General features: G+C 72.0%; 36 protein-coding genes, 6 tRNA genes and 1 other RNA gene (1 of these 43 running past the window's edge). 30 read left to right on the top strand and 13 right to left on the bottom strand.

The genetic code is table 11. From position 1 onward, the window contains the following. Nucleotides 1-418: 418 nt before the first annotated feature. Nucleotides 419-1,729 (top strand): threonine/serine ThrE exporter family protein, encoded by a 1,311-nt coding sequence (locus C3V41_RS05090; RefSeq protein ID WP_106110681.1) that lies wholly within the window; start codon nucleotides 419-421, stop codon nucleotides 1,727-1,729. A gap of 174 nt (nucleotides 1,730-1,903) precedes the next feature. Here the strand turns inward: C3V41_RS05090 and C3V41_RS05085 are convergent, their stop codons facing one another. Next, nucleotides 1,904-3,541 (bottom strand): aspartate:alanine exchanger family transporter, encoded by a 1,638-nt coding sequence (locus C3V41_RS05085; protein WP_106109362.1) that lies wholly within the window; start codon nucleotides 3,539-3,541, stop codon nucleotides 1,904-1,906. A 328-nt stretch (nucleotides 3,542-3,869) separates the two neighbouring features. On the opposite strand from C3V41_RS05085, the gene C3V41_RS05080 reads away from it, so the two are divergent. The 5 genes from C3V41_RS05080 to C3V41_RS05060 all read left to right on the top strand — a co-directional run bounded on the left by C3V41_RS05080 (nucleotide 3,870) and on the right by C3V41_RS05060 (nucleotide 10,104). Further along, on the top strand, nucleotides 3,870-5,660 hold the full coding sequence (locus C3V41_RS05080) for an acetolactate synthase large subunit (RefSeq protein WP_106109361.1): 1,791 nt from the start codon (nucleotides 3,870-3,872) through the stop codon (nucleotides 5,658-5,660). A 4-nt stretch (nucleotides 5,661-5,664) separates the two neighbouring features. Further along, nucleotides 5,665-6,174 (top strand): acetolactate synthase small subunit, encoded by a 510-nt coding sequence (gene ilvN / locus C3V41_RS05075; RefSeq protein ID WP_106109360.1) that lies wholly within the window; start codon nucleotides 5,665-5,667, stop codon nucleotides 6,172-6,174. Between the two features lie 9 nt (nucleotides 6,175-6,183). Further along, nucleotides 6,184-7,215, top strand: coding sequence for a ketol-acid reductoisomerase (gene ilvC, locus C3V41_RS05070; RefSeq protein WP_106109359.1), 1,032 nt, complete (start codon nucleotides 6,184-6,186; stop codon nucleotides 7,213-7,215). A gap of 538 nt (nucleotides 7,216-7,753) precedes the next feature. Continuing rightward, the gene (locus tag C3V41_RS05065) at nucleotides 7,754-8,824 is read left to right on the top strand and encodes a 3-isopropylmalate dehydrogenase (protein ID WP_106109358.1); all 1,071 of its coding nucleotides are present in this window, start codon (nucleotides 7,754-7,756) and stop codon (nucleotides 8,822-8,824) included. A 116-nt stretch (nucleotides 8,825-8,940) separates the two neighbouring features. Beyond that, nucleotides 8,941-10,104 carry a branched-chain amino acid aminotransferase gene (locus C3V41_RS05060; protein ID WP_106109357.1) on the top strand — a complete coding sequence of 388 codons (1,164 nt, stop codon included), beginning with the start codon at nucleotides 8,941-8,943 and terminating at the stop codon, nucleotides 10,102-10,104. Between the two features lie 153 nt (nucleotides 10,105-10,257). On the opposite strand, the gene C3V41_RS05055 is transcribed toward C3V41_RS05060, so the two are convergent. Then, nucleotides 10,258-10,333 (bottom strand) — tRNA-Arg (locus C3V41_RS05055). Between the two features lie 284 nt (nucleotides 10,334-10,617). Between C3V41_RS05055 and C3V41_RS05050 the strand changes: the two genes are divergently transcribed. Next, on the top strand, nucleotides 10,618-13,341 hold the full coding sequence (locus tag C3V41_RS05050; RefSeq protein WP_106109356.1) for an ATP-binding cassette domain-containing protein: 2,724 nt from the start codon (nucleotides 10,618-10,620) through the stop codon (nucleotides 13,339-13,341). A 4-nt stretch (nucleotides 13,342-13,345) separates the two neighbouring features. On the opposite strand, the gene C3V41_RS05045 is transcribed toward C3V41_RS05050, so the two are convergent. Together C3V41_RS05045 and C3V41_RS13070 are read right to left on the bottom strand one after the other, a co-directional pair. Further along, nucleotides 13,346-15,811 carry a serine/threonine-protein kinase gene (locus tag C3V41_RS05045; RefSeq protein ID WP_106109355.1) on the bottom strand — a complete coding sequence of 822 codons (2,466 nt, stop codon included), beginning with the start codon at nucleotides 15,809-15,811 and terminating at the stop codon, nucleotides 13,346-13,348. A 98-nt stretch (nucleotides 15,812-15,909) separates the two neighbouring features. Further along, nucleotides 15,910-17,937 (bottom strand): protein kinase domain-containing protein, encoded by a 2,028-nt coding sequence (locus C3V41_RS13070; RefSeq protein WP_106109354.1) that lies wholly within the window; start codon nucleotides 17,935-17,937, stop codon nucleotides 15,910-15,912. Between the two features lie 323 nt (nucleotides 17,938-18,260). Here C3V41_RS13070 and orn point away from each other — a divergent pair, with 323 nt between their 5' ends. The 4 genes from orn to C3V41_RS05020 all read left to right on the top strand — a co-directional run bounded on the left by orn (nucleotide 18,261) and on the right by C3V41_RS05020 (nucleotide 22,438). Then, the gene (gene orn, locus C3V41_RS05035; protein WP_106110680.1) at nucleotides 18,261-18,860 is read left to right on the top strand and encodes an oligoribonuclease; all 600 of its coding nucleotides are present in this window, start codon (nucleotides 18,261-18,263) and stop codon (nucleotides 18,858-18,860) included. Nucleotides 18,861-19,025: 165 nt separating this feature from the next. Beyond that, a tRNA-His gene (locus C3V41_RS05030) sits at nucleotides 19,026-19,098 on the top strand. A 264-nt stretch (nucleotides 19,099-19,362) separates the two neighbouring features. Beyond that, nucleotides 19,363-20,973 carry a GTPase gene (locus C3V41_RS05025; RefSeq protein ID WP_106109353.1) on the top strand — a complete coding sequence of 537 codons (1,611 nt, stop codon included), beginning with the start codon at nucleotides 19,363-19,365 and terminating at the stop codon, nucleotides 20,971-20,973. Further along, nucleotides 20,966-22,438 (top strand): GTPase, encoded by a 1,473-nt coding sequence (locus C3V41_RS05020; protein ID WP_106109352.1) that lies wholly within the window; start codon nucleotides 20,966-20,968, stop codon nucleotides 22,436-22,438. Before C3V41_RS05025 ends, C3V41_RS05020 begins: the two co-directional genes overlap by 8 nt. Before the next feature lie 66 nt (nucleotides 22,439-22,504). Here the strand turns inward: C3V41_RS05020 and C3V41_RS05015 are convergent, their stop codons facing one another. Further along, nucleotides 22,505-23,155 carry a hypothetical protein gene (locus C3V41_RS05015; RefSeq protein ID WP_254423688.1) on the bottom strand — a complete coding sequence of 217 codons (651 nt, stop codon included), beginning with the start codon at nucleotides 23,153-23,155 and terminating at the stop codon, nucleotides 22,505-22,507. A 136-nt stretch (nucleotides 23,156-23,291) separates the two neighbouring features. On the opposite strand from C3V41_RS05015, the gene ftsE reads away from it, so the two are divergent. The 5 genes from ftsE (at nucleotide 23,292) to ssrA (ending at nucleotide 27,381) form a co-directional block, all read left to right on the top strand. Next, nucleotides 23,292-23,981 (top strand): cell division ATP-binding protein FtsE, encoded by a 690-nt coding sequence (gene ftsE, locus C3V41_RS05010; protein WP_106109351.1) that lies wholly within the window; start codon nucleotides 23,292-23,294, stop codon nucleotides 23,979-23,981. Nucleotides 23,982-23,993: 12 nt separating this feature from the next. Next, entirely contained in the window at nucleotides 23,994-24,911 is a 918-nt protein-coding gene (gene ftsX / locus C3V41_RS05005) for a permease-like cell division protein FtsX (protein ID WP_106109350.1), read from the top strand. Nucleotides 24,912-24,917: 6 nt separating this feature from the next. Next, on the top strand, nucleotides 24,918-26,261 hold the full coding sequence (locus tag C3V41_RS05000; protein WP_106109349.1) for a M23 family metallopeptidase: 1,344 nt from the start codon (nucleotides 24,918-24,920) through the stop codon (nucleotides 26,259-26,261). Between the two features lie 140 nt (nucleotides 26,262-26,401). Continuing rightward, entirely contained in the window at nucleotides 26,402-26,932 is a 531-nt protein-coding gene (gene smpB, locus C3V41_RS04995; protein ID WP_106109348.1) for an SsrA-binding protein SmpB, read from the top strand. A gap of 78 nt (nucleotides 26,933-27,010) precedes the next feature. Then, nucleotides 27,011-27,381: a transfer-messenger RNA gene (ssrA, locus tag C3V41_RS04990) on the top strand. A 225-nt stretch (nucleotides 27,382-27,606) separates the two neighbouring features. On the opposite strand, the gene C3V41_RS04985 is transcribed toward ssrA, so the two are convergent. The 3 genes from C3V41_RS04985 to C3V41_RS04975 form a co-directional block, all read right to left on the bottom strand. Further along, nucleotides 27,607-28,446 (bottom strand): Sir2 family NAD-dependent protein deacetylase, encoded by an 840-nt coding sequence (locus C3V41_RS04985; RefSeq protein ID WP_106110678.1) that lies wholly within the window; start codon nucleotides 28,444-28,446, stop codon nucleotides 27,607-27,609. A gap of 130 nt (nucleotides 28,447-28,576) precedes the next feature. After that, nucleotides 28,577-29,107: a methylated-DNA--[protein]-cysteine S-methyltransferase gene (locus tag C3V41_RS04980; RefSeq protein WP_106109347.1), complete on the bottom strand. Its 531-nt coding sequence runs from the start codon at nucleotides 29,105-29,107 to the stop codon at nucleotides 28,577-28,579. 10 nt (nucleotides 29,108-29,117) lie between these two features. Continuing rightward, nucleotides 29,118-31,844, bottom strand: coding sequence for a DEAD/DEAH box helicase (locus C3V41_RS04975; protein WP_106109346.1), 2,727 nt, complete (start codon nucleotides 31,842-31,844; stop codon nucleotides 29,118-29,120). Nucleotides 31,845-33,017: 1,173 nt separating this feature from the next. Between C3V41_RS04975 and C3V41_RS04970 the strand changes: the two genes are divergently transcribed. From C3V41_RS04970 to C3V41_RS04960, 3 genes are all read left to right on the top strand, one after another. Then, nucleotides 33,018-34,520: an alanine/glycine:cation symporter family protein gene (locus tag C3V41_RS04970; protein ID WP_106109345.1), complete on the top strand. Its 1,503-nt coding sequence runs from the start codon at nucleotides 33,018-33,020 to the stop codon at nucleotides 34,518-34,520. Between the two features lie 185 nt (nucleotides 34,521-34,705). Further along, a complete protein-coding gene (locus C3V41_RS04965; RefSeq protein WP_441299718.1) occupies nucleotides 34,706-36,295 on the top strand; it encodes an alanine/glycine:cation symporter family protein in 1,590 nt (529 codons plus the stop codon). Nucleotides 36,296-36,596: 301 nt separating this feature from the next. Beyond that, nucleotides 36,597-37,430 carry a fumarylacetoacetate hydrolase family protein gene (locus tag C3V41_RS04960; RefSeq protein WP_106109344.1) on the top strand — a complete coding sequence of 278 codons (834 nt, stop codon included), beginning with the start codon at nucleotides 36,597-36,599 and terminating at the stop codon, nucleotides 37,428-37,430. A 220-nt stretch (nucleotides 37,431-37,650) separates the two neighbouring features. Here the strand turns inward: C3V41_RS04960 and C3V41_RS04955 are convergent, their stop codons facing one another. Beyond that, nucleotides 37,651-38,868 (bottom strand): MalY/PatB family protein, encoded by a 1,218-nt coding sequence (locus C3V41_RS04955; RefSeq protein WP_254423687.1) that lies wholly within the window; start codon nucleotides 38,866-38,868, stop codon nucleotides 37,651-37,653. A 26-nt stretch (nucleotides 38,869-38,894) separates the two neighbouring features. Next, nucleotides 38,895-39,593, bottom strand: coding sequence for a hypothetical protein (locus C3V41_RS04950; RefSeq protein ID WP_106109343.1), 699 nt, complete (start codon nucleotides 39,591-39,593; stop codon nucleotides 38,895-38,897). Nucleotides 39,594-39,788: 195 nt separating this feature from the next. Here C3V41_RS04950 and gltX point away from each other — a divergent pair, with 195 nt between their 5' ends. The 5 genes from gltX (at nucleotide 39,789) to C3V41_RS04925 (ending at nucleotide 42,082) form a co-directional block, all read left to right on the top strand. Then, nucleotides 39,789-41,390, top strand: a complete 1,602-nt coding sequence (gene gltX, locus C3V41_RS04945; RefSeq protein WP_106109342.1) for a glutamate--tRNA ligase — start codon at nucleotides 39,789-39,791, stop codon at nucleotides 41,388-41,390. Nucleotides 41,391-41,652: 262 nt separating this feature from the next. Continuing rightward, nucleotides 41,653-41,724, top strand: a tRNA-Gln gene (locus tag C3V41_RS04940). Between the two features lie 53 nt (nucleotides 41,725-41,777). Beyond that, nucleotides 41,778-41,850, top strand: a tRNA-Glu gene (locus tag C3V41_RS04935). Between the two features lie 35 nt (nucleotides 41,851-41,885). Then, nucleotides 41,886-41,958 (top strand) — tRNA-Glu (locus C3V41_RS04930). A 48-nt stretch (nucleotides 41,959-42,006) separates the two neighbouring features. Beyond that, nucleotides 42,007-42,082, top strand: a tRNA-Glu gene (locus tag C3V41_RS04925). A 68-nt stretch (nucleotides 42,083-42,150) separates the two neighbouring features. Here the strand turns inward: C3V41_RS04925 and C3V41_RS04920 are convergent. Then, nucleotides 42,151-42,918 (bottom strand): polysaccharide deacetylase family protein, encoded by a 768-nt coding sequence (locus C3V41_RS04920; protein ID WP_106109341.1) that lies wholly within the window; start codon nucleotides 42,916-42,918, stop codon nucleotides 42,151-42,153. Nucleotides 42,919-43,138: 220 nt separating this feature from the next. On the opposite strand from C3V41_RS04920, the gene C3V41_RS04915 reads away from it, so the two are divergent. From C3V41_RS04915 to C3V41_RS04900, 4 genes are all read left to right on the top strand, one after another. Next, nucleotides 43,139-44,773: a ribonuclease J gene (locus C3V41_RS04915; protein WP_106110675.1), complete on the top strand. Its 1,635-nt coding sequence runs from the start codon at nucleotides 43,139-43,141 to the stop codon at nucleotides 44,771-44,773. Between the two features lie 76 nt (nucleotides 44,774-44,849). Then, a complete protein-coding gene (lysX, locus tag C3V41_RS04910; protein WP_129591482.1) occupies nucleotides 44,850-48,257 on the top strand; it encodes a bifunctional lysylphosphatidylglycerol synthetase/lysine--tRNA ligase LysX in 3,408 nt (1,135 codons plus the stop codon). A 202-nt stretch (nucleotides 48,258-48,459) separates the two neighbouring features. Next, nucleotides 48,460-49,395: a PfkB family carbohydrate kinase gene (locus C3V41_RS04905; RefSeq protein WP_106109339.1), complete on the top strand. Its 936-nt coding sequence runs from the start codon at nucleotides 48,460-48,462 to the stop codon at nucleotides 49,393-49,395. 276 nt (nucleotides 49,396-49,671) lie between these two features. Next, complete coding sequence (locus tag C3V41_RS04900) at nucleotides 49,672-52,428, top strand: FtsK/SpoIIIE family DNA translocase (protein ID WP_106109338.1); 2,757 nt, start codon at nucleotides 49,672-49,674, stop codon at nucleotides 52,426-52,428. Nucleotides 52,429-53,552: 1,124 nt separating this feature from the next. Here the strand turns inward: C3V41_RS04900 and C3V41_RS04895 are convergent. Further along, nucleotides 53,553-54,863, bottom strand: a complete 1,311-nt coding sequence (locus C3V41_RS04895; RefSeq protein WP_106109337.1) for a CapA family protein — start codon at nucleotides 54,861-54,863, stop codon at nucleotides 53,553-53,555. A gap of 173 nt (nucleotides 54,864-55,036) precedes the next feature. Here C3V41_RS04895 and rbfA point away from each other — a divergent pair, with 173 nt between their 5' ends. Next, nucleotides 55,037-55,576 (top strand): 30S ribosome-binding factor RbfA, encoded by a 540-nt coding sequence (gene rbfA, locus C3V41_RS04890; RefSeq protein ID WP_106109336.1) that lies wholly within the window; start codon nucleotides 55,037-55,039, stop codon nucleotides 55,574-55,576. Nucleotides 55,577-55,596: 20 nt separating this feature from the next. Beyond that, nucleotides 55,597-56,682, top strand: coding sequence for a tRNA pseudouridine(55) synthase TruB (truB, locus tag C3V41_RS04885; RefSeq protein WP_106110674.1), 1,086 nt, complete (start codon nucleotides 55,597-55,599; stop codon nucleotides 56,680-56,682). Between the two features lie 134 nt (nucleotides 56,683-56,816). Here the strand turns inward: truB and C3V41_RS04880 are convergent, their stop codons facing one another. Next, nucleotides 56,817-57,671, bottom strand: the 3' portion of a protein-coding gene (locus tag C3V41_RS04880; protein WP_106109335.1) for an MFS transporter. 465 nt of this gene lie beyond the right edge of the window; 855 of the gene's 1,320 nt are visible here — the last part of the coding sequence; the start codon falls outside the window, past its right edge; it ends in the stop codon at nucleotides 56,817-56,819.

Raw genomic sequence — 57,671 nt, 5'->3', positions numbered from 1 at the left:
GGGGGTCAGGCCCGGGCCTGCCCGGCCCCGCCCGCCACGGGAGAGTCCGTCCGGCCCCGCCCGCCACGGGCGGCCCCGACCGCGCAGCCCACGGCCACCCGGAAGGCCGCCAGGCACCGGGTCCGTAGCCGGGTGGGCGGCGTCCTCACCTACGCTCAGGGGCGCGCTCACGGCCGACCCGGTCCGTAGCCGGGCGTGTGGCACCGTGTCCCGATTCGCACCGGGTGCGGGCCCTCGGACCCGTCGGGCCAGCCCTGACCGGGGGCACCATAAGCCCGTGAACGCATCACTCCCGAACCCGAGCGACCCAACGATCACACCTCCCCCTGAGGGCACGACCGACGCCGCCGTCCCCGGCCCGCGGGCCACCGGCCCTGAGGGCAGCGCGGCCGACCACCAGCTCGACGCCGATCGGCTCATGCGCCAGTCCGCCGTCGTGCTGCGCCTGGGACGCCTCATGCTCGCCGCGGGGGCCGGCTCCTACCGGGTCAAGTCCTCCATGGCCCGGGCCGCCGCCGCCGTCGGCCTGGACCGCCACACGGCCACGGTCACCATGACCGAGATCGTCACCTCCTCCTACGTGGGGGACCGCTTCCGCACGGAGGCCGCCGAGGTGCGCCTGGTGGGGGTCAACGTGGACCGCCTGGAGGCCCTGCGCCGCATTGTGCACGACCTGCGCCACCACGAGCGGGTGGAGGAGCTCGACGCCGAGCTCGACCGGGTGTCGGCCATGCGCGGCCTCTACGGGCCGCTGACCAACGCCCTGGCCTCCGGGGTGGCCTGCGCGGGGTTCTGCTTCCTCAACCACGGCGGCTGGGTGGAGTGCCTGGCCGTGCTCGTGGCCGCCTGCCTGGGGCAGGCGGTGCGCCGCTACATGCTGGTGCGCCACTTCCAGCACTTCTTCACCTGGCTGGTGTGCGGCCTGGTCGCCTCGGGCCTGTACATGTCGATCGTCTCGGGCCTGGCGGCCAGCGAGCTGATCGCGAGCACGCACCAGGGCGGCCTGGTCTCGGCGATCCTGTTCCTCATCCCCGGGTTCCCCATGGTCACCGCCATGCTGGACATGATGCGCCAGGACTTCTCCAGCGCCATATCCCGCTCCGCCTACGTCATGCTGGTCATGGCCGCGGCCGGGGTGGCGGTGTGGACGGTCAGCTTCATCTTCTCCTGGGACCTGGTGACGGTGTCCTCGGCCTACCCCGACGAGGGCGTGGTCCTCTACGTGCTGCGCGCCCTGTGCTCCTTTATCGCCGCCTACGGGTTCGCCATGCTGTTCAACGCCGGGGCGCGGGCGGCGGCGCTGGCGGCGGTGGTGGGCGCGGCCGCCAACACCGGACGCATCCTCCTGGTGACCGAGTGCCACGTGCCCTGGCAGCTCGCCGTGGGTCTGGCCGCCGTCGTCATCGGCCTCATGGCCCAGCTCTTCGTCTCCCGGGCGAGCCTGTCGCGGGTGGCCCTGTCCGTGCCGGCCGTCGTCATTATGATCCCGGGCGTGCCCTTCTACCGGGCCCTCTCCGCGCTCAATGACTACGGCGTGTACGGCGACGACGTCGGCGTCGCCCTGCGGGAGGCCGCGGCCAGCATTGTGGAGGTGTTCTTCGTCATTACGGCTATTGGTATGGGACTGGCCCTGGCCCGCATTATCACCGACCGCAACTGGCGCCACGACGTCACCCCCAAGGAGCTGGTGGACGTGGAGTGGGCCGAGGACGACGTCGAGACCGCGTGAGTGCTACCCCGCCGCGGCGGGACCGGGGACGCCGGTCGGGACCGGGCGGGGCTGGCGGCAGGCGTGCCCGGAAGCGGGCAAGCCGCCCCGCGCCCTGGGAATAAGCAAGTGCCCGGCGGCGGGCGTGCCCGGGAGCGGCCCGGGCTACGGGGTGGTGGGCGCCGCCTGCACCGCCTACGCCAGGCCGCCCAGGATCTGGGCGATAAAGATCTTGGCGACCATGGCCACCGGGTAGACCATGGCGTAGCCCAGGGCCACGCGCGGGTCGGAGCCGGTGCGCTCGTTGGCGAAGGCCAGGATGGCCGGCTGGGTCTGGACGCCTCCCAGGAGCCCGGACAGGCGTGTGCCGCCCATCCCCACCACCCAGCGCATGGTGACGTACAGGCTCAGGCCCACCATGGTGGTGACGACGAACCCGGTCAGGAGGATCTTCCACCAGTCGTCGCCGGCGAAGGCGCTCTCGATCTGGCTGCCGGCCTTGGTGCCGGCCTGGGCCAGGAACACCAGGAGCCCGAACTCGCTGAGCACGGCGGTGGCGGTGAACGGCAGGGCCGTCACGAAGCTCCCAATGCGCCCGATCTTGCCGAAGACGAGGCCCACGATCAGCGTGCCCGCGGCCGAGCCGATGGAGAAGGTCGCCCCGGTGGGGGTGAGGAACTCCCACTCGCCGATAATAATGCCCAGTGCCATCCCCAGCCCCATGGCCACCGGGTTAATGGAGGACAGGCCCCGGGCGGAGTCGCCGAAGAACCTGGTGATCTCCGCCATCCGCCCGGTGGGGGCGACGACGCGCACCCGGTCGCCGAGCTGGAGGACCAGGTCCGGGGTGCCCACCATGTCCACGTCACCGCGGCGTACCCGGGAGATGGTGGCCCCGTAGCTGGCGTCCATGGCGAGCTCCCCCACGGTGCGCCCGGCGACCTTGGGGTCGGAGACCGTGATGCGGCGGAAGTCGAGGTACTTGCGGTCCTCGATCAGGGAGTGGGAGGAGCCGTGCCCCAGGTCCCTGATGACCTGGTTGACGGCGTCCTTGGTGCCGACGACGGTGACCAGGTCGCCCGCGTAGACGTGGTCCTTGGGGGTGGGCCGGGTAATGGGCCCGGTCTCCCCGCGACGTAGGCGGGAGAACTTCAGCTCCCCGGGGATGACCTCCAGGATGTCCTCGATACGGGGGCTGTCGCGCCGCTCCACGCGGATGGTGCGGTTGATCACGGGCGAGGGGGTGTCGTGGTCGGTACGCCGGTAGCGCAGCGCCAGCAGGCAGAAGAACAGCATGCCGACCACCCCGTAGAGGTAGGCGACGGCGTAGCCCACGGTGGCGATGCCAGCCCCCTCGGGGTTGCCCGCGGCCGTGGCGGCGTTGCCCGCGGCGGCCAGGGCCGGGGTGTTGGTGACGGCGCCCGCGAAGGTCCCGGCAATGAGCGTGGGGTCCATGCCCAGGGCGTGCCCGACCCCCAGGGCGGCCCCGGCGGCGGCCACGAGGATGGTCAGCATGATGACCAGGGGACCTGCGGCGTTGCGGATGACGTGGAAGAAGTTGGGGCCGGACTGGACCCCGATGGCGAAGGTGAACAGGGCCAGGCCGAAGGTGCCGATCTCCGGGGGGATGGTGATGAAGGTGGGCCTGCCCGTGTCGGGGACGTCCCAGGCCGCGCCCCAGGCGGCCAGCGCAATGCCCAGGAAGAGGACGGCGGCCGCGCCCAGGCTGACCCCCCTGGCCTTGACGTGACCCACGAGCATACCCGTGCCGACCAGGAGGAAGAGGACGAGGACGGGGTTCTTGGCCAGGTGGGCGAGGAGGTTGGTGACCAACAAGACGAGGACTGCCTTCCGGGTGACTGCACGACGCTGGGCAGCACACGTACCAGTGTGCTGGAGCCTGGCATTGTGTCACAGGGTCCCGGTGCGTCTCCAGACGGGGTACTGCGTGCGCCCCCAGGGCCGGGGCACCGCGGCCAGCGCGGGCGCCTCGCGCGGCGGCCCAGAGGGGCGCGAGCGGGGCCGTTCGTCCCTCCCGGCACTCTCGTGGTCTCACGATGTGAGACAACCTCGGTTCCGGGGTGACTCCTGACGGTCCCTGTCCTACGGTGGGGCGGTCGGCGCCCGGCCGACGTCACCGAGTCCGCACAGGAGGGCGACCATGGGTCAGCGCACCGACCACCACGCTCCCGCAGCACCCAGCCAGGAGATGACAGGGGCCCAGGCGCTCGTGCGCGTCCTGGAGGACCTGGGGGTCACGGACATCTTCGGTATGCCCGGAGGCGCCATCCTCCCCTTCTACGACCCCCTCCTGGCCTCTACGCGCATCCGCCACGTCCTGGTCCGCCACGAGCAGGGGGCCGGTCACGCGGCCGAGGGCTACGCCATGGTGACCGGACGCCCGGGCGTGTGCGTGGCCACCTCCGGCCCCGGCGCCACCAACCTGATCACCGCCATCGGGGACGCCCACATGGACTCCGTGCCCATGCTGGCCGTCACCGGGCAGGTCGGGGCCCGCGCCATCGGGACCGACGCCTTCCAGGAGGCGGACATCGTCGGGGCGACCATGCCCTTCGTCAAGCACTCCTTCCTGGTCACCTCCCCCGACGACGTCGCCCAGGCGGTGACCGAGGCCTTCTACATCGCCTCCACCGGGCGGCCCGGGCCGGTGCTGGTGGACGTCACCAAGGACGCGCAGGTCGGTACCACCACCTACCGCGGCCTGCCAGAGGTCGACCTCCCCGGCTACCACCTGCCCGGCCGCCCCAACGCGCGGCGCCTGGCCCAGGCCGCCGAGGTCCTGGCGGCCGCCGAGCGCCCGGTGCTCTACCTGGGGGGCGGCCTCAACCGCGCCCAGGTGGATCCCGCCGAGCTCCTGGCGCTGGTGGAGCTCATTGGCGCGCCCTGTACCACCACCCTGACCGCCCTGGACGTGCTGCCCTCCGACCACCCCCTCAATATGGGCATGCCGGGCATGCACGGCACCGTCACCGCCGTCGGGGCCCTCCAGCGGTCCGACGTCATTGTCAGTCTCGGCGCCCGCTTCGACGACCGCGTCACCGGGCACTTGGACACCTTCGCGCGGAGGGCCGCCATCGTCCACGTGGACATCGACCCCGCTGAGATCTCCAAGGTCCGCGCCGCAGACGTCCCCATTGTCGGTGACCTGGCCGACGTCGTCCCCGCCCTGATCCGGGCCTTCCGGGAGCAGGTGGCCGCCGAGGGGCGCCAGGACATTAGCGGCTGGCTCCAGGAGGTGGAGCGGGTGCGCGCCACCTACCCCACCGAGTGGACGGACACCGACGACGGCCTCCTCCAGCCCCAGGAGGTCATTACCCACCTGGACCGCGCGGCCCCCGAGGACACGGTCTGGGTCACCGGGGTGGGCCAGCACCAGATGTGGGCGGCGCACTTCCTGCACTTCCACCGTCCGCACTCGTGGCTGACCAGCGCGGGCGCGGGGACCATGGGCTATGGCGTCCCGGCTGCCATGGGGGCCAAGGTGGCCCTGCCGCAGCGCCCGGTGTGGCTCATTGACGGCGACGGCTGCTTCCAGATGACCAACCAGGAGCTGGCCACCTGCACCCTGAACGAGATCCCCATTAAGGTGGCCGTGATCAACAACTCCTCCCTGGGGATGGTCCGCCAGTGGCAGACCCTGTTCTACGGGCAGCGCTACTCCAACACGGACCTGCACACGGGCGCGGGCACGCAGCGGGTGCCGGACTTCGTGACCATGGCCCAGGCCTACGGGGCCGTGGGGCTGCGCTGCGAGCGCCTGGAGGACGTGGACGACGTCATCGCCCAGGCCAACGCGATCAATGACAGGCCCGTGGTCATTGACTTCATCTGCTCGGCGGACGCCCAGGTCTGGCCCATGGTGGCCGCGGGCGTCTCCAACGACGACATCCAGCACGCGCGGGGCATGAGCCCGGTGTGGGAAGAGGAGTGAGGGCATGAGCAAGCACACCCTGTCCGTCCTGGTCGAGAACAAGCCCGGCGTGCTGACGCGCGTCTCGGCCCTGTTCACCCGCCGGGGGTTCAATATCCACTCCCTGGCCGTGGGCCCCACCGAGCACGAGGACATCTCGCGTATTACGGTGATCGCCGACGCCGAGGGCCTGGCCATGGAGCAGGTCATCAAGCAGCTCAACAAGCTGGTCAACGTCCTCAAGATCGTCGAGCTGGACAGCCAGACCTCCGTGGAGCGCGAGCTCTACCTCATTAAGGTCCGCGCGGACGACGCCAACCGTACCTCCGTCCTCCAGATCGTCGACCTCTTCCGCGCCCACGTCGTGGACGTGTGCCCCACGAGCGTGGTCATTGAGACCGTCGGCTCACAGTCGAAGGTCAATGCTCTTCTGGAGGCCCTGCGCCCCTACGGGGTCAAGGAGATCGTCCAGTCCGGCGCCGTGGCTATTACGCGCGGCCCCCGATCCATCACCGATCAACTCAAGGACAAGTGAGACACCATTATGGCAGCTGAGAAGTTCTACGACGACGACGCGGACCTGAGCGTCATCCAGTCCAAGAAGGTCGCGGTCATCGGCTACGGCTCCCAGGGCCACGCCCATGCCCTCAACCTGCGGGACTCCGGCGTGGAGGTCGTGGTGGGCCTGCGTGAGGGCTCCCGCTCCGTCGCCAAGGCCGAGGAGGCCGGGCTGCCCGTCAAGCCGATCGCCGAGGCCGTGGCCTGGGCCGACGTCGTGACGATCCTGGCCCCCGACCAGGTCCAGGCCGAGCTGTACCGCAACGAGATCGAGCCCAACCTCAAGGCCGGTGCCGCGCTGCTCTTCGCCCACGGCTTCAATATCCACTTCGGCTACATTAAGCCCGCCGCCGACCACGACGTCATTATGGTCGCCCCCAAGGGACCCGGCCACACCGTGCGCCGCGAGTTCGAGGCCGGGCGCGGCGTGCCGGTGCTGGTCTGCGTCGAGCAGGACGCCTCCGGGGCCGCCTGGCCGCTGGTGCTGTCCTACGCCAAGGCCATTGGCGGCACCCGCGCCGGGGCCATTAAGACCACCTTCCGCGAGGAGACCGAGACCGACCTGTTCGGTGAGCAGAACGTCCTGTGCGGCGGCGTCTCCAAGCTCATCCAGTACGGCTACGAGGTGCTCGTCGAGGCCGGCTACCAGCCCGAGATGGCCTACTTCGAGGTCTGCCACGAGATGAAGCTCATTGTGGACCTCATTAACGAGGGCGGTATCTCCAAGCAGCGCTGGTCCTGCTCCGACACCGCCGAGTACGGTGACTACGTCTCCGGCCCGCGCGTCATCACCCCCGACGTCAAGGAGCACATGAAGGAGGTCCTGGCCGACATCCAGGACGGTTCCTTCGCCAAGCGCTTTATGGAGGACCAGGCCGCCGGCGCCCCGGAGTTCAAGCGCCTGCGCGCCGAGGGCGAGGCCCATCCGATCGAGAAGACCGGGCGAGAGGTCCGCTCCATGTTCGCCTGGCGCTCCGACATTGACAAGGACTACCAGGAGGGCTCCGTGGCCCGCTGAGGCCGGCACCCGGGCTGGCTGCGCCCGGGCCCGGGCAGGCTCGAGCTCGAACCGGGCCCGGGCAGGCTCGGGTCGGCCCCGGCCCCACAGGGCTGGCTGGGGGCCGGACGGATCCGGCGCCTCCCCGGGCGGCGCCCATTGCCTTGGTCCTGTGTCCCTGTTTCTACGCCGTGGGCGTCCTCGGCACCTGGCTGCCGAGGACGCCCACGTGTAGGACCGGGGACATGCTCGACCTCCTCAGGCTGGCGTGAGGGGAGGGGCGTCCGGCCGGTCTCGCGTGGGGAGATCGCCGACTTCCTTCACGGCCTGCGCGAGTGGTCGGGGTGAGGCTGATGGAGTGGTACTGCTGCCTGCTTCGTGAGGGGACCTCTGACGATCCGCTCGCCGAGTCGCTTCAGAAACTTCTCGTGTCGTTGACGGGAGATCCTGTCACTATGACTATCGGGCCCGGCCGCCAACCGGGAGCGCACCGCCAGCCGGTTGACCAGAATGCGGACTACGTGTCTCACATCCTGGCTGGTGTCCGTACCCTGGGGGCATGACCCAGCACCAGACCGTCAAGCTCGCAGTGATCCCCGGGGACGGGATTGGCCAGGAGGTCGTGCCCGAGGGCCTCAAGGTCCTCCAGGCCGCCCTGGCCGGTACCGACGTCGTCGTGGAGCCCACCACCTTCGACCTGGGTGCACGGCGCTGGCACCGCACCGGCGAGACCCTGACCGACGCCGACCTGGAGGCCATTAAGGCCCAGGACGTCATCCTGCTCGGCGCCGTGGGTGACCCCTCGGTCCCCTCCGGGGTGCTGGAGCGCGGCCTGCTCCTGCGCCTGCGCTTCGCCCTGGACCACTACGTCAACCTGCGCCCCTCCCGCTACTACCCGGGGGTGCCCACCCCCCTGGCCGACCCCGGCGACATCGACCTCGTGGTGGTGCGCGAGGGCACCGAGGGCCTGTACTGCGGGAACGGGGGAGCGGTACGCACCGACACCCCCCACGAGATCGCCACCGAGGTCAGCGTCAACACCGCCTACGGGGTGGAGCGCGTGGTGCGCTACGCCTTCGAGCTGGCCGCCTCCCGGCCCGCCCGGCACCTGACCCTGGTCCACAAGCACAACGTCCTGGTCCATGCCGGGCACCTGTGGCGCCGCACCGTGGAGGCCGTCGGGGCCGGCTACCCCGGGGTGCGCGTGGACTACAGCCACATTGACGCCGCCACCATCTACCTGGTCACCGACCCGGGCCGGTTCGACGTCATTGTCACCGACAACCTCTTCGGTGACATCCTCACCGACGAGGCCGGGGCCGTCACCGGCGGTATCGGGCTGTCGGCCTCCGGCAACCTCAACCCGGTCGGGCGGTTCCCCTCCATGTTCGAGCCCGTCCACGGCTCCGCCCCCGACATCGCCGGCCAGGGGCTGGCTGACCCCACCGCCACCATCAGCGCCGTCGCCATGCTGCTGGAGCACATCGGACAGGCTGGTGCCGCCCGCCGGGTCGAGGCCGCCGTGGGCGCCGACATGGCCGCCCGTGCCGCTGCCGCCGCAGCAGGCCGGCCCCTGGTCCGCTCCACCAGCGAGATCGGCGACGACGTCGTGGCGGCGCTGGGCGCCTGAGCGCCAGGCGGCAGGCTCCCCGGCGGCACCGGGGCCGGTTCCTGACGCCACCTCCCGTGAGGTCACCATGTGAGAACCTCGGGTTCACCTGGTGGGCTCAGCGGTAGGCTGCACGTATGTCTGAGGCCACCACACCCACCCACGACTCGCTGGACACGCCCCTTGCCCGCGCCGCGGCGCTCCCCCTGCCCCCTGCCGACGCGCTCGCAGGGCGCTTCCCCCTGACCCCGAACCCTCACGCGGCCACCTCGGCCCAGCGTGACCGGGCGCTACGGGACCTGCACTTCGGCAGTGCCTTCACCGACCACATGGCCCACGCCCGGTGGACCCGCGGGGCCGGGTGGGGCGACTACGGCGTCGTCCCCTTCGGCGACCTGTCCCTGTCCCCGGGCGCGGCCGTGCTGCACTACGGCCAGGAGGTCTTCGAGGGCATTAAGGCCTACCGCCACGAGGACGGCTCGGTGTGGACCTTCCGGCCCCGCTACAACGCCGCCCGCCTGGCGGCCTCCGCCCGCCGCCTGGCCCTGCCCGAGCTGGACCAGGAGGACTTCGTGGCCTCCCTGGTGGACCTGGTCCGGGCGGACGCCGCCTGGGTGCCCTCCGGTGAGGGGGAGTCGCTCTACCTGCGGCCCTTCGCCTTCGCCTCCGAGGCCTTCCTGGGGGTCCACCCGGCGGGGGTCGTGGACTACTACGTCATCGCCTCCCCGGCGGGCGCCTACTTCACCCACGGCCTGGAGCCCATCTCCATCTGGGTGACTACCGAGTACCACCGGGCCGGCCGGGGCGGTACGGGTGCCGCCAAGACGGGCGGCAACTACGCCTCCTCCCTGCTGCCCCAGAGCCTGGCCGCCGACCAGGGCTGCGACCAGGTCTGCTTCCTCGACGACGTCACCCAGAGGAACCTCGAGGAGCTCGGTGGCATGAACATTATGGTCGTGGACGCTGACGGCACCGTGCGCACCCCCCGCCTGACCGGCACGATCCTGGAGGGCTCCACCCGCAGCGCCATTATCCGCCTCCTGACCGACGCCGGACGCACCGTCGTCGAGGAGACCATTAGCCTTAAGGGCCTGCTGGAGGGTATTGGATCCGGCAGGGTCACCGAGGTGTTCGCCTGCGGGACCGCGGCGGTGGTGGTGCCGCTGGGCCGCCTCAAGGGGGAGGGGTTTGACGTGGGTATTGACGGCAACGAGGTCACCCACCAGATTCACGACCACCTCACGGGTATCCAGTACGGGCGCCGTGAGGACCCCCACCACTGGATGTACCGCCTCGCCTAGGACCAGGACGTCCGTGGCGCGCGGGAAGCCGGTTCTCGCGGTTACCGCGCTCGGGTTACCGTCTCGCGCGTCCACGGGCTGCCCCGGGTGCTGGTCACCGTAATGTAATAGGGAGTACCTGGCACTGCACCTGCACTGTCCCCCCGGAACTGGTGGCGCCCCCGCCCGGACTCGAACCGGGAACCCGCGGATTAGAAGGCCGATGCTCTGTCCATTGAGCTACGGGGGCTTACCTGAGAAGTTCCTGTGACCTGGTGTATCCTACTCCCTCATCTCACCCTGTGGTCAGGTGCGGTCGCTGGTACGACGGTCCCAGTTACTGCCTCGCGGTGGGCAGGAGTCTACCCGTTTTCCGAAGGCAGGAACCTGGCCCGTCACGGAGGTGGTCGCGGCCTGGCGGACGAGCCCGCCGGCGGCCCACCGCGCCCCGCCGTGTCACGCTCCGCCCCGCCGAGCGCCCCGGAGCCACTACAGTGAGACCAACGTGATTCCCAGCGTACCGAAAGGGCCTCCGTGACTCAGAACCCCGCGCAGCCGTCTGCTGCCAACGGCCTTATCGTCTCCTCACTGTCGGCCCAGGGCTCCCAGCCTGCCCAGCAGTTCACCACCGCCTTCACCGTCGGGCGCTCCCAGGAATGTGATGTGCGCGTGGTCCATCCCGTGGTCTCCCGCAGGCACCTGGAGGTGGTGCCCGAGGGGCGGGGCTGGAGAGTCAGGGCAGTGGGCCGCAACGGCATGATCGTGGACGGGGTGCTCTGCCGGGAGACCTTGGTGACCCGTCCGGCACGTATCCAGATCGGGGACACCTCCGGCCCGGGGATCGCCCTGACGCCCGCGCGCCTGCCAAGCGCCGCCAGCGCCGTCTCCGCGACTACCACCACGACCGGGATCCCCTCGCAGGCCGCGCCGAGGCCTGTGCCCACGGTCCCGCCCGGCAGCGCCCCCTCCGCGGCCACGGTCCCGCCTGCCAGCGCCCCCTCCGCGGCGACGGGCCCGGTGGGCTACCCGCCCCGGTCCGGCCCGGGACCCGCCCCGGCCTCCTACTCCGCCCACCTCCCCCCGGCTGTCTACGGGGCCTCACCTCAGACCTCGCAGATCCGGCCCCAGACCGGGAGCATGCCGCCGGTGACCCAGACCGGGAGCATGCCGCCGGTGACCCAGACTGGGAGCATGCCGCCGGTCCGCCACGCCCAGAGCGCGCCCACCGCGGTCCGCTCCTTCCGGGTCACCGACACCGCCACCATCGGGCGCGGACGTGACAACGCCATCCCCCTGCCCGACCCGCTGGTCTCCAAGCACCACGCCCGGGTGGACGCCACGGCCCAGGGCATTGTCGTCACCGACCTGGGCTCTACCAACGGCATCTTCTTCCGGGGCGTGCGCGTCCCCAGCCTGGTGGTCACCGAGCCCGTGGTCCTGGGTATGGGCTCCAACTTCGTGGCCATTAACCCCGATGGCCTGATCCAGGTCCAGGCGGCGGCTGGCTCCACCGGTGACCTGGTGGCCAAGGACATTGTCTTCACCGTCGACAACGGCCGTATGACCCTGCTGGACCAGATCTCCTTCTCCCTGAGCGGGCACGAGCTCCTGGCCGTCGTCGGCCCCTCGGGCGCGGGCAAGTCCACGCTCCTCAAGGCCCTCACCGGTGAGCAGAAGGCCCAGCACGGCGAGGTCCTCTTCGACGGCCTCAACGTCTACGAGCACTACCCGATTATGCGCAACAAGATCGGTGTGGTGCCTCAGACGGACGTCATCCACAGCGCCCTGACCGTGCGTCAGACCCTGAACTACGCCGCTGAGCTGCGCTTCGCCAAGGACGTCACCAAGGCCGAGCGCACCGCGCGCATTGACCAGGTCCTGGAGGATCTGGACCTGACCCCCCACGTGGACAAGCGCGTCAAGAAGCTCTCGGGCGGACAGAAGAAGCGCGTGTCCACCGCCATCGAGCTGCTCACCAGCCCCTCCCTGCTGTTCCTGGACGAGCCCACCAGCGGCCTGGACCCCCAGCTCGACCGTGACGTCATGCAGCTCCTGGCCAGTCTGGCCCACGGCACCCGCCCCGGGGACTCCGGCCGCACGGTCGTGGTGGTCACCCACAACGAGACCCACATTGACCGGGCCGACAAGGTCCTCATCCTGGCCGCCGGGGGCAAGCCCGTCTACTACGGCCCGCCCAGCCACGTGCTGCCCTACTTCCAGGAGCGTCTGACCGAGATCGCCGCCCGGGGCGAGCTCATGCCCAACCCCCCGCGCGGGACCCTGGCCGACCCGACCGCCATTAACGGCTACGCGGACGTCTACGCGCTCATGCGTAACCACACCCCCTCCCTGCGGGCGCACCTGGAGGCCACGGTCCCCTCCACCCGGCGCGGCCAGAGCAGCCAGTCCAGGCCGGTCGGGCAGCAGGGCCCCACGGAGCCGCCGCCCCGTCCCCTGGCGCGCCAGATCTCCACCCTGGTCCGCCGCCAGCTGCGGATCGTCCTGGCCGACCCCTCCTACCTGGGCTTTATGCTCATCCTGCCCGTCATCATGGGCCTGCTCACCAAGGTCATCGAGGGCAAGACCGGTTTCGCCCTGCCCGATCCCCCCAAGCCCTCCGGGCAGGCCCGTATGCTGCTCGTCGTCATGGTCATTAGCGCCATCTTCGCGGGCATGTCGGCCACTATCCGCGACCTGGTCAAGGAACGGGACATCTTCCTGCGCGAGGCCGCCGTCGGGCTGAGACCGGGGGCCTACATGGGCTCCAAGACGGTCATGCTCGCCCTGGTCGTCACCGTCCAGACCTCCCTCATGGTGGGTATCGCGCTGCTGCTCAACGACGCCCCCAGCGGGGCCGCCGCCCTGGGCGGGGCCAGCCTGGAGCTGTACGTGGACTGCTGGCTCTCAGGCTTTGTCGCGGGGATCCTGGGACTGGCGGTCTCGGCCCTGGTGTCCACCTCCGAGCAGGTCATGCCGGTCCTGGTGGTGACCATTATGACCCAGCTGGTGTTCTCCGGGGGGTTCGTGACGGTGACCGGCAGGGCCGTGCTCGACCAGATCAGCTGGCTCATGCCGGCGCGCTGGGGCTACGCCCTGGTCGCCTCCACCGTGGACATGAATGGCATGACGCCCAGCCCTGACGCCCTGTGGAACCACAGCGCGGGCCAGTGGTGGTGGGACGCCCTCGTGCTCCTGGTGCTGGGGGCCATTGCCGCGGCGGCCTGCCTGAGGGTCCTGGTCCACCAGGCCCGCCGGTGACGGCCTACCTCCTGAGGACGGTGTAGACCACCAGGTCCCCGTAGCTGCCGCCCTGGGTTACCAGGAGACGTACCTGGCTGGGCTGACCCGGCGCGGCGACCACGCCCGTGTAGGTTCCCCGTACCTCCCACACCGGCCGACCGGTGGCCGTGGAGTAGGCGACGACCCTGTCCCCGGCGGCGTCCGAGCCGGAGTCGGGCTGGCCCACCTGCATGAGCAGGTCCTCGCCCAGGGTGCCCAGGGGCCTGAGGAGGCAGACCTCCTGGGAGCCCCGCCGGGGGAGCGCCAGCTGCGTGCCTCCTGCCGAGGCCGTGCAGGCGCTGGTGTCCACGGTGACGTCCACGACGCGGTCAGGGCCGATGGCCTGGAGCGCCGAGGGGTTCTTGGCGGCCGCGGTGTAGGCCTGTGCCAGCCTCTCGGCGTCCAGGGGGGCCGAGGAGGCCCAGGTCGGCGGGTTCCTGAAGGTCCCCGGCACGCTCCTCACCTGGCTGCCGCTGGCGTTGTAGACCGTGGCGCCCTCGGAGGTGACGCGGGAGAAGGCCGCGGTCCCGGTGCCGATATTGAAGCCCCCCGGCCAGGCGCGGTCCTCCGGGTCGAAGTCGGGCTCCTTGTCCAGGGCGGAGACCAGGACCTCACCGGTGGCTGCTGACAGGACCTGCACCGAGTCGGAGTTGTCCTCGTAGGTCAGGACGAAACCGTTGCGCACCATCCCCTTGGAGTAGGCCCCGGCGGCCCGCCACACCTCCTTGCCCTGGGCGTCCAGGGCGATGAGGTCGCCGTTAGAGCGGTTCCTGGCCTTGTCGACGACGACGGCGTAGTCCTGGGTGGCGCCTACGTACACCGTGTCCTTGGGGCCGGGGACGGCTGTGGTCCCACCTGTACTGACCAGGACGCTCCTGCTGGAGGAGGACTGCTGGCACAGCAGGGTCCTCGCGTTCCAGAAGGCGGCCTTGTAGCAGTCCCCGCTCCAGACGGGGGCCTTGTCACTGCTGGTGAGGTCGTACAGGGACCACGTGCCCGAGGACCTGGCGGCCAGCATGCCCCCGCCCGGGGCCAGGGCGGCCTCGGAGACGTCGGCCAGACGCTGGTCCTCCCGGGCGGAGTTGCCTACTGGCAGGGCGGCGAGCCAGCCCGGGTAGTCCCGGGTGCTGCTACCCCACCACCACGCCCCGGCCCCTGCCGCGGCCAGGGCGAGTACCACCAGCACCACTGTCACGCCGACCCACCGGCGCCTGCGGCGGGGCCCACCGCGCCGGGGGCCGCCTGGGGGCCGGGAGTTGGCCGGGGAGCCCCCGGGTCCAGGGGCCGGGGCGATGCCGTACCCCTGTACGTCCGCCATGGGGGACGTGCGGTCCTGCGGGGTCACGAGAGTCGGCCCGGCCTGTGCCCCAAGGGCCGCGGGGGCGCCCGCTGCCGGTGCAGTCCCCCCGGGGGAGCCTCCCGCCGGGCCCGGCCGCGCTGGTGGGCCGGAGCCTGCCGGTCCCGCGCCCGCGGTGCCAGGGGCCAGGGCCCCGGGGTAGTCCCAGTCGTAGGGGAGGGCTGAGGGCGCGGACGGGGGAGGGGCCGGGAGCCTGGGGGTGGCGGGCAGACCTGCCAGGGCCGTCTCCATGACCTCCAGGCTCCGGGCCACCACGTCGGCGTCGGGACGGTCCTGCGGGTGCTTGGCCAGCATGGCGGCCATGAGCTCCCACAGGGGGTCCGGGACGCCGTCGGGCCGTCCGGGGTCACGGCGGGCGTGCTGGTGCAGCAGCTGGGCGGGCTCACCGAGGAAGGGCGGCACGGCGCAGGTCATGACGTAGAGCATGACCCCCAGGGAGTAGACGTCCGCCGCGGGGGTGGGGGCCTGCGGGGACAGGATCTCGGGGGCCATGTACAGGGGGGTCCCGATGGCGCCCGTGGCCTGCGCGGCGGTGAGGGTGTCGCAGATGCGGGCCACCCCGAAGTCCCCCACCCGGGGTACCACGGCGCCCTGCCCACCGCCTGCGGGCGTGCCCCGGGGGGCTGGCGCGACGCCGTCGTGGCCTGGGCTGGCCGCGCTCAGGAGGATATTGGCGGGCTTGACGTCCCGGTGGACCACCCCGGCGTGGTGGACGGCGGCCAGGCCCCGGGCGATACGTGACCCCAGGGCGGCCAGGCGTGCCGGCGGCAGCGGGCCCTCGGTGCGCAGCAGCCCGGACAGGTCCCCGCCGTCGACGTAGTCCATGACAATGGCGAAGGTGGATCCCTCGATGACGACGTCGCGGATGGCCACCACGTAGGGGCTGCGCACCCGCAGCAGGGTGGAGCGCTCCTTAATAAACCGCTCCACCACGGCGGGGTCGTCCACCAGGTCGGCCCGTAGGACCTTGAAGGCCAGGGGCTCGGTGGAGTCCACGTGGTGACCGCGCCAGACCTCCCCCTGGGCGCCCGCGCCCACCCGCTCCGTAAGGACGTAGGAGCTTCCGAGACGGCGGGCGGGGGTGTCGGTCATGGGGGCTCCCGGGTTCGTGGTCGTGGGCAGACGGCTCGCTTACGTGTACGCGACCCTACCCGCCAGGCACGCCTCCTGGCGGGTAGGGTCGGGGGCTGCTAGTTGCCCTTGTTGAGCTCGTCGAGGCTGGGCACCTGGTCGGGGCTGCCCTCCAGGGCAGCGTCCCCCAGGACCACGCTGGCGTTGTTCCCCGTGGTGCGGGTGACCACGATCTTGAGGCGCAGGACGTTGGTCATGTCCAGGTCCAGGTCGGTGAACGTCCCGAAGGAGACGGTCTCGGTCTTGAGCAGCGTCTGGTCGGCGTAGAAGTCCACCGTAAAGGTGGCGTCGGCGTCCTTGGAGTTGTCGCTCAGGCCCAGCTTGCCGGACAGGTGGGTGAAGTGGCGTCCCAGGTTCCACTCAGTGCTGCTATCCCTGGCGTATTCCGCGTTGTAAATGGAGTGGGCGTACTTCTGCCCATTGAGGGTCGCCGGGTTTGAGGAAAACGCGTTGGAGGTCACTGCCTTGAGGTCGGAGAGGTAGATAGTGGCCACCTTGGCGCCAATGGTCAGGGTGACCTCGGTGGGCACGGCCGCCCCGGCGGCCGGGTCGGTCTCCAGGACCTTACCGACCTTGGAGGCGTCGGAGACCGACTTCTGCTTGATCTTGACCGTGATACTGCCAGGCAGGGCCTTCTTGGCCTCGGCCTCGGTCTTGCCCACCAGGTCGGGCATGGAGGTGAGCTTTGAGGGCGTGGCCGACGCCGTGGCCGACGCCGTGACCGAGGGCCTGGTCGAGGGGGTGGGTGAGGGCGTCGGGCCGGGATCCGTGGTGGTGACCGGTGCGGGCCCGGCCTTGTCCTCGCCCGTGTCCCTCAGGAGGTAGAAGGCGCCCGCGCCACCGGCTCCCAGGAGCACGAGTGCCACCACCAGGGCCACCACCAGCCCCCGCCGCCGCTTCTTGGCGGGCGCTGCGGGGCCGGCAGCGGCGTCAGCGGCCTCCGGCGCACCGGGGGCACCTGGGGCTCCGGGGGCTCCGGGGGCCGGCACCCCCGGGCCCGCTGGCATGCCGGGGTAGGAGGCGGCGCTGGCGGCGGAGCCAGGCACCCCCGGACCTGCTGGCACCCCCGGGTAGGAGGCGGCGCTGGCGGCGGAGCCAGGCACCCCCGGGCCTGCTGGCACCCCCGGGTAGGAGGCGGCGCTGGCCGCGGAGGCTGAGGGCACCGCGGGCAGGACCCCGGTGGCCGGGATGCCGGCGACCATGGTCTGGTCCCCGCTGACCGGCGTCGCGGCCGGCAGGGCCTGCGGGGGCTCGGTGAGGGCGGGGGCGGGCGGGAGCTGCGCGAGCGTGGTGACCAGGGTGCTCAGGGCCTCGCGCACGGCGGTCATGGTGGGACGCGCGGCCGGGTCCTTGGCCGTCATGGCGGCAATCAGGTTCCACAGGGCGTCCGGCACGCCCTGGGGCCGCCCGGGCAGGAGGCCGGCGTGGGCCTTAATGAGGTAGGCCGGGGTGCCCACGAACGGGGTGACGCCGCAGGAGAGCTCGTAGAGCACGATCCCCAGGGAGTACACGTCCATGGCGGGGGAGGCGGGCATGCCGTCAGCCACCTCCGGGGCCATGTACAGGGGTGTGCCCACGAACATGGTCGATCGGGTGGTGGAGGCGGAGTCGCAGATCCTGGCCACGCCGAAGTCGGCCACCTTGGGCGTAGGCGGGTCGGTGGCGGGGTCCAGGAGGATATTGGCGGGCTTGACGTCCCGGTGGACCACCCCGGCGGCGTGGATCGCCTCCAGGCCCACGGCGACCGAGGCGCCGATCCAGGCCACCATCGCCGGGCTCTGGGGGCCCTCGTGGTGCAGCTTCGCCGTCAGGTCGCCGCCTCCCACGTAGTCCATGACCAGGGCCAGGGTCTCCCCCTCGGCCACGATGTCGCGGATGCTGACCACCGCGGGGCTGGCGACCCGGCGCAGCGTCTCGCTCTCCTTGAGGAAGGCGCTGACCACCGAGCTCTCCCTGGCCAGGTCACGACGGAGGACCTTGAACGCCAGGACCTCCTGTGACCCGTCCGCGTGCCCGCGCCACACCTCCCCCTGAGCGCCGCTGCCAATACGCTCATCAAGGGTGTAGATGCTACCAAGCCTTTGCATAGTGGGCCTTTCCGTGGGGCCGGTACGGGGAACGGCTCTGACGGAGCCGGGACTATCGTAGACGGAGTGTGGTCTGCGACGAGACCGTGGGGCGGGACAGGTTACTGCCTCGCCTGCCGGGCACCGGGCGGGCCGTCAGGCTGGGTGGTGGCGGGGAGGCGCCGTCACTGCGTGGGTGAGGTTGCCCGCCTGCCGCCTCCGGGGACGACGTAGTGGGGAGGCGTCGTCGCTGCGTGGGTGAGGCTGCGCGGACGGCCGGAGGATAGACTCTGTCCGTGAGCAAGCAGAGTACCTCCGACCCCCTGGTGTGGATCGACTGTGAGATGACCGGCCTGGACCTCGACGCTGACGCTCTCATTGAGGTGGCCGTCATTGTCACCGACTACGAGCTGCGCCCCCAGGGTGAGGGGATCGACGTCCTCATCCGTCCCCCGGCCGCCGCCCTGGAGCAGATGAACGACTTCGTGCGGAAGATGCACACCTCCTCGGGGCTGCTGGCGGAGCTGGAGGGCGGGCTGCCCCTGGAGCAGGCCCGCAGGCAGGTCCTGGACTACGTGCGCTCCCTGGTGCCCGAGCCCCGTACGGCCCAGCTCGCGGGCAACTCCGTGGGTACCGACAAGGCGTTCCTGGTGCGGGACATGCCCGAGCTGGTGGACCACCTCCACTACCGGGTGGTGGACGTCTCCAGCATTAAGGAGCTGGCCAAGCGGTGGTACCCGCGCACCTACTTCCGCTCCCCGGAGAAGCGCGGGGGCCACCGGGCCCTGGCGGACATCGCGGAGTCCATTGACGAGCTGCGCTACTACCGGGCGGTGCTCTTCCCCGCCGACGAGGGGCCCACGAGCGAAGCCTGCCAGGCGGCGGCGGAGCAGGTGCTCGCCAGCCCGACGGCGGAGGTCATGAGGCAGGCGGGTCCTCGCTGAGAGGCTGCTGCCCGGTGGACCGCCCGGCCGGGGCGGGCGGCACGTGCCAGCGCTCGGCGTCCTGCACCCTGTGACGCCGGTACGTGATGCAGTCCACGGTGGGCGGATTGGTACCTCACGGGGTGAGTCGATAAAGTACGGCTCGTTGCGATTGCCCGCACGCTGGTGGCTGTAGCTCAGTTGGCAGAGCGCCTGGTTGTGGTCCAGGAGGTCGCGGGTTCAAACCCCGTCAGCCACCCCGAGTAAGGGGACGGCCCCGTACCGCCGGAAGGCGTGTACGGGGCCGTCTGCCGTACCGCGGCCTCCCGGGCCCAGGGCCACGCCCGGGTCCCTCCCGGCCAGCGGGGCCGCGGTAGGCGCATTGTGGGCCCGATCCACCGCGGGAGGCCGCGTGCACGCCCGGGCGCGACGGGCCCGGGTCGGGCGGGTCGTGCGTGCGGGCATTTCCTCTCTGCGCGTGCGCCCTCCCCGTCGAGGTCCTTCCGACCTTAAAGTATGTTGTATGGCCCCTCCTGCCTCCCCAGTCCCCTCCAGCGGGGAAGCGTCCGTCAGCTCACTGAGCCGCAGCCAGCTCATGGACGTGCTCACGGACACCGCCCGTGACCTGGATAACCTCGACCTCAGTCTGACCGCTCCCGGGGTCGAGGCCGCACGTCGTGCCCGGGCCAGCCTGGTCGCCCAGATACGCGACCACGTCCTGCCCCGCCTGGCGGACGCGGACATCCCCGCCATTGTCGTGGTCGGTGGCTCCACGGGCGCGGGCAAGTCCACGCTCGTCAACTCCATCCTGGGCGCCGAGGTCTCTGAGGCGGGCGTCCTGCGTCCCACCACCCGGGTGCCCGTCCTGGTCGTCAACCCCGAGGACGCCCAGTCCCTGGCGGACCACCCGGTCACGGGGGTCTCACGCCTGGTCACCTCCGAGGCCGTGCCCGCCGGCCTGGCCCTCGTGGACGCCTCCGACCTGGACAGCGTCCAGGAGGCCAACCGCACCCTGGCCTCGCGCCTGCTGGAGGCGGCGGATCTGTGGCTCTTCGTGACCACCGCCGCCCGCTACGGGGACCAGACCCCGTGGACCACGCTGGAGGAGGCGGCCAGGCGCCGTACCTCCATCGCCGTCGTCCTCAACCGGATCCCGGCCTCGATCCTGGCCGAGGTGCGCACCGACCTGGTGGCCCGCCTGGCCGGGCTGGGGCTGAGCGAGTCCCCCCTGTTCATCGTCCCCGACGCCGGCCCCCACGAGGGCCTGCTGACCGCCTCCTCCGTGGCCGAGCTGCGTACCTGGCTCCAGCTCCTGGCCGGGCGCCACCGCGCCGCCGGGCTGGTGCGCCGCACCGGACGGGCCCAGTGGACGGCCCTGCGCGCCGAGCTCACCCAGCTCGCCGAGGACGTGGACACCCAGGCCGACGCCGCCGCCGCCCTGGAGGCCGAGACCAGGATCCTGCGTCAGTCCCCGACCTCGGACCTCGCCCGTGACGTGGAGCTGGGCTCCTGCGGCGAGGGCGCTCCGACGACCCGCTGGCTGACCTCCGCCTCCGCCGGCGGCCCCCTGGCCTCCCTGGCCCAGGGCGGGCGCCTGGGACGCGGCTGGTTCGGACGGGCCACCCGGTCCCGTGCCGCCGCCCTGGCCGAGCTGGCCGTGGAGGTACGTGCCTGCGTGGCCTCCCGCCTGGAGGCCACCGTCGTGGCGGCCTCCGACGACGCCACCCGGGTGTGGCAGGAGGCCGGGGCCGGGACGGCGGCCGAGCGCCTGCTGCCCCGGACCGTCGACGCCGTCGACGTCCTCAGGACGTGGTCCGATAGTGTGACTGAGACCACTGTGATGGCGCCAAAGGGGCTGACCCCTGGCGCCACCGCCGACCTGCTGATCGCCGCCGCCGCCGGGGTGGAGGGGGCTCGTGGCGCCGCGGAGCGCCTGGGACTGGGCCAGGAGCTGGAGCGCGCCCAGACCTCCCTGACCCAGGCCCTCGGCGGTGCCCTCGCCGTCCTCCTGCCCGAGGGGGCGGCGGCCAGCCTGGCCCCTGACCCCTCGCTGGCCGCGGCCCTGCGCCTACGCGCCAGCGAGCTAGCTCCCTTCGCCCAGCCCGGAGGAACTGGAGGAATCGGCTATGACTGACACCGTGCTGGACGACCAGCACCTTCAGGAGCGCCTGGCCCGCATGAGACAGGCGCTGGACGCCTGCCCCACCGAGGTCCCCGCGAGCCTGGCCATCCCCGCCCGCACCGGGATGGACGAGGTCGCCAAGCGCCTGGCCCTGGGGGTGGACCACACCGTGGTCGCCTTCTTCGGCGGCACCGGCTCGGGCAAGTCCTCCCTGTTCAACGCCATCACCCAGCTGGACTTTGCCGACGTGGGGGCGCGTCGTCCTACCACCTCCCGGGCGGCGGCCTGCACCTGGGGCGACGACGCCGTCGCCCTCCTGGACTTCCTGGGCGTCAACGAGGACCGACGCATCCGCCGTGACTCCCTGCTGGACGCGACCGACCAGGACGACCTGGAGGGGCTGGTCCTCCTCGACGTGCCCGACTACGACTCGGTGACCACCGCCCACGCCCTCCAGGTGGACCGCCTCGTCCCGCTGGCGGACATCCTGGTGTGGGTGGTGGATCCCCAGAAGTACGCCGACGCCGCCCTGCACGAGGGCTACCTGCGGGGTCTGGGCGCCCGCCAGGAGGACATGCTCATCCTGGTCAACCAGATCGACACCCTGCCTGCCACGGGCGTGAACACGCTCCTGGCCGACGTACGTGAGCTCCTGGACGCCGACGGCCTGCGTGACGTGCAGGTCCTGCCGGTCTCGGCGGTGCGTGGGGACAACCTGGGCACCTTCCGCACCCTGCTGCGTGAGCGCGTCGCCCGGGAGTCCAACGCCGCCCGGACCGCCAGCGCCGAGATGGACGCCATTGCCCGGCGCCTGCGTCCCACCGTGGCGGAGCGCCTGGTACGTGTGGAGCCCGCCCTGGTGGCGGAGACCACCACCGCCCTCATCCAGGCCTCCGGCGCCGCCGCCGTGGAGGACTCCGTGCGGGCGGCGCTCGCCCACGCCCTGCCGCGTTCCCTGGCCCGTCCGGAACCCCCCTCCCGGGCGACGGTGGCCTCCATCCAGACCACCTGGCTGCGCCGCACCACCCACGGCCTGCCCCTGGTCTGGCTGCGCAGCGTGGAGGAGTCCGTCATCTCCCCCGAGGCGCTGGCCGCCCAGAGCACCGAGGCGGTGGGCAGCGTGCCCCTGCCCGGCCACCGTGCCCCGCTCATTGACCTCAGCTGGTGGGGCGGGATCCTGCTGTTCGTCATCGGCCTGGTCTGGGGCGGGATCGGCCTGTCCCAGGGCACCGTGGAGCCCGCCGCCGCGGCCGTGGGGCTGGTCGGCCTGCTCATGCTGAGCTGGTCCGCCTACCAGCGGCGGGTGCGGGCCCGCCGGGAGGCGACGCACTACGGCGAGCAGGTGCGCAGCCGTCTGGACACCGTGGTGGGCCGGGGGCTGGAGGCCCCGGCCACCGAGGTCCTGGGGCGTCACCGCCTCCTCCAGTCGGCGCTGGGGCTGCCCGAGACCCCCGGGCCTGAGGGCACCCGGGCCTGAGAGGATACCGGCTCGGGCTCGCCCTAAGACCCCCGGGCCTGAGGGCACCCGGGCCTGGGGCCCGTCTCACGGTGCCGTGGCGTGCGGGCCGGGCCGGCTCAGCAGCCAGTCCAGGTCAGCGGGGTGGGGGACGCGCAGGGTCTCAATGAGCAGGCGCGTCACGGCCTGTGCGGTCGTCGCGTCGTCGGCAATGAGCCGGCTCATGACCTCACCCCCGGCCCACCCCAGGAGGGACAGCTCACTGCGGGCGGCGTCGCCCAGGAGCGCACGGCCCTGGGAGTCCAGGACCGGGACGCTCACCTCGGTGCCCTCCCGTCGGCCGGTGAGCACCACGCCAGGCGCCTCGGGGGAGGGCAGCAGCGCCCGCCTGCCCATGAGGCGCCCCACCAGGCCGGGGACGGCCAGCTCCGAGGCGCTGACCGCGGGCGCGGGCGCCGTCAGCAGCAGCGTCGGGCGGGCGGCGTCGTCCTGGCCGCCGCGCAGGACCTGCCCCACCAGGCGCTCCAGGCCGGGGGTGAAGCGTGCCCAGGAGCCGCGGTCCACCAGGGCGTCGAGGTCCTGGGCGCCCTCACCCGGGGCGGTTTCCCCGCCCGGGCCAGCTTCCCTGGTCACCCCGCCCGGGCTGGCTTTCCCGCCCGGGGCGGTCACCCCGCTCGGGGCGGCCGGGGCCGGACCGGTGGGCTCGGGGACGTGGGGGGCGGGGGCGTCTGTGGTCACGCTCTGAGGGTATCGGGGTGTGGTACACACCGGCCCCGGGCGTGTCTGCCGGGAAACACTCAGGTTGGCTGCGTACGGTGACGGCGGTAGGGGGACACGTGTGTGCGTGTGTCCGCGGCAGCGAGGGAAGCATGCGATGATCCGATTCGACCACGTGTCCAAGGTCTACAAGCGGGGGGCCCGGCCGGCGCTCGACGACGTCGAGATCAGGGTCGAGCGCGAGGAGTTCGTCTTCCTGGTGGGGGCTTCGGGCAGCGGGAAGTCGACCTTCCTGCGCCTGGTCCTGCGTGAGGAGCGCCCCACCTCCGGCTCCGTCCACGTCCTGGGGCGCGACCTGTCCCAGATCTCCACCTGGAAGGTCCCCCAGCTGCGGCGGCAGATAGGCTTCGTGTTCCAGGACTTCCGCCTGCTGGAGAACAAGACGGTGCTGGAGAACGTGGCCATTGCCTCCCAGGTGATCGGCAAGCCCCGTCACTACGTCCTCTCCGCCGTCCCCGAGGTGCTCAAGCTGGTGGGCCTGGCGGGCAAGGAGAAGCGCCTGCCCCACGAGCTCAGCGGCGGCGAGCAGCAGCGCGTGGCCATTGCCCGCGCCATGGTCAACCGTCCCAAGCTCCTGCTCGCCGACGAGCCCACCGGGAACCTCGACCCCACCACGTCGGTAGGCATTATCGGCCTCCTGGACCGTATCAACCGCCAGGGCACCACCGTGGTCATGGCGACCCACGACGACGAGATCGTCAACCAAATGCGTAAGCGCGTCATTGAGCTCAAGGCCGGTCAGGTGGTCCGCGACCAGTCCCACGGCTTCTACGGCTCGGACCGCTGAAGGAGAACCACAATGCGACTGCGCTTTATCCTGTCGGAGACGTTCAAGGGCCTGAGCCGTAATATCGCGATGACCATCTCGGTCATCCTGGTCTCGTTCGTGTCCCTGCTCTTCGTGGGCTCCTCCGCCCTGCTCCAGGACCAGATCTCCACCATGAAGGGGGCCTGGTACGACAAGGTGGAGGTGAGCGTCTTCATGTGCCCGCCCTCATCCTCGTCCGCCAACTGCGTCAACGGGGAGGCCACCCAGGAGCAGATTGACGCGGTGGAGAAGCTGGTCAACTCGGACACCCTCAAGCCCTACGTGAAGCACTACGAGATCGAGTCCAAGGCCCAGGCCTACGCGAACTTTATGAAGGCCTATGGCAAGTCGGCGATCGGCCGCAACGCCACTGAGGCGATGATGCCGGTCTCCTTCCGTATCAAGCTCCACGACCCTGAGAAGTACCAGGTGGTGGCCGAGCAGTTCGCGGGGCGCGACGGGGTGGAGCGGGTCGTGGACCAGGGCGACACCCTCGAGCCCCTGTTCCTGGTCATGAACCGGGCCTCCTGGATCACCGGCGGCCTGGCGGCGGTCATGGCGGTGGCCGCGGTCCTGCTGATCTCCACCACGATCCGCCTGTCCGCCATGAGCCGGTCCAAGGAGACCGGCATTATGAGGCTGGTAGGGGCGTCGAATCTGTTTATCCAGCTTCCCTTTATGCTGGAGGGCGCCCTGGCGGCGCTCGTGGGCGCGCTCCTGGCCGTGGGCGCGCTGTGGGCCGGGGTGAACACTATTGTGGAGGGCTGGCTGGCCAAGTCCATCAAGTTCACGACGGCCTTTATCGGTACCGGTGACGTCCTGCGCCTGGCACCCTTCCTGGTGCTCGCCGCGATCCTCCTGGCTGCCGCGTCCTCGGCCTTCTCCTTGTCCAAGTACACGAGGGTCTGATTCTCCATGCTACCGACTACCCGTTTCACTGCGGACGCCCTTGCCCGACGGACCCGGCGCCTCCGACGCCGGGGCGTGGCGGCGGCCATGGTGGCGCTCACCGTCATGGTCCTCGGCGTCGGGGGCGGGGCGCAGGCCGACGACCGCTCCGACGCCGCCGCGGAGCAGGCGGAGGCCGAGCAGCGCAGGGCCGAGCTGACCTCCTCCCTGGAGGGGGTCAGCGCCGAGCTCGGGCAGGCCTACCTCGACCTCCAGAACGCCAAGACCGCCCTGAGCACGGCCCAGACCGACCTGGCCACGGCCGAGGCCGACCTGGCCGCCAAGGAGCGCGAGCAGCAGACCATTACCAACCAGCTGGCCGTGGCACAGTCCACACTGACCACCCTGGAGCAGGAGGCCACCGGCTCCCAGGCCGCCACCCAGCAGAGCACCAGCTCGATCGGCCAGCTCGTGGTCTCCACCTACCAGGGGGAGAACTCCCTGACCTCCTGGACCTACGTGCTCTCCTCGGACTCCGTGGAGGACCTCACCCAGCGCGCCTCGGGCGTCGAGATCGGCTCCGCGGTCCAGGAGTCCGTCCTGGCCGCGGCCGAGACCGAGCGGGTCAAGGCCGAGAACCGCCAGGCCAGGCAGAAGGCCGCCACGCAGCGGGTGAGCGACCTCAAGAAGGACGCGGACGACGCCGCCGCGGCCGCCCAGACCGCCAAGGACACGGCACAGCAGAGGCGTGACGCCGTCGCCACCCTGGCGACCCAGAAGGCCAACGCCGCCTCCGTCCTGGAGACCCAGAAGGCGGGGCTGGAGGAGCAGCAGGCCCAGGCCAGTGCGGACGCGGCCGCGGCGGCGTCGCGGGTGGCCGAGATCGACGCCGCCAACCAGGTCGCCCTGAGCGAGGGCAGCGTGTCCTCCGTGCCAGCCTCCTCCATCCAGTCCGACTCCCTGGGCGAGGGCTACATCGGCCACCCCATCCCGGGGCCCCTGAGCGTCACCTCGCCCTTCGGGTACCGGATCCACCCGGTGACCGGCGTGGCCACAGGGCACCAGGGCGTGGACTTCGCGGCCAGTGAGGGCACCCCCCAGTACGCCGCGGTCTCCGGGACGGCGACCTACTGGAACTCCGCCTCCTGCGGCATCGGCATTGACATTAACGGCGGCTACATTGACGGGCACTCCTACGTCATCACCCTGTGCCACCTGTCCTCGCGCACCATTGCCGACGGGCAGTACGTCAACCGGGGCGACGTCGTCGGCCTGACCGGCTCCACCGGCTACGCCACCGGCCCCCACGTCCACTTCCAGGTGGCTCGGGACGGGGTCTACATCGACCCCATGACCCTGCCGGGCTTCTGAGCCGACGCGCCGGGTGCCCGGGGCGCGGGGGCGGGTGCGCCGGGGGCGTGCGGTCCGCTCTTGACGTCTCGCGTACCCTAGGTCATTGCGGTGCCGCCAGGCCCGCCACGCGCCGACGCAGCCAGTGGAAGGAGACGCTCGTGCCCAGCAGGCCCAGCAGGCCCAGGAAGCCGACGGCGGGGGAGCGCGCGAAGGCCGCCTCCGACGCCCACAAGACGGTCGCGCGCAACCGCAAGGCGACCCACGACTACTTTATCGAGGACCGCTACGAGGCGGGACTGGTCCTGACCGGCACCGAGGTCAAGGCGCTGCGCATGGGCCGGGCCTCCCTGACCGAGGCGTGGATCGAGATCGACCGTCACGGTGAGGCCTGGCTCCAGGGCGCGCACATCCCCGAGTACCTCCAGGGCACGTGGAACAACCACTCCCCCCGGCGCAAGCGCAAGCTCCTGCTCCACCGCGCCCAGCTGGAGCGGCTGGCGCAGCGGGTGAGCGCCAAGGGCTACACGGTGGTGCCCCTGGAGCTGTACTTCCTGGGGGGCCGGGCCAAGATCGAGATCGCCCTGGCCCGTGGCAAGCAGGACTGGGACAAGCGCCAGTCCCTGCGCGAGGCCCAGGACAGGCGGGAGGCCGCCCGTGCCATGGCCTGGGCCAACCGGCGTCGAGGATGAGACCTATCTCACTTGACGGACGGTAGGCGTTTTCTTATAATCTGTAGTGGCTGGTTTCGGCTGGCTGACAACTCCACAGGGGATGATCGGTTTCGACGACGGTCGTGGGTTCAGGAGAAGCGGGTCGAGGATGCACAGTCATCTCGTCAACGCTCTGTGCGAACCAATAGGTGCCGATAACACTCGCACCGACTTCGCCCTCGCCGCCTGAGCGAGCCTCGAAGTCCGTCAGCCCGGGGAGCGCTTCCGCCCCGGTTCCTGGCGTCATCCAGGGAGCCACTGCCACGTCGCCCTGTCGACGGGTGACGTGGGACTCCTAGTCGGCTGAGCCCGTCGGCGTCCTTGTCCGCGTGAGACGCCGGGGCTGAGAAAATCGCTAGCGGACTGCACCCGGAGAAGTCCTGTTGCACCACCGTCGGACGGGGGTTCGATTCCCCCCATCTCCACCACTCCACACGGTCCCAACGAGAACCCCCGCCACGGGGGCGTGCGTGGAACGCACGCGGGACGTGTGGATGCCGGCGGCCCAGTGGCCGCCAGTCCGCGGTGTCCGCGGGCACGGCAACCCGTTCCCCCGTGCCCGCGACCCGCTCTTCCCCCCTCCTGCCTCGCCCCCCGTCCTGGGGCCACCGCGTGGCAGGCCGCGGGCGTCCGCACGGCACGGGGGCTCTGCGTCAGTGCGCCAGGTCCCGGGCGAGGCCACCCAGCACCTGAGAGGCGCCGCCCTCTATGCGCAGGTCGGCGACGTCGTCGACCATGGTGGGACCGCGGTTGATGACTGCCAGCGCCGCGCCGCACCCTACGGCCTGGCGCACCACCCACATGCCGGTGGACACCACCAGGCTGGTGCCCACCACGAGGACGACGTCACAGTGCCGGGCAGCCTCAAGGGACTGCCCCAGGGCCTCGGGGAGCCCCTCGCCGAAGAAGACAATGTCGGGCTTGAGCAGGCCGCCGCAGGTCTCGCAGTTGACGGCCCGGAAGCCGCACCCCTCGGCGGCGGCCCGGTCGGCCTGAGGGGTGATGGCGACCTGGGCGGGGTCGGTCTCACGGGGGTAGTCAGGGTTGAGCTGGCTCAGACGCCTGTCCAGGGCGGCGCGCGGGGTCAGGGCGCCGCAGGACAGGCACACGACACGGTCGTAGGCGCCGTGGAGCTCGTAGACGGTGCGCTGCCCGGCGCGGGAGTGGAGGCGGTCCACGTTCTGGGTGGACACGCCGGTGACCAGGCCGACGTCCTCCAGGCGGGCCAGGGCGCGGTGCGCGGGGGTGGGGGTCAGGGGCTCCAGGAGCCGCCACGTGGCGTGGTTGCGAGCCCAGACCCAGCGGTACCAGACGGGGTCGGTCACGAACTGCTCGTAGTCCACCGGGGCCACGGGGGTGGTGCCCACGCCCCGGTAGTCGGGGATCCCGGCGTCGGTGGAGACGCCCGCCCCGGTCACCACCAGGGTGCGCGCCCCGCGCACGACCTCGGCAAGGCGCCTCGTGGCGGGGTCCGGCTCGGTGTGGGTGCTCATACCCCAGGTGTACACCACCCACGACGCGCGAGTAGGGGCGCGGGTCCTGACGGAGTGGCTCAGGGCCCGACACCACCCACGACGCGGGTAGGAGGACTGACGCAGTAGGTGCAGGACGGGGGCGAGGGCGTTAGGGGAGGATGACGCCCTCGTGGGCCAGGAGCGCGGCCTTACGCCATACCCCGCCGGCGTAGCCGGTCAGGGACCCGTCGGAGGCGACCACCCGGTGGCAGGGGACAATGACCGACAGGGGGTTGTGACCCACCGCCCCGCCCACGGCCTGGGCGGACATGGTCGGCCGCCCCAGCCGGGCGGCCGCCTGCCGGGCCAGCTCCCGGTAGGTCAGGGTGGTGCCGTAGGGGATCGTCTCAAGCAGGCTCCACACCAGCTGGCGGAAGGCGGTCCCCTCTGCCAGCAGCGGCAGCTGCGTGGGGCGGGGGCGCTCACCGGCCACGTAGCGTTCCAGCCAGGTGACGGCGTCGCGCAGGACCGGGTGGTCCGGTGCGGGGACGAGCGGGCCCCGTAGGGTGGACAGGGCGTGGGCCTGCCCCTTGAACCAGGCGCCGACGAGGACGCCCTGAGGCCCCTGGTCCCGGGCGGCCAGGGTGATGTCGCCCCAGGGCGAGGTGTAGACGGTGCTCCAGGTGGTCGGGATCTCCATAACGGGCCCCTCAGCTCTGCGGGCCCACGCCCAGCAGCCGCAGGACCGCCTCGTCCTCCTTGTCCGAGGCGACCAGGTCCACCAGGAAGGTCAGGCGCCAGTCGTGGTCGCCCTCGGGGTCCTCGATAATCTGCGTGGCCAGCCACACCGGGCGCCCGGAGGCCTCCAGGGCCTCACGCAGCCGCTCACTGACCCCGGCGGCGGCCAGGGCCGTCTCGTCCGGGTCCTCCTCCAGGGGCGCCAGCGCCGCGCTCCGGGCCGCCTGGTCGGTGCCGATCCAGTCGTACTCCTCCCAGTAGCGTCCCAGGACCTCGTCCCAGCGCCCCTGGTCCCAGCCCGAGCTGGCGTCCAGGCGCGCCAGGCCCGCCACGTCGTCGAGGTCCATGAGCTCGACGTGGCGGAACATGGCCCTGCGCACGGCCACCCGGAAGGCGTGCCGGTTGCGGGTGAAGGCCACGTGGCCGGTGGCGTCGGCCCCGAAGGCCCGCTCCGCCCCCGTTGAGTCGTCAGCCCCGGGCCGGTCTCCTCCCCCCGGCCGGTCCCCGCCCAGCAGCGCGGCGCCCTCCTCGGCCCGCCCGTCCTGGGCGGCACCAAGGGCCTCCCACTCGTCCAGCAGGGAGGAGTCCACAGCGCGCACCAGTGCCCCCAGCCAGTCAATGAGCTCGACCACCTCCGGCGTGCGGTGCTCCTCGGGCACCACCTGGCGCAGCGCCCGGTAGGCGTCGGTGAGGTAGCGCAGCACCACGCCCTCGCTGCGTCCCAGCTCGTAGCGGGAGACCAGGTCGGAGAAGGTCATGGCGTTCTCCACCATCTCGCGCACCACGGACTTGGGTGCCAGCTCGAACTCCGCCACCCAGGGGTTGGCCTGCCGGTACGTCTCCAGGGCCGGGGCCAGCAGCTCAGCCAGCGGCCGGGGCCAGGTGACCTCCTCCAGGGCCTCCATGCGCTCGTCGTAGTCCATGCCCTGGGCCTTCATGGCGGCCACCGCCTCGCCACGGGCGGCCCGCTGCTGGGCGTACAGCAGCGGGCGCGGATCGTCCAGCGTGGCCTCGACCACGCTGACCACGTCCAGGGTGTGCTCGGGGGAGTCCACGCCCAGCAGGTCCATGGCGGCCAGGGCGAAGGGGGCCAGGGGCTGGTTGAGGGCGAAGTCCCCGGGCAGGTCCACGGCCAGGCGCAGGCGGGGGCGCCCGTCTGCGGCGGCCACCGCGCTGCTCACGTGCTCCAGGACCCCGGCGGTGCGCAGCGAGCGGTAGATGTCCAGGGCACGACGCACGTGGTGGCGGCGCTGCACCTGGGTGGACGGGACACGGGCCAGGAGGGCCGCCATGGCCTCCACCGGGTTGCCGGGCCGCTCCATGAGGTTGAGGACCATAGTGGTGGTGACCTGGAACTGGCTGGTCAGGGTCTCGGGGGTGGCGTCACGCAGGCGCAGATAGGTCTTGTCGGTCCAGTTCACCCGCCCCTCGGGGGCCTTCTTGCGCACGATCCTGCGGCGCTTGCGCTCGTCGTCACCCGCCCTGGCCAGGGCCTTGGCGTTCTCAATGACGTGCTCGGGGGCCTGGACGACGACGTAGCCGCGGGTGTCGAAGCCCGCGCGCCCGGCCCGCCCGGCGATCTGGTGGAACTCCCGGGCCGTCAGGTGGCGCTCCCGGGCGCCGTCGAACTTGACCAGGGAGGTGAGGACCACGGTGCGGATGGGCACGTTAATGCCCACCCCCAGGGTGTCCGTGCCGCAGATGACCGCCAGCAGGCCCTCGCGTGCCAGCCTCTCCACCAGGCGCCGGTAGCGCGGCAGCATGCCGGCGTGGTGCACCCCGATGCCTGCGCGCAGCAGCCGCGAGAGCGTGGCCCCGAACCCGGCGCCGAAGCGGAAGCCCCCCAGGGCCGCCACGATCGCCCGCTTGCGTGAGGCCAGCCCCAGGTCCACGCTGAGCAGGGAGGTGGCCCGCTCCACCGCCTCCTTCTGGGAGAAGTGGACCACGTAGACGGGGGCCTTGTCCTGGGCCACCAGGCGGGTCAGGAGGTCGCCAATGGCCTCCACCGAGTACTCCATCTCCAGGGGCACCGGGCGCACGGCGTCGTCCACGACGGCGACCTCGCGGCCGGTGCGCGCCTGAAGGTCCTTGACGAACCAGCTGACGTCCCCCAGGGTGGCCGACATCAGCACCATCTGGGCCTGGGGGAGCTCGAGGTAGGGCACCTGCCAGGCCCACCCCCGCTGGGGGTCGGCGTAGTAGTGGAACTCGTCCATGACCACGGTGTCCACGTCCAGCCCCTCGCCCTCGCGCAGGGACTGGTTGGCCAGGATCTCCGCGGTGCAGCAGATAATGGGGGCGAGGGCGTTAATGGAGGTGTCCCCGGTGACCATGCCCACGTTGCTGGCCCCGAACAGGCGTACCAGCTCAAAGAACTTCTCGCTCACCAGGGCCTTGAGGGGGGCCGTGTAGTAGGAGCGCCCCCCGCGGGCCAGGGAGGCGGTGTGGGCGGCCAGGGCGATCATGGACTTGCCCGACCCGGTGGGGGTGGCGGCAATGACGTGGCGGCCCTCCAGGATGTGGCCCAGGGCCTCGTCCTGGTGGGGGTAGAGGGGCCGGCCGGTCTCCTCGGCCCAGGTGCTAAAGGCCAGGTAGACGTCCTCCGGGGCGGGGACATGCTCGGGGTCCGAGGCGGGGATGAGGGAGTCCAGGAGCGCGTTGAGGGCCGGGACGTGGGCCGAGGAGCCGGAGGGAGCCATGGCCTCATGCTCTCACGACCGGGGCCGGGCTCCCTTGCTGGCTCATCCCGGTGGTCTTACCGGTTCACGTTCTCGCGACCGGAGCCGGGCCCTCCGACCGCCTACCGCGGCGGGTGCGCTCTGCGTACCTGCTCAGAGCAGTTCCCGGCCTCTGTAGCGCGGGCGGGATAAAGGGCCACATCCTGCGCCCGCAGGACGACGTCTCCCTGTGTAGTGCGGGCTGGATGCCCAACTGGTTGGGGGTCTCCGGGGTGCAGTGACCGGTGCCTTCCGTTGCTGGGTCTGGGCGGTCTTGGGCGGGCCGTCAGCCGGTCCGGTGGCGGCAGGCCGCGTCGCGGCGGCTGTCCGGGGATGCGGCGGTCCTCCTGTCTCCTGGTGGAGTGGGCCGGTGCGGCGTCCAGGGGAACATTTTGCGCAGAGGGTAACCGATTGCGCAGAAGGTGACCTGGATTCGTTACCTTCTGCGCAAGACGTCACCCTGCGCACAAAATGTCCCGCCCTGCGCAGGACGTCCCCGCACGCCGCCCTCTGGGCGGTCTGCCGTCTGTCTGCCGACCCGGTTTCGTGCGCGTGTCGCAATCTGAGGATCAGAACGAGGGCCACCTTTGGCCGCGCCAAGTCCCAGGCCCCTGACCTGCGTGGACATTGGATGCACAAAGGTGAGAACGGGGTGGGGTCGGCTCTGATCCTCAGATTGCGACAGAACCGTCCGCCCAGCACTGCCAGGGCCGCGCATAAGCGCCGCGTATAGCCTCCTCCCGGGGCGAGACAGGCCACCTCGGCTTTGTCCATTCGCCCCTGCCGCCCTCCCCCCGGAGCGGGGCAGGCCACCTGTTGCGACCAGGGCCATCCGCGCGCCAGCTCCTCCCCACCCGGGCCGGTGGCGTGCCAGAGGCACAGGCTGGCACTCACCCGCACGGCTGGACCGGTGTGCTCAGTGAGCACCCGGCTGCGCCCGAGTCGGGCCAGGCCCCTGAGGCGGCTACCTGACGGCACCAGGGTGCGCCCGGTCGGTGCCCGGGGCCGGCAGTGACGTGGCGACCCCGCCCGGGCCCAGCCGGTGCCCAGAATACGGTCAGGTGAGCAGGGTGCCCCGGTCCGTGCGACTATGTACCAGCCCCTGACCACCGCCGGGAGGGCGCACGGACCGGCAGCAGCGGAGATTGAGAGCAGATGAGCACAGAAACGACCCCCACCGGGCTCAAGGAGATCGGGGACGCGCTCAACCAGGTCGACGACGTCTTCTACACCTACGTCCTGGCGGCGCTCCTCATTGCGGTGGGCCTCTACCTGACCGTGCGCACCCGCGGCGTCCAGATCCGCCACCTGGGCACCATGCTCACCTCCCTGACCCTCTCGCGCCGGGGGGCCGACGGCGGTATCTCCTCCTTCCAGGCCTTCGCCATCGGTCTGGCCGCGCGCGTGGGCATCGGCAACGTGGCCGGCGTCGCCCTGGCGGTGGTGGCCGGCGGCCCCGGGGCGCTGTTCTGGATGTGGGTCGTGGCCCTCATCGGCATGGCCACCAGCTTCGTGGAGTCCACCCTGGCGCAGATCTTCAAGGAGCGCGGCCGTGACTTCACCTACCGCGGGGGACCGGCCTACTACATGAAGAACGGGCTCGGCTCACGCGCCTGGGGCCGGGTCTTCGCGCTCCTGTTCATCGTGGCCGTGGGGGTGACCGTGGTCATGGTCCAGACCAACACCCTGGCCGAGGTCGTGGGCGCCACCGTGTCCTCGGTGCGGCCCTGGATGGTAGGGGTCTTCCTGGTCATGCTCACCGCCCCGGTGGTCCTGGGCGGGCTGAGGTCCGTGGCCCGGGTCACGGAGTGGATGGCCCCGGTCATGGCCGTGGTCTACGTGCTGGTGGCCCTCCTCGTCCTGCTGACCCACCTCGGCCAGGTCCCCACCGTCCTCAGCCAGGTCGTCCGCGGGGCCTTCGGCGCCGACCAGGCCCTGTACGGCACCGCCGGGGGCGTGGTGGCCGCCGTCCTCAACGGCCTGCGCCGCGGCCTGTTCTCCAACGAGGCGGGCCTGGGCACCGTCCCCAACGCGGCCGGCACCGCCACCACCCGCCACCCGGTGCGCCAGGGGCTCATCCAGTCCTTCGGCGTCTTCATCGACACCATGCTGGTGTGTACCGCCACCGGCCTGCTCATCCTCCTGGCCACCGGCACCTACCACCCCGGTGACAAGCGGGCCCGGGGCGCGGTGCTCACCCAGCAGGCCGTCGCGGAGCACCTGGGGGGCTGGACCACCTGGCCCATGGTGGTCCTCATCTTCGTCCTGGTCTTCTCCACCGTCCTGGGCTGCTACTCCTACGCCCAGGTCAACGTCAACTTCCTGGGCGGCGAGCGCCGCGGTGAGCAGGTCCTGGGGGTGGTCCTGACGGCGGCGAGCTTCGGCGGCTGCATGCTCTCCCTGCCCGTGGTCTGGGCCCTGAGCGACATCGCCCTGGGGCTGCTGGGTATTGTCAACCTGGTCGTCATCGTGCGCCTGACGCCGTGGGCCGTGGGTGCCCTGAAGGACTTCGAGGCCCAGAGCGCCGTCGGCGTGGAGCCGGTCTTCGTGGGGCACGGCAACCCCTACCTGCCCGGGGACGTGGTGCCCGGGATCTGGGAGGCCGACGACGCCGTCCGCCTGACCGCCGACCCCCTGGCGCGCGGGACGCAGGACTGAGCCGCCTCGCACGACCGACAGCCCACAGGACCTTTACGCGAGCGAAACATCCGGGCACCTACGGTGGGGGAGTCCCTACCGGCGTCGTACGGCCCCGGACCGGTTCGCGCGCCCTCGGCCCCCCGGGTCCGTGCCCGGCGCGGTCCTGGGCCTGCGACCTGGTCCTATCGCACCCAGGAGGCCATGTGCACCCCGGATCCCTGACGTCACCCCTCATTGCGCCCGCTGCCAACGACGACCTGCTCACCCGTGCCACCGCCCTGCTGGGCGACGTCGGCGACAGGTTCTACGGCGGGCTGCTGGCCTGGCTGCTCATAGCCGCCGGCGTCTACTTCACCGTACGCACCCGCGGCGTCCAGGTGCGCCACCTGCGTAACATGCTCGTGACCATCCTGGGCTCGCGCGGCGGGTCCCGGGAGGGCATATCGTCCTTCCAGGCCTTCGCCGTGGGCATTGCCTCGCGCGTGGGCACAGGCAACATTATCGGCGTGGCCATTGCCATCACCATGGGCGGGCCCGGGGCCGTGTTCTGGATGTGGGTCGTGGCGCTGCTGGGCATGGCCACCGGGTTCGTGGAGTCCACCCTGGCCCAGCTCTACAAGGTCCCCGCCGGTGACGGCTCCTTCCGGGGCGGGCCCGCCTACTACATCTCCCGCGGCCTGGGCTCCCGGACCTGGGCCGGGATCTTCGCCGTCGTCATCACCTTCGTCTTCGGCTTTGCCTACGAGGCCACCCAGGCCAACGCCATCTCCTCCATCCTCTACGACACCTACAAGATGCCCAAGTGGGTCACCGCCGTGGGCCTGCTGGTCCTGACCGCCCCCATTATCTTCAAGGGCATCCGCCGGGTGGCGCGCATAGCCGAGTGGGTGGCCCCGCTCATGGCGCTGGCGTACGCGCTGCTGGCCCTGGCCGTGCTGGCCGTGCAGGTCGAGCGCATCCCCGAGGCCCTGGCGCAGATCTTCCAGGGCGCCTTCGGTCTCAAGTCCGCCTTCTACGGTATTGGCGGCGGCCTCTACGCAGCCGTGCTCAACGGCGTCAAGCGGGGGCTGTTCTCCAACGAGGCCGGTGAGGGGTCGGTGCCCAACGTCGCCGCCACCGCCACCACCTCCCACCCGGTCAACCAGGGCTTTATCCAGTCCATGGGCGTGTTCGTGGACACGATCATCGTGTGCACCGCCACCGCCCTCATTGTGCTGCTCTCCGGGGTCTACGACCCGGTGCGGGCCCTGTCCAGCCCCGAGGCCGCCGCGGCCGCCAAGGCCGCCGCCTCGTCACTGACCTCCGACTCGGTGGCCAGCGTCCTGGGCCCGTGGGCCTCCACCCTCATGGTGCTGATCGTCTTCGTCTTCGCCTACTCCTCGCTGCTGGGCAACTTCACCTACGCCGAGATCAACGTGGACTTCCTGCGCGGCAGCAACAAGGACCACACCTGGCTGCGCTTTATGATCCTGGTAGCCACGGCCGTGGGCTCCATGGCCTCGCTGAACTTCGTGTGGAACCTCTCCGACATTGCCATGGGCCTCATGGCGATCATTAATATCGTGGCCATTACCCTGCTGGGTAAGTGGGCCCTGGGGGCACTGCGCGACTGGGAGGCCCAGAACCGGGCCGTGCGCGCCGGCCTGCAGGACGAGATCGTGTTCGTGTCCACCGCCAACCCCTGCATGCCCGGTGAGCTCCCCGGGGACGTGTGGAGCCTCGACGGCGCCGCCCACGCCGGGGCCCCGGCAGTCCGCGAGGTGGTCGCCGAGGGCGCCGAGGTCGTCAGGTAGCCCTCCGGCCGCCCCGCCACCGGCCCTGTCCGCGACTGCCGGCGCCAGTGGCAGGGTGTGCCAGTGATCCTGATCCCGGGGTGCGCCAGTGATCCCACGGGCGCGCCGGTGGGGCCGCGGCGGCGTGGCGTGGGTCCGGAGCTGTGGGAGGCGCCGGTGGCGGGGCACCGGTGGGTCCGCGAGCGCCAGCGGGTCCGCGGGTGCCGGTACCCCGCGGCGTGGTCCCGCCTCACCGCGAGAGGCGCGCGTCGCACCGTGTCAGGACCCGGGGACGGAGCCTGACGGGGCTAGGGTGACGGCCATGAAGATCGCACGTTTCACCACGGGGGACGAGCCCCGCTACGGCATCGTCCAGGGCCTGCCCGCGGACGAGGCGGCCCCCACCGGGGAGTCGGAGGGCTACCTCCTGGTGCTCAAGGGTGACCCCCTCTTCTCCGTGCCCAAGGCCACCGGCGAGGTCGTGCCGCTGAAGGAGGCCCGGCTCCTGTCCCCGGTCATCCCCCGCTCCAAGGTGGTGGGCGTGGGCGGGAACTACGCCGCCCACGCCAGGGGGACGGGTGCGACGGCGTCGGGCCGGGACGAGCTCCCTACCCTCTTCCTCAAGCCCAACACCTCGGTCATCGGCCCCGACGTCCCGATCGTCCTGCCTCCCTGGAGCGATGAGGTCTACTACGAGGCCGAGCTCGCCGTCGTCGTACGGACCCTGGCCAAGGACGTCCCCACCGAGCGGGCGGCCTCCGTCGTCCTGGGCTACACGGTGGCCAACGACGTCTCCGCCCGCGACCGCCAGCCCGGCGAGACCCAGTGGGTGCGGGCCAAGGCCTTCGACACCGCCTGCCCCCTGGGCCCCTGGATCGAGATCCCCGAGCGGGGGGCGGCCGGCGCCTTCGACCCCGCTGACGCCGTGGTGCGCACCCGCCTGGACGGGACGCTGGTCCAGCAGGGGAGCACCAGCGACATGGTCCGGGGCGTGCCCGAGCTCATTGCCTACATCTCCAGCGTCTTCACCCTCCTGCCCGGGGACGTCATCCTGACCGGCACCCCCGCGGGCGCGGGGCAGATCCGCCCCGGACAGCGGGTGGAGGTCTGCGTGGAGGGGGTCGGCGCCTTCTCCAACCCCGTGGTGCGGCGCTAGGGCGGCCCGGGCCCTCGCGGGCGCTACTCCCAGTGGCCCAGGGCCGGGTCCGCCACCTGCCGGAGGCGTAGAAGGCGGCCCCGGACCGGGTCGAGGTCGATGGTGCCGCCCGCGCTGAGGCGGCCTCGGGCGCTCGCGGGCGCTGGTCCCGGTGGTCCTGGGCGGGCTGAGGTCCGTGGCCCTGGTGGTCCGACCCTGCTCCCAGTGGCCCGGGGCCGGTTCAGCCCAGGTCCGCCACCGCCTGGGCAATACGGGCGGTGGCCTGCGCGGCCACGCCCCGGCCCATGGCCAGGTTGAGGCGGCAGAAGCGCTCGTACCCCGCCCCGAAGGCGGCGCCGTCGTTCATGGCCACGCCCGCGCCCAGGAGGTAGCGTGCCGGCGATCCGGCCGCCTCCAGGGCGGCGCCCTCCAGCCCCGAGCAGTCCAGCCAGGCCAGGTAGGAGCCGCTGGGCACCGTCAGCTCCAGGCCCGGCACCTGCTCCAGGTCGTGCGCCACCTGCCCGGCGGTGCCCCACAGGTAGGCGCGCACGGTCTCCAGCCAGCCCAGCCCCCGGCGCAGGGCGGCGACGGCGGCCTGGACGCCCAGGAGGGTCGCCTCGTGGGAGAGCCACCGGCTGGGTCCGTCGGCGTCCCAGGCTGCCCTGCCCGGCCCGGTGGCAATGAGCTGGGCGCAGCGCAGGCCGGGGACGTTGAAGGCCTTGGAGACCGAGGTGGCCGTGAAGGTCAGGGCCGGGTCCGCCCCGGGACGGCAGGCGTAGGGGGTGTGGGTGGCACCCGGGTCGATCACCAGCATGGCGTGGATCTCGTCGGCGAAGACCGGCACCCCGTAGCGGGCCGAGAGCGCGGCGACGGCGTCGAGCTCGGAAAGGGACAGGACGCGGCCCACCGGGTTCCACGGGTTGCACAGGACCAGCAGGCCCCCGCCGCTGGCCATGGCGGCCTCAATACCCTCCAGGTCCAGCTCCCAGGTGGGGTGCCCGCAGGCGTCACGGCCCCGTAGCGCACGCACCTGGAGGCAGTCGCGGCCCACTACCCCGGGGATGGACAGGAAGGGCATGTAGGCGGGCGTGGGCACGATGACGGGCGAGCCCGGCCGGGTGTGCCGGGTAATGAGCGTCATGAGGACCGACAGCACGTCAGGGGCCAGGGAGACGTCCGGTTCGGCCACCTCCCAGCCGAAGGCCTGCTGCTGGTAGCGGGCCACCTCCTGGCGGACGGCCCGGGCCAGGTGGTCGGGGGTGTAGCCCAGGGAGGCGTCCTGGACGGCGCGCTGGAGGACCTCGGTGACGGCGGGGGCGGTCCCCAGGTCCATCTCCGCCACCCACGCCCCGATCGCCTCGGGGTAGCGCACCCACTTCAGGCTGCCGCGTGCGCGCATGACCTCCGGGGTCAGGGCGTCCCAGGAGGCGGTCAGGGCGTGGGCGGCGGAGGCGGTCACCCCCGCAGTCTAGGCACCGCGGGGCCTCAGCCGTCCATGTCCGCCGGACCGGGGTCGTTCAGGGCGGTGCCCTTCATGAGCGTCTCCAGCTCCGTGGCGGAGTAGGCGCCGGCGGGGCAGGCGTACATGACCCGCATGAGCACCGGCACGTGCGTGGTGGTGAAGACCCGCAGGTACATGGTGCCCCGGTAGTCCTGCTGGTCGGCGCCGGTGTAGGTCCACTCCAGGTGCCTGGTCTCAATGGCGTTGCCCGCCCCGTTCTTAACGGCGGTGAGGTCGTCCTGCGCGGGGCTGAAGGAGACGTTGGTGACCTTGGAGCCCTCGTAGGAGTGGGTGGTCTTCTCGGCCTGGAGGTCGGTCTCCTCGCGGTCGGTACGGCCGCTGGTCTGGTAGGCGTCCTGGGAGGTGGTGAACAGGCACCCGACGGCGTTGCCCAGCTGGTTCTTGCCGTCCTGGTCCATGGTCCTGACGCTCCACCCGGGCACGTCCGTGGGGACGCTCCAGTACGGGGCGCCGTCGACGTCCCCCGGGGGCCGGGTGCTGGCGGCCGGGCTGGAGGAGGTCGGTGCGGGGGCAGGGGAGGGGGAGGCGGCCGAGGGCTCCTGGCTGCCGCAGGCGGTCAGGGTGGGCAGCGCCAGCGCCAGGCTGAGGCCGGCGGCCAGGGCGAGCCTGCGGGCGGGTCGGGACGGGCGGGGACCGGGGGACGGGCGTGGGGTCGGGGACATGGCTACCTCCGGGATCGGACTGGCAGGTGGTCGAGGTCGGCGTCACGCGGGAGCGGGGACGCCCGGTGGAGGACGGAGCAGGCGGGGGAGCGGTCGAGATCTGGACCACAGCCAGGCCTACGGTAGGCCATGGTAAGCGCTGCCACGTCGGCTGGCAATGGTGCAAGCGGTCCCTGGCGCTACGCTGGGCCCATCATGCCTGACACTCCTGACAACACCGCCGTCTCCCGCCCCGACGCCCCGGCCCGCACGCCCCTCCCGGCACCCGGGTCCTCGCCCGTGCGCGTGCGCTTCTGCCCCTCGCCAACCGGCACCCCCCACGTGGGCATGGTGCGTACCTGCCTGTTCAACTGGGCCTGGGCCCGCCACACCGGGGGCACCTTCGTCTTCCGCATCGAGGACACCGACGCCGCCCGCGACTCCGAGGAGTCCTTTAAGGCCATTATCGACTCCCTGACCTGGCTGGGCCTGGACTGGGACGAGGGCGTGGGTGTCGGCGGCCCCCACGAGCCCTACCGCCAGTCCCAGCGCATGGACCTCTACCGGCAGGTCGCCGCCGAGCTGCTCCAGGCCGGGTACCTGTACGAGTCCTTCTCCACCCCCGAGGAGGTCGAGGCCCGTCACCGGGCCCGGGGCGAGGACCCCAAGCTCGGCTACGACGGCTACGACCGGGACCTGACCGAGGCCCAGAAGGCCGCCTACCGGGCCGAGGGCCGCCGCCCCGTCCTGCGCATGCGCATGCCGGATGAGGACATCACCTTCACCGACCTGGTGCGCGGCCCCATCACCTTCAGGGCCGGCTCGGTCCCCGACTACGTCGTCGTGCGCGCAGGCGGGGACCCCCTCTACACGCTGGTCAACCCGGTGGACGACGCCGCCATGGGGATCACCCACGTGCTGCGCGGGGAGGACCTGCTGTCCTCCACGCCGCGCCAGATCGCCCTGTACCGGGCGCTGACGCAGATCGGCCGCGCCAGCGCGGTGCCGCGGTTCGGCCACCTGCCCTACGTCATGGGGGAGGGCAACAGGAAGCTGTCCAAGCGCGACCCGCAGTCCAACCTGCTCATCCACCGCCACCGCGGCATGCTCCCCGAGGGGCTGATCAACTACCTGGCCCTGCTGGGCTGGTCCCTGTCCAGGGACCAGGACGTCTTCAGCCCCGCGGACATGGTCGAGGCCTTTGAGGTGACCGACGTCAACCCCAACCCGGCCCGCTTCGACCCCGTCAAGTGCGAGGCCATTAACGCCGAGCACATCCGGCTCCTTGAGCCGCAGGACTTCCGCGACCGCCTGGTGCCCTACCTCGCCGACGTCTACCCCGACCCGGCTGACCCGCACTGGGTGCCCCGCCCCCTGGTGAGCGCCACCACCTTCGGGGCCCTGACCGCCCGGGAGCAGGAGATCCTCACCGCCGCCGCCCCCCTGGTCCAGACCCGCGTCCAGCTCCTGGGCCAGGGGCGCGACATGCTCGGCTTCCTGCTCGTGCCCGACGACGCCCTCCAGCTCGAGGAGAAGGCCGTGGCCAGGCTCAGGGACTCCGCCCCGGCGGTCCTGGACGCCGCGCTCAGCGCCCTGGAGCCCCTGGGGGACCGGGAGTGGACGACGGCGCGGCTGGAGGAGGTCCTGCGCGCCGCCATTGTGGAGGGCCTGGGCATAAAGCCGCGCCTGGCCTTCGGGCCCCTGCGCGTGGCCGTCACCGGCCGCCAGGTCTCCCCGCCGCTGTTCGAGTCCATGGAGATCCTGGGGGCCGTCAGCTCCCTGGCCCGCCTGCGCTCCCTGCGCGCCCGCCTGGGCTGAGCCTGCACGGTGAGGTGGTGGCGGGCGCGCTGGGTCAGGAGTGCGTGTCCGCCCGGGCTGAGCCTGCGCCGGTCCCTGACTACCGGGTCCTGACTGCCGGGCTTTGACCACGGGGTCCTGACCGCTGGCGGCGCCCGGCGGCGCGGGCGGGCGCGGCACGACTGTGGCTGTACTCACGCACCAGGGATTTGTCAGGGGCGCGGGTGCCTGCGTAGAGTACTTCCCGCTGCTCCGGACGGTCCTCGTTCCGGGACACAGCCCATGGGGTATGGTGTAATTGGCAACACTGGTGATTCTGGTTCATCCATTCTAGGTTCGAGTCCTGGTACCCCAGCGAGGAGGGAACTCCTTAATCAGGGACTTCCCTCCGCAGGAGGAAAGCTCCGCGCCCCCATCGTCTAGCGGCCCAGGACACCGCCCTCTCACGGCGGCAGCGCCGGTTCAAATCCGGCTGGGGGTACTGGCCAGGCGGGTCCTAACCCGCTGAGCCCGTGGGCCCCCATCGTCTAGCGGCCCAGGACACCGCCCTCTCACGGCGGCAGCGCCGGTTCAAATCCGGCTGGGGGTACGGAGCCGGGATGTCCCGGACCTTAAGTCAAGGATCCTCAGGATCTACGCCCCCATCGTCTAGCGGCCCAGGACACCGCCCTCTCACGGCGGCAGCGCCGGTTCAAATCCGGCTGGGGGTACCACGTACCTCACGCGCAGCCACCCTGTCGGGCCCCGCGCCCACCAGGCCAGTCCGCCAGCCACCGGGTGCCTAGGACGACGCGGCCGCGTCCAGCCTCAGCAGCTCCGAGACTGTCACCAGGGCCAGCCCCTGGTCCCTGACGGCCGCCGCGGCGGCCACCACCGCCCGCACGAGCGCCTCGGTGGGCTGGCTGCGCGCGTCGTGGCTGAGAATGATCCCACCCGCCCCCACGCTGCCCACCAGGCCCTGGGCGGTGGCCACGTCCGGGGTGTGGTGGCCCCACAGGACCACGTCCAGCCCCCGGCTCGCCGCCACCATGAGCGCCGGGGCGTCCACGCGCCCGTAGGGGGGCCGCCACAGACGGGGCGCGGGGGCGCCCGCGGAGGTGATGGCCGACATCGTGCGGTCGATCTCGTCACCGAGCTGGTCGTACTCCTTGGAGTACACGTCCTGGTGGTCCCAGCCGTGGACGGCGACCTCGTGCCCCGCGCCCGCCTCACGGGCCACCAGGTCCGGGTGGGCGGAGGCGCTGGTGCCCAGCAGGAAGAAGGTCGCCGGGATCCCGGCCTCGTCCAGCAGGTCCAGCACCAGGGGCGTGAACTCCCCGGGGCCGTCGTCAAAGGTCAGGGCCACCGCGCCCGAGCCCGGTGAGGCCTGGAACACGGTGCGCGCCCCCAGGTACCCCGGTGCCACCGGGCGCGGGGCCACCCGGTCCGTGGGGGAGCGGCGCTGCGCCAGCACCCTGCCTCCCACCACCCCGGCCGCCCCGCCCGCAGCCGCACCGGCCGCCCCGACGGCGCTGGTGCGAAGGACCTGACGGCGGCTGAAAGACCTCATGGGCCTCTAGGGTAGCCCCCGGCAGACTGCCGTCGGCCCTCGCCCGGGAGACGTCGGCCTCGGCCCCGCCCGGGTGGACCTACCTGCCCCGGCCCGCCTGGGTGGACCCGTCCGCCCCCCGGTAGGCAGCTGGCGGCCCGCACTCCCCGGCCCCGCTAGACTCAGCTCCGTGACGACGTTCGAGACGCTCAAGCCCCCCAGCCCCCTTGCCGACGGCGCCATGCGCGTCACCCCCCTGGGTGGCCTGGGCGAGGTCGGCCGCAATATGACTGTCTTCGAGGTGGACGGCAAGCTCCTCATTGTGGACTGCGGCGTCCTGTTCCCCGAGGAGAACCAGCCCGGCGTCGACCTCATCCTGCCCGACTTCGAGCCCATCCGGGACCGGCTCGACGACGTCGTGGCCCTGGTGCTGACCCACGGGCACGAGGACCACATCGGCGGCGTGCCCTACCTGCTGCGCCTGCGCCCCGACATCCCCCTGGTGGGCAGCGAGCTGACCCTGGCCTTCGTGGACGCCAAGCTCAAGGAGCACCGTATCCGCCCCGTGCTACGCCAGGTCGTGGAGTACGAGCGGGTGGTCTACGGCCCCTTCGACGTCGAGTTCGTGGCCGTCAACCACTCCATCCCCGACGCCATGGCCGCCATGATCCGCACCCGCGCCGGAAACGTCCTGGTCACCGGCGACTTCAAGATGGACTCCCTGCCCATTGACGGGCGCATTACCGACCTGCGCTCCTTCGCCCGGTTCGGGCAGGAGGGGGTGGACCTGTTCTGCGTGGACTCCACCAACGCCGAGGTCCCCGGCATGATCGGCCACGAGGGGCAGATCGGCCCGGTGCTGGACAACGTCTTCGCCGAGTCCGGCGGCCAGATCGTGGTGGCCTCCTTCTCCAGCCACGTCCACCGGGTCCAGCAGGTCCTCGACGCCGCCGCCCTCCACGGGCGCCGGGTGGCCCTCATTGGGCGCTCCATGGTGCGCAATATGGGCATCGCCGCCGAGCGTGGCTACCTCAAGGTGCCCGACGGCGTCCTCATCGACGCCCGCGAGGTCACCTCCCTGCCCCCCGACGAGCGGGTCCTCATGGTCACCGGGAGCCAGGGGGAGCCCATGGCGGCCCTGAGCCGCATGGCCCACGGCGAGCACCGCAGCGTGACCGTGGAGCCGGGGGACACCGTCGTCTTCGCCTCCTCCCTCATCCCCGGCAACGAGAACTCCGTCTACCGGGTCATCAACCAGCTCATGCGCCTGGGGGCGCGGGTGGTCCACCAGGGCAACGCCAAGGTCCACGTCTCCGGCCACGCCTCGAGCGAGGAGCTCCTGCACGTCTACAACATCGTCCAGCCCGCCAACGTCATGCCCGTCCACGGGGAGATCCGCCACCTGGTGGCCAACGGCGCCCTGGCCGTCAAGACCGGCATCGCCCCCGAGCGGGTCATGCTGTGCGAGGACGGGGTCACCGTGGACCTGGCCGCCCACACCGCCCGCATCTCCGGGCAGGTCAGCGTGGGCTACGTCTACGTGGACGGCTCCAGCGTGGGGGAGATCGACGAGACCGAGCTCAAGGACCGCCGTATCCTGGCCGAGGAGGGCTTCGTCTCCGTCTACGCCGTGGTGGAGACCAAGACCGGCACCATCCTGGCTGGCCCCCACATCCAGGCCCGGGGCATGGCCGAGGACGACTCCGTGTTCGACGAGGTCCTCCCCGACGTCACCAACGCCCTGGCGCAGGCCCTCAAGGGGGGCAAGGCCGACTCCCACTCCCTGGCCCAGGTCATGCGCCGCACCCTGGGGCGCTGGGTGGGACGGCGCCTGAGGCGCCGGCCCATGATCGTGCCCGTGGTCATCGAGGCCTGAGCCCACCGGTCCAGGGCGCGCTTCTCCTCCCTGCGAATGATGCGCCCAGCCCCTGACCAGGGAAGAATGCCCTGTCGTGAGTACGACCCCGACACCTGCACCCAGCTCACCCACGCGCCCGGCCCGACGGCGTATGGGGCCCCTGACCCGTACCTGGGTGGACGTGGTCCCCAACGTCATGGCCAAGGTCCTCCAGCTGGACGCCTTCCTGTGCCTCATCGGGTGGGCGGGGCTGCGGCGGTGGGAGGGCTACGACGCCCTGCTCGAGCCCTTCGGGTGGCTGGGGGTGCCCGTCGGCGCCTCCCTGTTCATCACCGTCTTCCTCTACGTGTGGGCGGCCACGGCGCTGCGGCGCAAGTACATGGCCTGGTGGCTGGCAGTCATACTCCAGGTCGTCAATATCGTGGGCCTGGCCGTCCCGTCCTACGTGCTCCTGCGTGACCACGAGTTCAGGCCCGCGGACTGGAACGAGCTGGGGATTATGCTCCCCGGCTCCATCCTGGTCCTCATCATCCTCCTGCTGTCCCGCTCAGCCTTCCCGGGGCGCCTGGTGCCCGGCGCCTGGATACAGGCCCTGGCGGTCCTCGTGGTGGGCTTCGCCTCGGTCACGGTGGTGGGCCTGGGGCTGCTGGCCCCCATGCGCCGCCTGCACCTGGACTTCGACGAGCGCGTGTGGTGGGTGCTCTCCAGGATCATGGGCACCGACCTGGCCAAGGCCTTCGGCCACGTCCCCTACAACGGCCCCAGGTGGGCCTCCTTCCTGCTGTCCTTCCTGGCCGCCTGCGTGGCCCTGGCGGCGGTGGGGGTCTTCCTGCGCTCGGCCCGGCGGCCCCCCGTGCCCGGCTCGGACCTGCGGGTACGGGCCCTGCTGCTGGAGGACGACGGGGACTCCCTGGGCTACTTCGCCACCCGCGCCGACCGCCTGACCTCCTTCTCCCCCGACGGCAGGGCGGCGGTCTCCTTCGGGGTCACCATGGGGGTGGCCCTGGCGGCGGGCGACCCGCTGGGGCGCCGCTCCTCCTGGGAGGGGGCCATCCTGGCCTGGCTGGAGGAGTGCCGCGACTACGGCTGGATCCCGGCGGTCATCTCAGCGGGGGAGGAGGGGGCCCGGGCCTACAAGGAGGCGGGCCTGAGCGCCCGGCGCATGGGTGACGAGGCCATTGTCAAGGCCGCCAACTTCGACCTGCGCGCCCACCCCGCCGTGGCCAAGGCGGTCCGCCGGGTGCGCTCCTCGGGCGCCACCGTGGAGGTCCGCCGCCTGGGTGACATTATCCACGAGGAGCGCGAGCAGCTGCGCCGCGCCGCCGACGACTGGCGCAACGGGGAGGAGCGCGGCTTCTCCATGGCCCTGGACCGCACCCTGGCCGACGTCGACGAGCGCGAGGTGGTGGTCACGGTCAAGGACGTGGACGGCAACCCCGAGGCGCTCCTGGGCTTCAGCCCCTGGGGCATGCGCGGTGCCTCCCTGGACGTCATGCGCCGCAGCCCCACGGCCACCAACGGGGTCAACGAGGCCATGGTCACCGCCCTGCTCACCGAGGGCCCGGGCATGGGCATTGACGTCGTCTCCCTGAACTTCGCCATGTTCCGCTCCATCTTCGTGGACGGGCTCGCGGTCGACGCCTCCCTGACCGCCCGCGCCCTGGCCAAGGTCATGCGCCTGGCCTCCCGCTTCTGGCAGCTCGAGCAGCTCTACGAGTCCAACGCCAAGTACGGTCCCACCTGGAGCCCCCGGTACATGTGCTTTATGGACGCCACCCAGTTCGTCCAGGTCGCCCTGGCCGCCGGGGTCCTGGAGGGGTTCGTCCCGGTACCCCGCTGGTGGTCCCTGCGCAACACCCCCGTCAGCACCGACCTGACGGGGGAGGACTACGTGCGCGCCGTGGCCGAGCAGGTCGCCGAGCACGTCAGGGCCCTCATGCCCGCCCGGCGCCTGCCCTACGAGGAGCGCCAGCGCCGCGCGGCCCTGGAGGACCTGACCCGGCGCGGCGTGGACGCCTACCCGGTGGGGGTCGCCCCCGGCCTCCACCCCGCCCAGGCCCGCGCCCGGGTGTCCGCCTGGGCGCAGCAGGTCGGCACCCCGGCCGCCCACGCCGGGGACGGCCCCCGCCTGCGGGTGGAGGGGCGCGTGGGCCTGGAGCGCGACCACGGCGGCGTGGTCTTCGTCGACCTGGTCCGTGGCGACGACAGCCTCCAGCTCCTCCTGGACGCCTCCGTGGTGGACCTGCCCACCTGGCGCAGGGACATGAGCCGCGGCGACATCCTGGTGGCCGAGGGCACCGCGGTCCTGACCCGTACCGGGGAGCCCAGCCTGGCCGTGAGCAGCTGGACCATCCTGTCCAAGGCCCTGTGCGGGCTGCCCCGCCCCCGGCCCGACGGCCAGGGCCACCGCCGCAGCCCGGTGCCGGCGTCGGCCTCCCGCACCGCCCAGCTCCTGGGCGACCCCGAGGCCCTGGCCCTGCTGAGCCAGCGCTCCGCCGTGGTGGCCTCCCTGCGCGCCACCCTGGGGCAGGCTGGCTACACGGAGGTGGAGACCCCCATCCTCCAGGCCGTCCACGGCGGGGCCAACGCCCGCCCCTTCGTCACCCACCTCAACGCCTACGACGCCGAGGTGTTCCTGCGCATCGCCCCCGAGCTCTACCTCAAGCGCCTGGCGGTGGCGGGCATGGAGGCGGTCTTCGAGGTCGGCCGCAACTTCCGCAACGAGGGCGTGGACTCCACCCACAACCCCGAGTTCACCTCCCTGGAGGCCTACGTGGCCCACGGGGACTACCACACCATGCGCCGCCTGGCCCAGGAGCTCATCCAGCAGGCCGCCACCGCCGTCCACGGCGCCCCCATCGCGCTGCGCCCGGCCGGCAGCCCCGGCACGCAGGGGGCCCAGGTCGTCACCCGCCGCCACGGGGTGGACTACGTGGGGGTGGACATCTCCGGGGACTGGCCGGTGGTGAGCGTCCACGAGGCGGTCTCGGCGGCCCTGGGCCAGCCGGTCGGCGTGGACACCCCGGTCCCCGAGCTGGCCCGGATCGTGTCCGACCTGGACCTGGACGCCCCCGCGGGCGCCGGTGCCGGGGACCTGGTCGGTGTCCTGTACGACGAGCTGGTCGAGGCCCGCACCCTGGTGCCCACCTTCTACACCGACTTCCCGGTGGAGACCTCGCCCCTGACCCGCCACCACCGCCGGGACCCGCGCCTGGCCGAGCGCTGGGACCTGGTGGCCTGGGGCGCCGAGCTGGGCACCGCCTACTCCGAGCTCACCGACCCCCTGGAGCAGCGCGAGCGCTTTACCGCCCAGTCCCTGCGCGCCGCCGCCGGCGACCCCGAGGCCATGAGCCTGGACGAGGACTTCCTGCGCTCCCTGGAGCTCGGGCTGGTGCCCACCGGCGGCCTGGGCCTGGGGGTGGACCGTGTGGCCATGCTCATTACCGGGGCCGCCTCCATCCGCGAGGTCATTGCCTTCCCCTACGCCCGGCCGGTGTCCTGACCTCGTGGGCCCGGTCCCGGGCGGCGGGGACGGCGGCCCGAGGATTATGACGCCGCGTCAGCATTAGGGCGCGAAGGTACCCGGCAGGTAGCATGGACGACGTGACCACGGCCAGGCCGCCCGGGGGCGACGTCGCGGACCGGTGCCGCTGCGCCGGGACGCGACGGCGTCCGCCACTAGCAACAAGGACGGTGCGCTCACCATGACGCCTCGACGCCCCGCGTGCTTTATCTCGACCGGTTCCGTCCTCATCGACCTCCCGCTGCGGCTCAGCCACATCCCCGCCCCCGGGGGGGCCGTGACCGCGGTCTCCTCCGGCCCGGCCGTGGGGGGCGGGTACACGGTGGTCTCGGCCGTGGCCCGCCAGGGCCTGCCCGCCGCGCTCGCGGCCACCATCGGCACCGGGCCCAACTCCAGCCAGGTGCGTGAGTGGATGGTCCTGGACGGCGTCGAGCTCCTGGTGGAGGAGCTGGTGGGGGACATCGGCAGCTGCACCACCCTCATTGAGCCCTCCGGGAGACGCACCTTCATTACCACCGAGGGGGTCGAGGCCGAGCCCCAGGCCGAGGACCTGGAGCGGCTCGGCCTGCTGGCGGGGGACTGGGTCTACGCCACCGGCTACGACATCGCCCACCCCTCCAGCCGCCCGGTGCTGGTGCCCTGGCTCCTGGAGCTGCCCTCCGGCGTGAGCCTGGTGCTGGACCTGGGGCCCGTCCAGCCCGAGATCCCCGACGACATCCTCCTGCCCCTGCTGCGTCGCACCAGCCTCCTGACCGGTAACCACCTGGAGATGACCCAGCTCATTGGGCGCCTGGGCAGTCCCATGGCGGTGCGGGCCGCCTGCCCCCAGGCCCTCATTGTGCGGCGCACCGGGGTGCACGGCTGCGACCTGTGGCCCGCGGGCGGGGACGAGCACATTGAGGTCCCCGGGTTCGCGCGTGAGGTGGTGGACACCACCGGGGCGGGTGACACCCACACCGGGGTGCTCGTCTCCGGCCTCATGGACGGCCTGGACGTGGTCGCCGCGGCCCGGCGCGCCAACGTCGCCGCCGCCCTGGCCGCGGCCCGCTCCGGACCGGCCCGCTCCCCCAGGCGCAAGGACATTGACGCCGTCCTGAGCGCTGAGCCCCCGCGGTGAGCCCCGGGCCCGGGTCGGCCTAATGACCGCACTGCGGGGCCCGGGTGCGCGGTGCCGAGCCTCCTCGCGGCGGTGCGGGCCCCCAGACGCCGTCGCGGCGCCCGGGTGCGCGGTGCCGAGCACCTGCCCGGGGCGGCCTAATGACCGGGCCCGGTTCTGGGTAGGGCCCGGGTCGGGCCAGGGCCCGGCCCAGGGCGTCCACCAGGATCTCATTGAGGTAACGTGGCGGCGTGGCTGGGGCGGTTTGCCGGGGCGGGCGGATAACGTCAGGGCATCATGGTCAGTTCTCGCTCCTCCGCGTCTTCCCCCCGTGGTACCGGCGCCCGCGGGCCTCGTGGCACCACCTCGCGCGCCCCCCGAAAGGCGGGCCCCTCCCAGCGGCCCCCTGCCCCCGAGCCCACTGCCTCGACGGGGTACCGGCGCACCGGCGGGGCCTTCCTGCTCATCGCCCTGGGGATCGTCATGGGCCTGCGCGAGTGGTTCGGGATCTCCGGCCTGGCCGGGGGTCTGCTGCACCACATCGCCGCCGGACCGGTGGGGATCCTGGGGCTGGTGATCCCGCTGCTGCTCATCGCCCTGGGCGTGGCCATGCTGCGCGCGCGCCAGCTCGGTGCCGTCCACGCCCGTATCTCCGTAGGCTGCCTGGGTCTGCTCACCGGGGTCACCGGCATGATCCAGGTCGGCGTGGGCAACCCCTCGATCAGCCAGGGGGTAGGCGTCCTGGAGAGGGCCGGCGGGCTCCTGGGGTGGGTGGTGGGCTACCCCCTGGCCACCCTGTTCAACTCCGTGGGCGCCATGATCCTGTTCGTCCTGCTCATTGCCTTCTCCGCGCTGGTGGTCTCCGGCAAGACCATCCCCGACCTGCTGGAGGTCGCCGCCGCCAGGCGCGCCGAGGCCGACGACTCCGGCGAGCCCGCCGAGGGCCTGGCCGCCCGTGCCCTGGGGCGCCTGCGCTCGGGCCTGTCGGGCCGCTCCGGCCAGGACCAGGACGACCAGGCCACCCGCCTGCTGGACTCCTACGACGGTGACGAGGCCTTCCGCTCCGCCCTGGAGACGGACTCCGAGCAGCCCCGCCGACGCGGCAACGGCCTGCGCAGGCGGGTCGAGCCCGGGACGCCCCTGGAGGCCACCGCCGTCCTGGGCAGGACCCCCAGCGACGCCGTCACCTCGGTCATGCCGACCGCGCGGTCCACCAGCCCCGCCGACGCCCCGGGGCGGGTCCCGTCCGCCTCCGCCGCGGCGCCCGTGCGCCCCAGGCAGCCCGCCGGGCGTGGTCGTCCCACCCCCGACGACGCCGTCGAGCAGGCCGTGCGCGCGGCCGCCGCGGCCCAGGCGCCCACCGAGGCGACCGCCGTCGTGGCCGAGGACGGCGCGGACCTGGGCCAGGAGCTCGACGCCGCCATGCACCCCATGTCCCTGCCTGACGGCTCCACCTACCGGCTGCCCGCCCAGGACCTGCTGGAGCCCGGCCCCGCGCACGCCACGCGCACCGAGGCCAATGACGCCATCGTGGACGCCCTGCAGAACGTCTTCGTGGAGTTCAACGTGGACGCCACCGTCACCGGCTACACGCGCGGGCCCCAGGTCACCCGCTACGAGGTTCACCGGGGGCGGGGCGTCAACGTCTCACGCATCACCGGCCTGGAGAAGAACATCGCCTACGCGGTGGCCAGTGACGAGATCCGCCTGCTCACACCCATCCCGGGCAAGAGCGCCATCGGCATCGAGATCCCCAACTCCGACCGTGAGATGGTCAAGCTCGGCGACGTCCTGCGCTCCCAGGCCGCCCGCAAGCAGACCCACCCGCTGGTGGTGGGCCTGGGCAAGGACGTCGAGGGCGACTACGTGGTCACCAACCTGGCCAAGACCCCCCACATGCTGGTGGCCGGCCAGACCGGGTCGGGTAAGTCCTCGTTCGTCAACTCCATGATCACCTCCATTATGATGCGCGCCACCCCCGAGGAGGTCCGCATGGTGCTGGTGGACCCCAAGCGCGTGGAGCTGACCGTCTACGAGGGCATCCCCCACCTCATCACCCCCATTATCACCAGCCCCAAGAAGGCCGCCGAGGCCCTGGAGTGGGTGGTGCGGGAGATGGACGCGCGCTACGACGACCTGGCCTCCTTCGGGTACAAGCACATTGACGACTTCAACAAGGCGGTACGTGCCGGAGACGTCCAGCCCCTGCCCGGCAGCCAGCGGGTCATCACCCCCTACCCCTACCTGCTGGTGGTGGTCGACGAGCTCGCCGACCTCATGATGACCGCCCCCAAGGACGTGGAGGCCTCCATCCAGCGCATTACCCAGCTGGCGCGGGCAGCCGGCATCCACCTGGTCCTGGCCACCCAGCGGCCCGTGGCCCAGGTGGTCACCGGGCTGATCAAGTCCAACGTGCCCTCCCGCCTGGCCTTCGCCACCGCCTCCCAGCTGGACTCCCGGGTCATCCTGGACCAGAACGGGGCCGAGACCCTCACCGGCCAGGGCGACGCCCTCTACCTGGGGCCGGGCGCCTCCGCCCCGGTGCGGGTCCAGGGCTCCTGGGTCACCGAGTCCGAGATCCGCTCGGTGGTGGAGCAGGTCAAGTCCCAGCTGACTCCCGAGTACCGCGAGGACGTCGTCGTCCCGGAGGCCAGGAAGCAGATCGACGAGGAGATCGGCGACGACATGGACCTGCTGCTGCAGGCCGCCGAGCTGATTATCACCAGCCAGTTCGGCTCCACCTCCATGCTCCAGCGCAAGCTGCGGGTGGGGTTCGCCAAGGCCGGGCGCCTCATGGACCTCCTGGAGTCCCGTGAGGTGGTGGGGCCCTCGGAGGGCTCCAAGGCCCGTGACGTGCTGGTGTCCCCCGAGCAGCTGGAGGAGACCCTGGCCTGGATCAAGGGGGAGGGGACGGTGCCGGGTCCGGACGCCTCCGGGACCGCGGGCGGGACCGGGACGCCTGGCGGGGACGAGAGCGGTCTGGGCGCGGGCGCGGGCGGTCCGGGCGCGGAGGGGGACGGCGCCCACCTGTCTGACACGGGCGAGAAGCAGTAGGGGCGCCCGGGTGCGGAGGGGACGGCGCCGGGCCGGGTCCGGCGTCCGCCCTTCCGTGAGAACGGTACTTATTGCTCGCGAGAACGGTACTTGTTCGTCGCGAGAACGGTACTTGTTTGCCGTGAGAACGGGCGGTGCTCGCTGTTGGGACCCTGTCCGTGGGCGATGCGTCCTGGTTGCGCTTTCCTGGGCGGCTGGGTTGGGGGTCCCCGGCCTGGTATCTGGTGTGTGTCTCGTTGTGGACGTTGTGGCGGTTGAGTTGAGGGGGGGTCTTCGGCTGGGTGTGGGTTGGCGTGTCTGCGTCACCTTCCCGGAGACCTTCGTGACCTGTGCTGACGTGCTGCTGGCCCCTGGGGGACGACGCCGCCTGGCAGGCAGCCTGCGTCGTCGACGGGGGCTGGCCGCTGTGGTGGGGCCACACGCCCTCAGGTGAACGTGCTCTTGGTCGGGTGGACGTGCCCCGAGGCTGGTGAACGTGCTCTTGGTCGGGTGGACGCCGTTCTAGCTGGCGTTCACTGGCACGGAAGCGCGTTCATACCCGTGAGATGGCGTCTACCTGCCCCAGAGCGCGTTCACCTCCACTCGGTCCGACGCACGGGCACGCCCCCTGGGTTGCCCTGGGGCCGTGCGGGAGCGGACCCGCACCCGGGTCCTGGTGGTGGCACGCCCCCTGGGTTGCCCTGGGGCCGTCCGCCAGGGCGCCTCAGCCCAGCCCGACGCGCGGGCGCACCGGCAGAGCAGGCGGGGCCCGGCGTCTCCCGGGACGAGCCCGCCCACCGCCACCAGCTGCGGCCGTCTGTGGGCGCTGGCACCGGGCAGCCGGGCCCACGCGGTCTCCGGCACCGCGCGGACAGCACACCCAGAAGACGAGCACACCAAGAGGTCACCCGGTACCCGGCGCACCCACCCCGACCCGCACCCACCAACCAGCCCAGGCAGGACCACTGCGAGCACCCCCCGTTCTCACGAACAATAAGTACCGTTCTCACGACGAACAAGTACCGTTCTCACGAGCAATAAGTACCGTTCTCACGACGAATAAGTACCGTTCTCGCGGACACAGAGAGGCGAGCGGGACAAGGCGAGACAGGACGGGGGCGGGACAAGGCTGGAAACAGGGCGGGCTAGGAGCGCGGTACCACCGTCGGTTCGGACCCCGTGGGTGCCGGTACCGTGTCGGAGTAGGTCTGCGGGTTCATGATCTCCGTCACGGTCTGCCAGCGGTAGGCGATCTCCTCGGCGGACAGCGTCGTACCGGCGGGGACCTCACCGCGCGCCAGGGCGGCCAGGTCCAGGACGCGGTGCCCGCCGTCGAGGTCAACGGTAAAGGGGTGCCAGTGGAGCGCGTCCACGCTCACCTGCCCCTGGGCGGTCACCGTGACGTCAACCCACACGAAGACCCCGATACAGGCCATGACCGTGCCCTGCGCCTCGGACTGGTTGGACAGGTAGTTGCCCGCCGAGTACGACACCCACATACCGCGCCCGCCAGGGCCCCCGGGCAGGAGCTCGTTGGTCTGCGGCACGTGCGGGTGGGCGCTGAAAAGCACGTCGATCTCGCCGGTGGCCGCGATCGCGTTGGCGTAGTCGGTCTGGGACTGGACCGGGTCGCGGGTGTACTCCTCACCGATCTGGGAGTGCAGGACGACGACGTCGGCGCCAGCGTCCCGGGCCGCCCGGGCCTGGGCGGCCGCCCACTCCACGCTGTTGATCTGCACCGCCCAGCCGGTCTCGTCCACCAGGCCGTTGAGGCTGTAGGTGGAGGACAGCTGGGCGACGGTCACTGTGCGCCCCTCGCGCTCCAGCCGGTAGAGCTGGTAGGGGGTGGCCGCCTCGGCCTGCGAGCGGTTAGTCCCGGCGAACCCCATGCCGTTGGCCACCAGCGTGTCCGCAGTGGCCACCACCCCGGCCAGGCCCTGGTCGTAGGCGTGGTTGGACGCCGTCGCGCAGCCGTCCCAGCCGCTGCCCCTAAGGGCCTGGACCACCGGCGGCAGGGTCCCGAACATGGGGTAGCCGCTGGCCACCCCGTCAGGGGCGATAGGGACCTCCATACCGCACAGGGCCAGGTCCACCCCGGCGACCCAGGGCTGCTCGCCGGCGATCATGCCGCTAATGTCCCCCTGCCCGCCGGGGGTGTCGTCCATGACCGGCATGTGGGGCAGGACGTCACCGGCGTAGCCGATGGTCAGGTGGACGTCGGGCGGGGGAGCCTGACTGGGAGAGGGGTCGGAGGCCGGTTCGACGGGGGCCGAGGAGGATGTGGCAGCGAGGACTCCGGCGGGGGGTAGGGAGGACGCGGCGGGCGGTTCGGCCTGCTGTGCCCCGCTCCCGTAGACGGTCAGGACCAGTGCGAGAAGCGTCGCGGCCAGGAGCAGCACCGTACGACGTCGGCCTGCGGCCAGGACACGACCAGGGCGGTGGTACGGGGAGCGCATAGGTGAAGCATAGGTCACATGTGATGCGTAGCTGGTACTTATGGCGGGGTGCACGTGGTCGAGGTCGAGCACGTGGCCCCGGGCGCGGCGGGGGCGGTCTGCCCGGACACGCACCATGATCTGACACAATCAGGAGCCGCTGGCGCCTGCCAGCCCGCAGAGAGGAGCCCACCATGGCCGACGCCGCCCGCGCCCGCAAGGTTGCTGACCGTATCCACGAGACGGTCGCCCGCCTGCTCCAGGGACGTGTCAAGGATCCCCGCCTCGGCATGGTCACCGTGACCGACGTGAGGGTCACCGGTGACCTCCAGCAGGCCACCGTGTTCTACACCGTCTACGGCACCGACCGCGAGCGCTCTGCGAGCGCCGCCGCCCTGAGGTCGGCCACCGGGCTCATCCGCTCCGAGGTCGGCAAGGTGCTGGGTATCCGCCTGACCCCCACCATTACCTTCCAGCTCGACGCCCTGCCCACCACGGCCAAGACCCTTGAGGACGCCCTGGCCCAGGCCCGGGCCAGGGACGAGGAGATCGCCCGCAACGCCCAGGGTGCCACCTATGCCGGCGACGCCGACCCCTACCGGCACGATGACGAGGACGCTGATCAGACCGGGGACGCTCCCGAGCGCCCGGGTGACGGTGTCGTGTCCCGGGGGCTGGCAGGGGGCACCCAGGACGCCGGTGCCCAGGATCCCGAGTACCCCGGGGAGCTGTGAGCCCCGCCCAGGTCGGGCCCGTGTCAGCTGAGTCCGGTCCGGCTGGAACCGGTCCCGCCGCGGCCGTCACCCACCGCCGTCCGCGGGTGCCCCGAGGGGCCGTGACCGCCGGGGACGGTCTCCTGGTGGTGGACAAGCCGACGGGGGTGACCAGCCACGACGTGGTGGCCGCCGTCCGCCGCCTGGCCGCCACCCGCAGGGTCGGGCACGCCGGGACCCTGGATCCCATGGCCACTGGCGTGCTGGTGCTGGGGGTGGGGCGCGCCACCAGGTTCCTGACCTACCTGGTGGGGGCTGACAAGACCTACGAGGCCACCGTGCGCCTGGGCCAGGAGACCTTGACCGAGGACGCCCAGGGGGAGGTCACCGCCTCCCGTGGCTGCGCGGACCCGCGTACCCGGCCCGGGGGGCAGGCCGACCTCGACTCCCGCCTGGCGGCCGCGCTGGCGGACCTGACCGGTGAGATCATGCAGGTCCCCAGCGCCGTGTCCGCCGTCAAGGTCAACGGCGTGCGCTCCTACGCCCGGGTGCGGGGCGGGCAGGACGTGGTCCTGGAGGCGCGCCCGGTGACCGTCTACGAGCTGGGCCTGCGCTCCCACCCGCGTCCTGCCCGGGCGGAGGATGGGACCGCCGTGGTGGACGTCGACCTGCTGGTCACCTGCTCCTCGGGGACCTACGTGCGGGCCCTGGCCCGGGACCTGGGGGCGGCCCTGGGCTGCGGGGGGCACCTGACGGCGCTGCGCCGCACCCGGGTCGGCCCCTTTGAGGCCGGTCAGGCCGCCGACCTGGGGGCACTGGGCGCCCAGGTGGAGGCCGACGCCGCCTCCGCCGCCCCGCGCGGCCTGCGGCTGCTGGGGCTTGGCGAGGCGGCGCGCCGCTGCTTTGCGGCCGTGGCCCTCACCGGGGACCAGGCCCGTGCCCTTAGCCACGGCCAGCGCCTGGACGCGCAGGTCCTCCAGGGGGCGCAGTCCCCGCCGCACCCCGTGGTCCCGCGGGCCGGGGGTGGGGCAGTGACCGCCGGCTTCGCCCCTGACGGCACCCTGGTGGCGCTGCTGGCCCCCCAGGGGCGGTGGGCCCGCCCGGTACTGGTCCTGGCCCCCGCGTGACCGACCCCGACCCCCGCTGCCAGCGGGGTACGGGCCGGGGTTCGACGCCGGCTCCTCAGACCGTACCGCCCCCGCTGCCAGCGGGGCATGGGCCGGGGACTGGTTCCGACCCGGCGTCGCCCGGCGTCCGGGGCTCACACCGAGTGGTGCTGGAGGGCGGCTGAGACGGCAGGCGCCTCCAAGGGCTCCTGCGCCTCGACGACGGCCCCGCCCAGGATCCGGCGTCGGGCGTGGGTGAGGACCGCCAGGCCGGTGGTGACCACGCCGGCCAGGACCACCAGCAGGGCGGCGCCACGGCCCGTCCCGGTGCCCATGAGCGTCCCCAGGCTGGGGGCCAGGGCGCCGTCGGGCTCCATGAGGGGGGCCAGGAGGCGGTCGGCCAGGGGGCTGGCGGCAAGGTAGGCCAGCAGGTAGCCCAGCTGGGTGACCAGGCTGATCGTGCCCCAGGCCCGGGCCTGGTGGTCCTTGTCAATGCTCAGGCGCACCAGGGTCTCGGCCCCGGCGTTGCACAGGCCCAGGAAGGTGAACACGGCGAACCCGGTCAGGGCCACCCACCAGGGCCACACGTGCAGCCCCAGGAGCACCATGGACACGCCCGTACCGGCTGCCCCCAGGCTCAGCAGGGTGGTGGGGCGCAGCCGTCCCAGGGCGGTGACCAGGCCGGCGCCGGCCAGGATCCCGACGGCGGCCACGGTCTCCAGGCGTCCCATGGCGGCCGTGCCGACGTGGGGCAGCATAATGGGCTTGAGCAGCACCTGCAGCATGCCGATGGTCAGGGTCATGAAGGTCATGAGGCCCACCAGGGAGCGCAGGCCGGGGCGGACCGACAGCGCCCGCCAGCCGCCCAGGAGGTGGTGGGCCAGCCCGGCCCCTTCCCACTGGTCGGTGCGACGTCGTCCGACGGAGCGCATGACGGCCCCCGAGCAGGCCGCCGTCACCAGGCAGGTGGAGGCGTCCAGGACCAGCAGCCCCCGCAGGCCCACGACGGG

Source organism: Actinomyces sp. oral taxon 897, from assembly GCF_002999235.1.
Classification (GTDB): domain Bacteria; phylum Actinomycetota; class Actinomycetes; order Actinomycetales; family Actinomycetaceae; genus Actinomyces.
The sequence above is the reverse complement of the archived record's forward strand: the minus strand, read 5'-3'. Positions and strand labels throughout refer to the sequence as shown.

Excerpts from the sequence above, each read along its gene's own strand:
- C3V41_RS05090 (WP_106110681.1), top strand. The coding sequence starts at position 419 with ATGCGCCAGTCCGCCGTCGTGCTGCGCCTGGGACGCCTCATGCTCGCC.
- C3V41_RS05080 (WP_106109361.1), top strand. The coding sequence starts at position 3,870 with ATGGGTCAGCGCACCGACCACCACGCTCCCGCAGCACCCAGCCAGGAG.
- ilvN (WP_106109360.1), top strand. The coding sequence starts at position 5,665 with ATGAGCAAGCACACCCTGTCCGTCCTGGTCGAGAACAAGCCCGGCGTG.
- ilvC (WP_106109359.1), top strand. The coding sequence starts at position 6,184 with ATGGCAGCTGAGAAGTTCTACGACGACGACGCGGACCTGAGCGTCATC.
- C3V41_RS05065 (WP_106109358.1), top strand. The coding sequence starts at position 7,754 with ATGACCCAGCACCAGACCGTCAAGCTCGCAGTGATCCCCGGGGACGGG.
- C3V41_RS05060 (WP_106109357.1), top strand. The coding sequence starts at position 8,941 with ATGTCTGAGGCCACCACACCCACCCACGACTCGCTGGACACGCCCCTT.
- C3V41_RS05045 (WP_106109355.1), bottom strand. The coding sequence starts at position 15,811 with ATGACCGACACCCCCGCCCGCCGTCTCGGAAGCTCCTACGTCCTTACG.
- C3V41_RS13070 (WP_106109354.1), bottom strand. The coding sequence starts at position 17,937 with ATGCAAAGGCTTGGTAGCATCTACACCCTTGATGAGCGTATTGGCAGC.
- orn (WP_106110680.1), top strand. The coding sequence starts at position 18,261 with ATGACCGGCCTGGACCTCGACGCTGACGCTCTCATTGAGGTGGCCGTC.
- C3V41_RS05025 (WP_106109353.1), top strand. The coding sequence starts at position 19,363 with ATGGCCCCTCCTGCCTCCCCAGTCCCCTCCAGCGGGGAAGCGTCCGTC.
- C3V41_RS05020 (WP_106109352.1), top strand. The coding sequence starts at position 20,966 with ATGACTGACACCGTGCTGGACGACCAGCACCTTCAGGAGCGCCTGGCC.
- ftsE (WP_106109351.1), top strand. The coding sequence starts at position 23,292 with ATGATCCGATTCGACCACGTGTCCAAGGTCTACAAGCGGGGGGCCCGG.
- ftsX (WP_106109350.1), top strand. The coding sequence starts at position 23,994 with ATGCGACTGCGCTTTATCCTGTCGGAGACGTTCAAGGGCCTGAGCCGT.
- C3V41_RS05000 (WP_106109349.1), top strand. The coding sequence starts at position 24,918 with ATGCTACCGACTACCCGTTTCACTGCGGACGCCCTTGCCCGACGGACC.
- C3V41_RS04985 (WP_106110678.1), bottom strand. The coding sequence starts at position 28,446 with ATGAGCACCCACACCGAGCCGGACCCCGCCACGAGGCGCCTTGCCGAG.
- C3V41_RS04980 (WP_106109347.1), bottom strand. The coding sequence starts at position 29,107 with ATGGAGATCCCGACCACCTGGAGCACCGTCTACACCTCGCCCTGGGGC.
- C3V41_RS04975 (WP_106109346.1), bottom strand. The coding sequence starts at position 31,844 with ATGGCTCCCTCCGGCTCCTCGGCCCACGTCCCGGCCCTCAACGCGCTC.
- C3V41_RS04970 (WP_106109345.1), top strand. The coding sequence starts at position 33,018 with ATGAGCACAGAAACGACCCCCACCGGGCTCAAGGAGATCGGGGACGCG.
- C3V41_RS04960 (WP_106109344.1), top strand. The coding sequence starts at position 36,597 with ATGAAGATCGCACGTTTCACCACGGGGGACGAGCCCCGCTACGGCATC.
- C3V41_RS04950 (WP_106109343.1), bottom strand. The coding sequence starts at position 39,593 with ATGTCCCCGACCCCACGCCCGTCCCCCGGTCCCCGCCCGTCCCGACCC.
- gltX (WP_106109342.1), top strand. The coding sequence starts at position 39,789 with ATGCCTGACACTCCTGACAACACCGCCGTCTCCCGCCCCGACGCCCCG.
- C3V41_RS04920 (WP_106109341.1), bottom strand. The coding sequence starts at position 42,918 with ATGAGGTCTTTCAGCCGCCGTCAGGTCCTTCGCACCAGCGCCGTCGGG.
- C3V41_RS04915 (WP_106110675.1), top strand. The coding sequence starts at position 43,139 with ATGCGCGTCACCCCCCTGGGTGGCCTGGGCGAGGTCGGCCGCAATATG.
- C3V41_RS04905 (WP_106109339.1), top strand. The coding sequence starts at position 48,460 with ATGACGCCTCGACGCCCCGCGTGCTTTATCTCGACCGGTTCCGTCCTC.
- C3V41_RS04900 (WP_106109338.1), top strand. The coding sequence starts at position 49,672 with ATGGTCAGTTCTCGCTCCTCCGCGTCTTCCCCCCGTGGTACCGGCGCC.
- C3V41_RS04895 (WP_106109337.1), bottom strand. The coding sequence starts at position 54,863 with ATGCGCTCCCCGTACCACCGCCCTGGTCGTGTCCTGGCCGCAGGCCGA.
- rbfA (WP_106109336.1), top strand. The coding sequence starts at position 55,037 with ATGGCCGACGCCGCCCGCGCCCGCAAGGTTGCTGACCGTATCCACGAG.